This is a genomic window from Streptomyces sp. NPDC017979, assembly GCF_044328175.1.
Lineage (GTDB): Bacteria > Actinomycetota > Actinomycetes > Streptomycetales > Streptomycetaceae > Streptomyces.
The window spans coordinates 85,570-136,909 of sequence record NZ_JBIRGU010000004.1; the positions used below are offsets into that span (position 1 = coordinate 85,570).

Consider the following 51,340-nt stretch of genomic DNA (forward strand, 5'->3'; position numbering starts at 1 on the left):
CTCACCCGGGGCGACCAGCAGCACCATCGCGGTGAGCCCGCTGAGCGCCGCGGAGACCAGCACGCCGTGGACGGCGGCGTCGTGCGGATCGGTCTGCCGCCGGCCGGCGAGCAGCCACAGCAGGCCAGCGCCGGCGAAGCCGCCGGCGACGGCGGCGATCACCACGGAGGCCGGTGACGACCAGCCGGCGAGACCGGCGCCGGTGGCGGCGACCGCGCCGAGCACCGCGCCCGGGGTGACGCCGGTGACCTCGGGTCCGGCGAGTGCGTTGCGCAGCGCGGACTGGAGGACGATCCCGGCAACCCCGAGGCAGGCCCCGGCGCCGAGCGCCACCAGCGCGCGCGGCAGCCGCAACTCCCACACCACGTGGCGGGTCAGCGCGTCGCCGCCGCCCGTCAGCACCTCCCACACCTGGGCCGGGCCGGCGGCGCGGCCCACCACCAGATCGGCGCACCCCACGACGACGACCAGGGCGCCGAGCAGCGCCAGCCGCTTCATACGGCGGCCCCTTCCGCGCGCTTCGCACCGCGCGGGGCACGGCGCTTGAGCAGGAGGACGCCGGTGGGGACGCCGAGGAGCGCCGTCCAGGCGCCGACCGGGGTCTCCACCGGGGCGAGCGCGAGGCGTGCCGGCAGATCGGCCAGGGCCACCACCGACCCGCCGAACGCCACCGACCAGGGCAGCAGTCGCACCGCGTCGGCGGTGGGCCGCAGCCTGCGGGCGAGCGCCGGGGCGAGGAAGCCGACCCAGGCGACCGGCCCGCAGACCGCGACCACCGGGGCGATCAGGACGACCGCCACGGCGAGCGCGGCGATCCGGGCACGGTGCACCCGGACGCCGAGGGCGCGCGCGTCGTCGTCGCCGAGCCGCAGCACCGACAGCACGGGCGCGGTGAGCACCAGCGCGGGCACGGCGACCACCAGCCACGGCGCGAGCCCGGTGACGTCGTCCCAGGTGCGCGCGGACAGGCTGCCGAGCAGGTACCGGTAGATGAGTTGGAGGTCGAGTTGGTCGGCGAGGACCATCAGCACCAGCAGCGCGGACTGGAGTGCCGCGGTGATCGCGGCGCCGCCGAGCAGCACCGCGGACGGGCTGCGGGCGGCGCCGGCCGCCAGCAGGGTGAGCGCCCCGCCCAGGGCCGCGCCGCCGATCGCGAGGAACGGCTGGAGGGCCAACGGCACCGAGAGGGCGAGCACGAGCGGCGCGGCGACGCCGAGTGCGGCGCCGGAGGAGACGCCGAGCAACTCCGGTACGGCGAGCGGGTTGCGCAGCGCTTCTTGGAGGACGAGCCCGGCGGCGCCGAGGCAGGCGCCGGCGACGAGCGCGAGGACGAGCCGGGGCAGCCGCAACTCGGTCACCACGAACTCTTCGGCCAGTTCGGTCACCGGGACCTGCGGCGTGCCGAGGGTGAGTCCGTAGCAGGCCAGCAGCAGCGCCCCGCCGACCAGGGCGAGGGCGCGGCTCACCGCAGCTTCGCCGTGGCCTCGTCGAGGACGATGCCGAGGGAGCGGGTGCCCCGGCCCTTGGCCCAGACCTCCGCGTCGACCTCGTGGACCTCGCCGTTCTCGACCGCGGGGATGCGCTTCCACAGCGGGTTGGCGGCGAGCTTCTTCGCCAGGGAGTCGTCGGCGCCGGCGGGGCCGCCGAAGGAGAGCGTCTCCACGAAGAGCACGTCGACCTCGCGGGCGAGGATCTCCTCCAGGCTGTAGCTGCCCTCGACGCCGCGGCTCTTCCAGGGGTAGTGCGACAGCTTGGGGAAGAGTCCGGCGGTGACGTCGGTTCCGGGGGCGGCGACGCCGAAGTTCTCGTCGCTGCCGAAGATGATCAGGCTGGTGCGGTCGCTGGGGTTCTGCTCGGCCGCGGCCAACTTCTCCCGGAACTTCCGCTCCGCGCGCTCGCCCTGCTCGGTGCGGCCGGTGAGGGCGGCGAGGTCCCGCAGGTAGCGCACGCTCTCCTCCCAACTGCCGGGCCGCACCGGCCAGAAGACGGTGGCGCCCTTCAGTGCCGGGGCGAGCTTTCCGTGGGTGTCCGTGAGGCCGATGACGAGGTCGGGCCGGTGCTTGAGGACCGCTTCGACCTCGGGGCTGAGGAAGCCGCCGGGGACCTCGGGGATCTTCGCCGCCGCTTCCTCCCCGAGGAAGCCGGGGTGGGCGAGCAGGTCCGAGTTGGTGGCGACGGGGGTGATGCCCAACTCGGCGAGCATGTCGTCGCAGAGCGCCACCAGGCACACCACGCGTTCGGGTGGCTCGGGCGTGCTCACGGTCACCTTGTGGACGTCGGTGACGCTGCGCGCCGCGGCTATGGGGGCGACGCGCACCTCGGTCTTCTTGCCCGCCTCGCCCTTGCCGTCCTCGTCGTCGGTGGTTCCGCAGCCCACCAGCAGGCCCCCGATGACGGCGGTGGCCAGCCAACGGCGCACCGTCCAGGCGCGTGTACGCAACATCGCGATCCATCCCCTTAGAAGTCTTTTGTGTCTTTTGTCGGTTTTCCTTCGCCGCGACGCGTCGGGTCGACCGTCGGCACGACAATGCGCCACATGATAATCATTTCCAATAAATCTGTGTTCATCAGCCCTTGGGAGACTCACCGTGACCCGCATCGAAGCCCTGCCGCCCCGACTGCTCGTCGCCGACCAACGCGCCGGAGGCATACGGGTGTTGGACCTCCCCAGCGGGGTGACGACCGGCTGCGTGCCGGGGCGGCACCTCGCGGAGCACGCCGGATTCCTCGCCCTGCCCGGGGACCGCAGCGCCTTCGTCGACGACCGGGCCGGGGAACTCGTCGTCCTCGATCCGTACGGCCCCGACCGCGGCCGGCCCCTCGTCGCGGCCACCGCGCCGGTCGCCACGCCCGCCGAGCACCTGGCCGTCGACCCTTCGGGCCGGCTCGTCGCCGTCACCACCGGACTCGGCCACAACGAAGGGCCGTGGAGCGATCTGCTGACCGCGGTGGACCTCGGTGCCGACGGCGGCCCCCGGGCGACCCGGGTGCGCACCCGGGTCGGGGAGCCGGGCGTCACGCTGCTGGCCTCGCCCGCTCCGTCGACCGCGCCGGACGCCCTCGTCGTCCTGCGGCACCGCGAACCGGGCGCATTGGCCGCGTACCGTTTCGGCGACCTACTGACGGCGGTCCCCTCCTGCCCGCCCGTTTCACCCCTCGACGAGGTGACGCTGTCCGACGACGACGGCCACGGGGACGCCCACGACCCGGTGACGGGTCTGCTGTTCGCGGCGGCCGGCTCCGGCGTGCACCGCGCCCACCGGACGCCGAACGGGCTCTCGCTTGAGCCCCCGCTGTCCTGGCGCGGTCCGGGCCGCGGCTACTACCTGCGGCTGGACCCGGTGCGGCGCACGCTGTGGTCGTGCGTGCGCGGCGGCCCCGTCGACCCCGGCGCCTGGCCGCAGTGGTCCAACTGCGCCTGGTGGCACCACTTGGACACCGGGCGCGGCGGCCGCATCCCCCTCGGCCCCGGGCTCGTCTTCCGCCTCGCGGTCACCGCCCGCCGCATCGCCTTCGCCCGGGTGCACCCCGACGGCGACGAAGTCGTCCTCGTCGACCCGGCGGCGGCGCGCGTCACGGCCCGGGTGCCGCTGCCGTCGATGGCCGGGGCGCCGCGCCCGGGCGGCACGCCCTGGGACGGGGTGCAGCGCCGGGCGATCGCGGCGTCACCGGCCCACGACCTGGTGGCCGTCTCCCGCGGCGGCCACGGCGAGATCCACCTCGTCCACGCGGTCGGCGCCACCGTGCTCGGCACGCTGCACGTACCGACCCCGCTGGACGACGGGGGCCACCTGGCGATGGTGGCGCCGGGCGACGGGTCGGCGGACGATCCGGTGGGCCGGTGAGCCGAGTCCGCGGGGGCTCAACTCCCGCGCTTGCGCAGGCGCGACCAGCCGCGGGCGCGCGGCGGCGGCTCCACCGCGGGTAGCGGGATCTCCAAGTCCGCCGCCAGCGCACCGCGTTGGACCGGGGTCAGCCGGTGTCCGTGCTGCACGACGGCGTAGGTCGCGAACTCCTTCAGGCCACGGCCCATCAACGCGCGGACGAGGTCCCGGTACAGCTCGGAGAACATCCAGTCAGCACCACTGATGACCCCGTGCGCGCAGGTGGTGAGACCGAGCGCGTCCAGGCGGACGAGCAGTTCGACGACGTCGGGCTGCTTCATCCACCGGGTGCTGTCCGCCAGGGCGCTCGCGACCCGGTACTCCGCCCCCACCTCGCACAGGCCGACGATGGCGACGATCCGTTCGTCCAGGGGGCGCTCGGGGTCGGCGACGAGCCTTTGGATGACCTCGGGCGAGGGTTCCTGGACGCCGTCGGGCACGGGGTCGCGGTGTCTGCCGAGGAGGGTCCGCAGCAGTGCACCGTCGAGCACGGCCCGCGACGCGTCGAGGAAACGGAGTGCGTCCACTGCGTCGCCCGGGGCCGTCCGCACCAAGTGCGCGAGCACCAACGGCACCGCCGTGCCGACGCCCTCGAACCGCAGCGAGTCCAACGCGTCGCGGAAGTCCGCCCCGCTGAGCCGCACCAGCGGGTCCAGCACACCGTCGACGGGCAGGTCGGCAGCGCGCAGGGCCAGGGCCGCCCGGGCGAGCGTGGGGAACGGGGCGTGCCTCAGGGCGTCCAGTACGCGCGCTCGGTCCCGAGCGGCTTCCCGGCCCGTCAGCAGGGCCAGCAGCTCCACCACTTCCGAGACCGGGCGGGAGGCGGCGGCTCCCAGCAGGCGTTCCGCGTCCAGGGGGCGGCCCATCGCGCGTAGGACGAGGACCAGCTCGGGCGTGCGGGCCACGGGGTGGCCGAGCGCGGCGGTGGTGAACAGCCGCAGTAGCGCCTCCTCGTGCCCCTGGGCGTGCAGCGCCCCGGCGAGGTCGCCGACTCCGTCGACGGAGAGGGTTTCCGCCGCCCCCTCCAGCGTCCCGTTGGCGCGGTCGTCCATGCCGGCCGCCCACAGCGCCTCGCACAGCGCGGCGATCTCCTCGACCGTCGTGTACGCGTCGACGGCGGCCCGCAGCAGTTCGCTGGTGGCGGAGCGGCGGCCCGAACGCTCCATGACGACCAGCACCCGCACCAGGTCCTCGGGGCTCAGGGTGACCAGGACGGAGTGCCGGCCGTAGATGTCGAGGGCTTCCGCGACGCGTTCGATGGCGAGCAGCGCTTGCGCCAGCCGGACCGCCTCTCGCGGCGAGGGCGTCGGCGCGGCGGCGAGGACCCGTTGGGCCTCCTCGTCCAACTGGGTCGACCACAGTGCGCCGGCGAGGCCGAGGATCTGCTCCGTCGTGCGCAGTTCGTCGATGGCTGCGGTCAGTACGGCGTGCGCTTCGACGCCCTGCTCGGCCGCCCGCAGGGCACGGACCACGCCGGCGACGTCCTCGGGGGCCCGGCTGGCGATCGCGCGCCGCAGCCGTGCCGCGTCCTCGGCGGCGTCCAGGGCGTGCAGCGCGCCGAGGCCGGCGGCGAGGTCGTCCGGGGCCCGCTCTGCGGCGGCGCCGGCGAGCACCGCGTCCGCCTCGTCCGTACGCCGCTGCTCCCGCAGCACCCACACCAACGTCGCCACCTCCTGCGCGGGTCGGGTGGCGGCGGCCAGCTCCAGCAGTTCGGCGGCGGCGTCCGGGGCCGTCTCCCGCAGCCGGGCCGCGTGTTCGGCGAGCGCCCTGGGCCTGGTGCGCAGCGCGGCCCGCAGTCCCTCGGGCACCGCCGCCCGGGCCGGTGACTGCATGGACGTGCGGTGCGGTTCGACCAGGCCGTGCCGGTTGCGGACGAAGGCGAGGGAGCGGCCGGTGTTGCTCAGCCGCTGCTGCGGCAGCGGGCGTCCCTTGGCGCGCAGTTCGCCGAGCAGGTGCTCGTAGAGGGCGGGAGCGCCGATCACGGGCCCTGCGCCGGGCAGGCCCCGGTCCAGCAGGCGGATGAGTTCGCCGGTGAAGGCGGTGTGCCGCTCGCCGGGCGGCGACAGCGCCTGGCGGTTGGCCGCGCACGCGGTGAGCAGGTAGCTGCCGGCGATGCGGGTCTGTTCGGCGACGGTCACCCCGCCGCTGCCCTCACCGCCGACGGTGCCGCCCATGCCGCCGGTCATCGCCGCCCCGCCGTAGCAGCAGTCGAGGATGACGACCTTGTTCACCCGTCGGCCGGCTTCCAACACCTCCCGGCGCACGGCGTCGAAGTCGACCGAGGTGTAGGGGCGTTCGGGGTCGGTGGAGGGCAGGGCGAGCAGCAGGCCGTCGACGTCGGGGCCGCGCAGCCCGTGTCCCGCGTAGTACACGATCAGGGTGTCAGTGACCCGTTGGGCGGCCGTGCGCACCGTGTCCAGGAACTCCCGGGACGAGGAGGGGTCGACCAGCCGGGTGCAGTGGTCGGGCGGCAGGCCCCACACGGTGGGGTCCTCCAGCAGCCGTCCGAGGCCGTCGAGGTTGTGCGCAACCGCGGGCAGGTCTTCGAGGTCGGGCGCGGCATAGGAGGCGGAGCCGATGAGTACGGCGTACGAGCCCTGCGGGTCGGCGAGTTCCATCGGTCAGGCCGCCCCGGGAGCCGACCCGTCGGGGTCACCCGGATCGCCGGGGCCCGGTGCCGGTGCTCCTTCCGGCGGGACGGTCAGGTCGTCGATGAACCCGGCGAGCGCACGGACCGCCTCGTCCGAGCCGCCGTCCACGGTCACGGTGAGCCCGTCGGAGGGCCGGGTGAAGGTGAGGACGGCCCGGCTGCGGCGGGCGGTGCGCCAACCGGCGTACGCGAGGGCCAGGTTGGCCGCTCCGATGGAGTGCGTCAGGACGACGTTGACGATGTCCAGGCCGCCGCTCATCGCGCCCGGCACCGGCTCGGCGGTCAAGCTCACCTCTGCGTGGACGTCCTCGTCGTCCCTGAGCCAGCGGAAGAGGTCCCGCAGCACCGGACCGTCGTCCGGGTCGAGCACCTCGATCGTCAGCAGCATCCCCAAGCCCCCTTGAGCGCTTTCGGCCCGTCCGCGCGGCCGGCTGCGTCGAGCCTGTCACACCGGCTCCCGGTGTGCGGGCGCATCGTGCCGATCGTCGGACGGCGGGTGCGGCGCACGGGGCTTCGCACCGTCGTGGTGGTGGTGGGCCAGCGGGGCGTGGGGGTCGCCCGTGACGGGGGTGTGGTCGACGTGGACGGTGGCCGCGGTCAGCCGGGGCACCGCGTGGATCAGGGCGTGCTCGGCGGCGACCGCGAGGGCGTGGGCCCGGACGACGGTCAACTGCGGGTCGACGACGATCTCCACCTCGCCGCGCAGTCCGTGGCCGACCCAGCGCAGCCGGACGCACCCCACGTCGCGCACGCCGGCCACGCGGCGCAGCGCCTGCTCCGCGTCGGCCACGAGACGGGGGTCGACGCGGTCCATCAGCCGGTGGAAGACCTCGCGGGCGGCGTCCCGCAGCACGAACAGGATCGCCAGGGTGATCAGCAGGCCGACGACGGGGTCCGCCCAGCGCCAGCCGAGGGCCGCGCCGCCGGCGCCGAGCAGGACGGCGAGGGAGGTGAAGCCGTCGGAGCGGGCGTGCAGCCCGTCGGCGACGAGGGCGGCCGAGCCGATCTTGCGTCCGGTGCGGATGCGGTAGCGGGCCACCCACTCGTTGCCCACGAAGCCGATCAGGGCCGCGGCGGCGACCGCGGCAAGGTGGCTGACGTCCCGGGGGTTGAACAGCCGGTCCAGCGCCTGGAGGGCGGCGAGCGCCGCGGACGCCGCGATCACCAGCACGATCACGACGCCCGCGATGTCTTCGGCGCGGCCGTATCCGTAGGTGTGGCTGCGGGTGGCCACCCGGCGCCCGAGCAGGAAGGCGACGCCGAGCGGGACCGCGGTCAGGGCGTCGGCGGCGTTGTGGATGGTGTCGCCGAGCAGGGCGACCGAGCCGGACAGCGCCACGACGGCGGCTTGGAGGGCCGCCGTCACGCCGAGGACGGCGAGCGAGAGCCACAGCGTGCGCAGCCCTTCGCGCGAGGTCTCCATGGCCGGGTCGACGCGGTCTGCCGTGCCGTGCCCGTGCGGCGCGAAGAGGTGCGCCAGCCGGTGTCGCGTCCGATGGTGCTGGGCCGGGCTGCGAGGGGCTGCCATGACACCACCATGACAGGTGAATCTCCTTGCAGCCACTGTCGTCCTACCGGGGCTGACCAGGTGCGATGCGGTTGCAGTTGCCTGCCTTTCGTCAACCGGTGCCGGCTGGCACGACGTGCCGCCGCTCGCCGCGGGCTCGTGCCCCGGGCCGCCGCAGGCGCCGCCCACGGCGAGCGCGTCGGCGGCCCGGGGCGAACCGGATCAGCCGGCGGCGAGGGCGCGCGCCTCCGTGGCGATCAGGGCGGCGCGGGCCGCGGGCACGCCCCGGCCGGACTGGTTCTCGGCCCAGCGGGCGAGTTGGACGTGGTGTCCGTGCCCCAGCATCGTCGTCATGGTGGCGATGCGGTTGGCGTCGGCGCCGGAGGTGAGCACCAGATGGGCGAGGCCGGTGCGGCTGGCGCGGACGGTGAAGGTCGCGTCAACGGCGGTGGTGCCGCCGGGACCGGTGGCGGTGGCCCGCAGCCGGTGTTCACCGGCGGCGAGGGCGCTGAGGTCCAGCGGCTCGCCGACGGACACGGGGGTGCCGTCCACGGTGAGGGTGACCTTCTCCGCGCCGGTGGACTGGACGGCCGCGACGGGGGCCTGGGCGCGGTCCAGGACGGCGTCCGGCGCGGGCGAGGTGATCGCGACCGCGGGCGCGGCGGGCCGGTTCTGCTGGTGGGCGGCGTTCCACCCGGTCAGCTCCGCGGGCCGGTTGGTGATGATGCCGTCCACGCCGGCCTTCTCCAGGGCCCGCCAGCGCTCGGGGCTGTCGACCGTCCAGACCCACACGGCCACGCCCGCGGCGTGCAGGTCGGCGACGATGCCGGGGCGCTGGCGCAGCGCGTCGTCGGAGGGGTTGTACGAGGCGAGTCCCAGTTCGCGGGCGAGGGCGACCGGGTCGGCGTCCAGGCCGCCGCGCAGCAGGCCCAGCGGGAGTTCCGGGGCCAGTTCGCGGACGTGCTTCAGCGTCTCGACGTCGAAGCTCTGCACGAAGACCCGGTCGGCCATCTTGCGGTCGCGAACCGTGGCGACGACGTCGGCGACCTCGTCGCGGGTGTGCCGCCCCTTGATCTCCAGGAGCATGTCGCCGCCGCGGGTGCGCAGGTCGTCCAGTTGCGCGGCGAGGGTGGGCACCCGCGCCCCGGCGTAGGCGGGGGCGAACCAGGACCCGGCGTCGAGGCGGTCCAGTTGGGCCGCGGTCAACTGGCGGATGGCGCCGGTGCCGTCGGTGGTGCGGTCCACGGTGGAGTCGTGCAGGACGTACGGGACGCCGTCCTTGCTCGGCTGGACGTCGTTCTCGATGTACTCGGCGCCGCCGCGGCGGGCGGCCTCGTCGGAGACGAGGGTGTTCTCGGGAGCCGCGGACGACGCGCCACGGTGGGCGATCACGGTCAGCGGGGAGCCTTCGGGGCGCAGATATCCGCGGCCCGGCAGTTCGGTGACCTTGAGGTCGTCGAAGGAGACGGTGGCGCCGTTGACGACGAGGGCCTCGACGCCCTTCTCGGAGCGGGCGAGGCGGGTGGTGCGCAGCGCCTCCTTGCCGTCGAAGAACCAGCGGGCCTTGGTGCCGTGGACTTCGACGGCGAGCTTGACGTCCCGGCCGGTGCCGGCGGCCGTGGGCGCGGCGGCGGTGTCGGTGACGTTCCAGGCGCCGGCGGCGGTGCGTTCGGCGAACTCCAGGCCGTTGGCGGCGGTGCTGTTGCTGCGCACGGTGGCGATGGACCAGGGCACGGTGCCGTCGGCGGGCACGTCGAGGCCGAGGGCGGCCCAGCGGGCCGGGTCCTTGACGGACTCGAAGCGGGCGGTGACGTCGATGCGGAAGTTGTCGAGGTGCTCCCCGAAGGTGATCCGGCTCTGCTGGCCGGAGTCGGCGGAGGTGCCGTGCAGCCGGCCGTCCTTGACCTGCCAGGCGCCCTCCACCGCGCGGAAGCCGGCCGGCAGGGAGGTGCCGGAGAAGTCGGCGGAGAGCACGACCCGGGCGGCGTCCGCGCCTTCGGCGGGCGCGGTGGCGGGCGCTGCGGAGGTGGGCGCTGCGGTCGACAGGGAGACGACGGCGGCGGTCGCCAGCAGCAGGGACGGGGTGCGCCGGGCGCGGCGGGCGCCGAAGGGGCGGCGGCTGCGCGGTGCGAGGCGAGTTCTGAGCGACATGGCCGGCACCCTACGGAATGCGCCCGAACATGTACGTACGGAGAAACGAATGTCCGCCGGCGCCGTCGTGACCGGGTGCCGACGCGCCGGTGAACGAGGCGGGGGAACGAGGCGTACGGCGTGCGGAGCACGGGAGGCGGGGCCCGCGACCGGCCGGGGCCCGGGGTCGGCATCGCCGCCCCGGGGCGGTCCGCCGACCGGCAGCGGTGGCAAAACCGTTGGCGGTCCGCGCGCGGGCGCCGCTAGCGTGCGGCGATGACCCATGAGATGCCGCTCGCCTATCTGTTGGGCCTCGAAGGGCTCGCGCTGCTGCGCACCTTCACCGGGGAGTACGACCGGGAGTTCGCCGAGGCCAGGATCGCCGAGGTGCGCAGAATGCTCGACGACGAGCGGCTGGCGCACACGGGCGTGGAGGTCGACCGGCTGGACCCCCGCGAGGGGTACCGGATCTGGGCGCAGACGTACGACTCCCCCAACTCCGCATTCGACACGGACGGTCCCGCGCTCCGGGACGTCCTCGACGGGCTACCGGCCGGCACCGCGCTGGACGCCGCCTGCGGCACCGGCCGGGTCTCCGTCCTGCTCGCCGAGCGGGGGCACGCGGTCATCGGCGTGGACGGCTCCCCCGAGATGCTCGCCCGGGCCCGCGAGCGCGTCGCCGGCGGCGAGTTCCGCCCCGGCGACCTGCACTCGCTGCCGGTCGCGGACGGTTCGGTGGACCTGGTGGTCTGCGCGCTGGCGCTGACCCACGTACCCGATCTGGGGCCGGTGCTGGCGGAGTTCGCCCGGGTGCTGCGCCCCGGCGGACACCTGGTGACCTCGGACGTCCACCCCGAACAGGTGGCGCGCAGCGCGGTGCCGACCGTACGGGACGGGGACGGCCGACCGGGTCGGCTGGCGAGCCACGTCCACCGGATCGGGGACTACGTACGGGCCGCGCTCGCCGCCGGGTTCGCCGTGCGGCGCTGCGAGGAGCCCCGCCCGGTCGCGGCCCGGCCCCGGATCCCCGAAGCACCGGGCGGTCTCGGTGCGGCGGTCGCGGACGGGCCGTGGGAGCTGTGGCCGTGGTCCCTCGCCGCGTTGGTGCCCGACGCGACGGAGGCGGCGTCGGCGGACGTACCCGGGGTGGTCGTGTGGCACTTCCAACTGCCCGGGGAGTGACACCCCTCCGGAGGGCGGGCGCTCAGCGCAGGCCCAGGCAGGGGAGCCAGCCGCGGTCGCCGTCGTGGGCGGCCGTGAGCAGGGCGCTCAACACGCCCGTGGCACCGCCCAGCAGCCCCGGGTGCAGTTCGGCCCATGCGGAGGCGTCCGACAGGCGCCGCTCCAGCAGGTGCAGGAGTCGGGTGCGCAGGAGCACGGCGACGGGCAGGCGGGCGTGCCGGGCGAAGGCGTCGGTGACGGCGAGGACGCCCGCCGCGCCGTGGCAGAGCCCGAGGAGGTCCGTGGGCTCGGCCCCGAAGAGGTGGAAGTCCTCGTCGAATCCGTCGGCGAAGGTGGTGAAGGCGTCCAACGCCCACTCCGCGGACTCCTGGTCGTCGAGGGTGCGGGCGCCGTCCCAGACCGCCCAGGCGACGCCGGGGTTTCCGTAGCACCACGCCTGGCGGGCGCGGGCCCCGGTCTGCGGCCGGCCGTCCAGCCCGGCGCCGTCCCAACTGCGGATGCCCCGGTCGTCGTCGAAGGACTGGCGGGTCAGCCAGCGCACGGTGTGGTGCAGGGCGCCCGTCAGGTGCGGCTCGGGACCCAGGCGCCGTACGGCGGCGGTCAGCGCGGTCGCGACGCCGGCCACCCCGTGGCCCATGCCGGTGTTGATCCGGCCGTGGAGCCAGGAGAGGGTGGGGTGTTCCGCGTACGAGGTGCGCAGCCGCGGCAGGTCCGCGTCGTCGCAGAGCGCCGCGAGGTGTTGGGCGAACGGCAGCAGCGGCGCGGTGTCGGAGGTGCCGGCGGACAGGGCGAGGAGGGTGCCGGCCGGGCCGGAGATCAGGTCGTAGTCGCGGAAGGCGACGGACTCGGTGCGCCACGGGCGGCGTTCGGCGGCGTCCACGAGCCGGTCGCGGAGGCCGTCGGCGACGCGTTGCAGCGGTGGGTGCAGCAGGGCCGCGTGGTCCAGTCCGACGAGGGTGCCGGTCAACCCGACGTCGTACAGCCCGTGGTGCGCGGGTCCCCGGCCGACGGTCCGGGTCCACTGCGCGACCGCTCGTTGTGCGACGGCGACCGCTCGGGACCCGCCGGTCTCGGCGACGAGGCGGGCGAGTACGGGGACGCCGGCGTCGGCGAAGGACTCCGGCACGGCCCGGAAGCCGTCGAGGTACTCCACGGCCAGGTCGAGGGGGTGGGGGTCGAGGGCGTAGGGGTGCTGGACCGTGGGCGCCATGAACTCTTCTGTCGCTGTGGAGGGGCGGTCGAGGGGTGTGGGGTGAGCCGCCCGGGAACCGTGTCCGGGCGGCTCGGTAGGTGCGAGCGGATCAGCAGACGCCGATGACGCTGCACCCGATCACTGCGGAACACAGGCCGCTGCAGGCCCCGCCGGCCGTGATGGCCTGGTCGGCGGTGTTGGGCAGCTCCGTGCTGGTGACGCGCTCGTCGAGCTGGTCGATCAGTTCGTCGAGGTCCGCCATCTTGATCAGTTCGTCGGTGGGCATGGAACCTCTCTCCTTTCGGGTGGATGGGCGGTGACCGTCCCGGCCGCCGTCCCCCGCGCGGAGGACGGGGCGGGAACGCCTTGGGTGAGCGCGGCCGCGGCCAGGGCCGCGAGCGCCACGGGGTCCCTGGTGCGGGAGACCCGCAGCAGGAGCTGTCCGGCGACGGCGGCGCCCTGGTGCGTGGGGTCGCGCAGCGTCAGTTGGTCCGGGCCGGGCAGCATCTCTTCGAGCAGCAGCTCCTCGCCGGGCCGGCTGGCGCACATCCGCTCGATCAGCGTCAGCGTGGGCAGTGCTTCCAGGTCGACGGGCATGGGCTTGGAGTCCTGCGCGGGCCGTACGAAGACGAAGCGCGGCAGCCGGGCCGAGTGCCGCAGCGCGGCCAGCGCGCGGGCCTTGGCGAAGTCCCCGACGCGGGGCGACCACAGCAGCGCGCGGGGCACCCGCCAGGTGGCCGGGGCGACGACGAGTTCGCCGCCCACGGTCAGCCGGGGCGTCCGCGTGACCTCGTCGGGCGTGCGGTCGAAGGCCGTCGCCGGGCAGTCGAGCCGGATGACGGTGTTCGCCGCCGGGTGGCTGGCCCGCAGCAGCAGCCCGACGAGCAGGTTGTACGGCGGCATGGGGGCGCGGGTGGCGTGGTAGACGGGCACGATCCGCTCGCCGTCGGCCTCCGCGACGGCTCGGGTGCCGGGCGCGGCGCCGGCGGGGGCGCGGCGCAGGGTGATCCGGTCGAGCGGTAGGTAGCGCTGGGGCGGGCCGCCGGGGGTGCAGTACGCGGCGTGGTGCGGGTCGCCGGTCCACCAGCGCGTGGTGACGGGCCGTCGCACCGCGTTCGCCGCCCGCTCGCCGACCGGGGGCACCAGGAGTTCGACGAAGCGGACGCCGGCCCGGCGCTCCACGGCGGCGAGGAAGGAGCGGTAGCTCTCGACGGGGCCGTAGCGGCCGTGCAGGGCTTTCAGCCCGTCGGCGAACCGGGCGTCGAGGACGCCGGCGGCGGACGCGGTCTCCAGGACGGCGACGGGGCCGGTGGCGCCGACGAGCGGGCGCAGCAGGCAGTCGAGCGGCCAGGCGGGCAGGGCTTCGGCGGTGGACGGCGCGCCCATCGAGTCCAGCAGGGCGTGGTCGAGGTCGATCGTTTCGTCACCGCGGTGGCGCCCGATGTGGGTCAGCAGCCGGTCGTAGCCGGAGCCGGTGACGTGGGCGGGGTGCCAGCCCGCGTAGCGGCTCGGGTGGGGCGCCGCGGTCTCGGGGCCCTGCACGGAGAGCAGTTGGGCGAGCAGGGCGCTCAGGGGACGGGGGTGGTCGTCGAGGACCCGGGTGCCCGGCGGGGGCGCGGGGGCGGGCCGGGCGAGTTGGTCGGCCTGGCGCAGCGCCACCACGCGGGCGGCCACGGCGAGCGCGCGCTCGACCCGGGCGACGCCGGCGTCCGGGACGGTGGCGTCCACGGCGCGGTACGAGTCGACGAACCAGCCCTCGTCGTCGGCGCGGGAGCGGGCCCCGGGCCGCGCCTCCGGGGCGGGGTGGGTACGCGAGGACGGGGCGGGCCGCGGCTGGGGCAGGGCTTCGGGTCCGGTGACGTGCACGGGCGGGACCCAGGCGCTGGCGTGGTGGCGCGGGGTGCCGCAGGGCTGGAGCACCCCGAGGCGGACGAGGTGGCTGAGGAAGGCGCGGAGCGCCGCGGAGCCGCCGGGGCCGGCAGATCCGACAAGGGCGCGCTCCACCTCGGCGAGGGGGCGCGGTCCGTCGGCCAGCAGGGCGAGCACCGCGTCCAGCGGCGCGGTGCGGCGCACGGCGACCTGCCGCATCCGGCCGAGGTCGTCGGGGTCGACGCCGTAGCAGCGCAGGCGTCCGTCGGGGTCGGTGACGTGCAGGGCGGCCGGGGCGTACGCGATGGGGGCTTCGGTGTCCCACGGATCGGCCGCGGTGAGCCGGGCGCGCACCCCGTGCACGTTCTCCGCGGTCGTGGCGGCGAGCGCGCCGACGACCGCCCCCGGGGGCAGCAGCCGGGTGCCCGCCCACCCGTTGACCCCGCCGACCGGGACGAGCGCGACGTGACAGGCCCACCCGCGGGGCGTCGTCTTCACCGCGGCCCGGGCGACGGCGCGCCACAGGTATCCGCTGCGTTTGCGCAGCCGCTTGCCGGTCCACGTCTCGCCGCGGGCCAGATAGGCCGCCACTTCCCGGGTCAGCCCGGGCGTCGCCGCGTCGACGAAGGTGCGCAGCACGGGGCTTTGGTCCAGCAGGGCCCACGACAGGGCGCCGATCCGCTGCCGCTCGTCGAGCAGCGCCCGCTCGATGTCGGCCTGCACGGCGTCCGCTTGGCGGGCGGCCCGCACCAGGGCGGTGGCCTCCCTGGCCAGCCGGGCGGGCGCCGCGGTCAGCCGGTCCAGCAGTCGACACTCCTCCGGCCGGGGAGCCGCGCCGGAGTGCAGCCGCCGGCGCAGCGCCAGCAGCGCGTGCCGCTCGGGGTCGGACAGTCGGGCGTCGGGGACGACTTCGCCCACCTTCTCGGCCAGCCGCCGGGCGCGCCCGGACTGCCGGACGGCGGCGTCGGCGTGCGCGGCGAGCCGGGCGAAGAGCAGCGGATTGCCCGCGCCGGCCCACAGCGAGCAGGGCACCGCGGCGACCCTTGCCAACGCCGCGGTCCCCAGTTGCGGGAAGGGCACCCTGCGAACGGAGCCGACGTCGACCATGTCACGTTGTCCCGTCGTCGGCGAGTGCTTCGGTCAGCAGGCGCTGCCGGGCGGTCGGGATCCGGCCCCGGTTCCAGTGGAAGATGACGGCGTACGCGGCGGCGCGGCGGGGGCCGCGCACGGCTTCGCCGGAGGTGAAGTAGCCGCGGTGCCAGCCTTCGGCGGCCCGGGCCACCGCGGCCCGGTGCTCCGCGAGCAGCACGGGCCACTGGCCGGGCAGGGCGGCGAGGGCGTCCTCGCGCGGCCGGGCCCACCACTGCCGGATCCCTTCGGCGGCGCGGCGGCCGTCGGCGTCCGCCCAGCCGGCGGGGAGCGCCCGCCCGGTCTCGGAGCGGACCGCTTCCCACACGCCCCGGTGCTCCCATCCGACGACGTCGAGCCCGGCCAACAGCTCGCGCACCAACAGCAGGGAGACCCGCCAGGGCGTCGGCGCCGGCTCGCCGCCGCGTCCGGTGTGCAGGTCCAGCCAGGCCAGGGAGTCCGCCGTGAACAGCTCGTGCACCCACGGCATGGCGGCTTCGCCGCCGAAGAGGTAGCTCTCCGGCTCGTACACCGCGGCCACCGGGGGCGCCGCGAGCTCCTCGAAGGCCGCGGTGCGCTCCAGCAGCTCGGCCCGCAGCTCGGCGACTTCCACCGCGTCCGTGGCCTGGAAGCGGACCCGGAGCCCGGGCGGCTTGTGCATGAAGAAGAAGGCGCCGGCCCGTGCCGACAGCACGTCGCGGGCGGTGTCGGCGAGCCTGCCGTAAAGGTCCACCCACGACGACTGACGGGGCGTCATATTGAGCTGCACCCAACTCGCCTCGGGATAAGGAGACTTGTCCACCACTCCCCCTTTCCGCCGCGCCGCGGGCTGACGTTCCTTTCCAAAGAGAGAATTTCCTGATATCCATGGCATTCAAACGAATGCCGCACTAAGTCATATAATGCGCATCATGCTCTTTGCGTATCTGTGCGGAGTTCCGCTGCGAGGAATTCCCGCCGCTCCGCGCCCCGGTCGCGACCGCCCCGAGGCGCCCGTACGGTGGTAGGGGCGGGGCATCGAACGGTGTCGGTGCCTGTACGTGAACATCCGCTTCGTGCACGGCGCCGGCCCGAACCGCCCGGGAGGTTCGGCCATGACACAGCAGGCGCAGTGGACGCGCGTGACGACGGCCGGGGAGTTGATGGACGCCGTGCGCAGCGAAGTGCCGGCGATCGACGTCAGCGGCGTCCTGCGCGGCATGCCGATGCTCACCCTGCCCCCCGGGGTGCGGCTGCGCGGCGGCACTCTCGTCTTCGGCGCCCGGGGCATCCGGCTCACCAGCGACAACACCCTTGAGGACGTGACCGTCCACTGCCCCGACCACGAGACCGCGATCTGCAACGACACCGCCGTCGAGGAGTTGGGCACCCTCACCCTGCGCCGCGTCCGCACCCGCGGCCAAGTGCTGCTGGTGGCCCGGGACGCGGTGCGCTTCGGTCACGTCCAGGTGGAGGACCTGACGGTGGAGTCGGCCGACGTGCGGGGTCGGGCCGAACGGCCGCACGGCTTCGGCGTCGACGCCCTCCAGGGCGCGTTCACGCTCTGGAACCGCCAGCCGGACCCGGGGAGCGTGATCACCGCCGAACTCCTCGACCTGGCCGCGGGCTCCGACGGCGCGCCGGTGCGCGGCAGCGGGGTGTTCGTCGGCGGACACGGCGACGAAGACGGCCGCGGGGACGGCGGCACCGTGCGCGTCGGACTGCTGCGCACCGGGGAGATCCACACCGACGGCGGCATCCCGCCCGGCACCCCCGACCTGATCTCCGGCGGAGTGTTCGTGATCTCCGGCGCCCGGGTCGAGAAGGTGCACACCGCGGGCCCGGTGACCAGCTACGGACAGAACGACATGGTCCTCGACAACTGGGGCCGGGTGATCTCCTGGGAAGCCACCGCGCCGATCACGTCAGTGGGTCCGAGCGGCATCGGCTTCGTCAACTTCGGCGACCTCGACCACCTCGACGTGCGCGCCCCGCTGACGACGCACGGAGTCGGCGCGCGCGGCTTCAACGTCTACGACGGGACGCTGCAGCACGCCGAGTTCGACTCCATCACCACCACGGGGGACGGCGCGATCGGCGTCCAGGTCAGCCGGGACCTGCCGCAACTGGACATCCGGGGCGACCTGACCACCAGCGGCGGCACGGGCAGCAGCCTGGTGCGCGGCGTGCAGACGGAGTTGGCCGCCACCGCGCTCAGCGTCAAGCCGGGCGGGCGGATCGGCCGGGTCACCGTCGGCGGCCGGATCGCCAGCGAAGGCGACCGGCTGACCACCGTCGAGGTCGACGGCGAACTCGACAGCTTGACGGCGCGGGGCGGCATCAGCGCGGCGGGGCAGGGCGCGGACGCGGTGCACGTCGGCGACTTCGCGCTCGACCTCTCCGGCGTCACCATCACCGCGGTCCACGGCCGCGCCGTGGTCCAGTCCACGAACTGACCGCCGTGACGGGCCCGTCAGGACGCGCTCGCCGAGACCCTAAGGGGTGTCCCGTAATCCCTGGCGGATCAGCGTGCGGCGTCAGATGCGGTGCATCGCAAGGCGTCGGGGTGTTCGCATACTGGACGTATGTGGACACTCCGACAACGCAGCGAGGAGCCGTAGCTGTCGTCGCACGCCCGCCAGGGATTACGGGACACCCCTTAGTCGCGGAAGTCGGAGCAGACGTACGTGGCGCGGTCGCCCTCCTGCGGGCGGACCGTGATGGGGACGTCGTCGGTGCGCTTGGTGCCACTGGTGTCCAGGATGGCGCGGGCCCGGGCCATGCTGCACACCAGTTGGCCGACCATGTTGCGGTCCTCCACCGCGATGTCGTCGAGGTGCGTCAGCGGCACGTCGACCGTGATCTTGCCGGCGCGCAGGGTCACGCCGTAGCCCCCGCCGTACTGGTCCGCCCCCACCAGCGTGGTGAGCCCGGCTTCGCGTTCCGCCCGCGTCGGCCCCTGGCCGAGGAGTTTGAGGACGGTGACGGGCTCGGCGAACCTCTCCAGGGGGACGTCGGAGCGGGCGACCGCCTCCAGGCGGCCCGTCTGGGACACGAAGTACAGGCGCAGCCCCTTGGTCAGTCCGCCGGCGGACTCGCCGCCGTCGACGACGCCGGTGGGGCGCACTCCGCACCCCGCCAGCAGTACGGCCAGCGCCGCTACGGCCACGGCCGCCCCCTTGCCCTTCCTCACTGCCCCTCCTCGCAGGTCGACCGCCACGGCAGGTGCAGGGTGAACACCGCGCCGCCGTCGGGCCCGTTGGCCGCTTCCACGGTGCCGCCGTGGAGCCGGGCGTTCTCCAGCGCGATGGCCGTGCCCAGCCCGCTGCCCTCCGAGCGGGTGCGGGCGCTGTCCGCCTTGTAGAAGCGGTCGAAGACGTGCGCCAGGACCTCGGGCGGCAGTCCGGGGCCCCGGTCGGCGACCTCGACGGCGATCCGGCCGGCGGCCCGGTCGGCGGCCAGGGTGAGGGTGACCGGCTCCGCGCCGTGCCGCAGGGCGTTGCCCACGAGGTTGGCGACGACGACGTCGATGCGGCGCCGGTCCACCGCGGCCACGACGCCGTCGGGCAGTTCGACGTCCACCTGCCCGGTCCAGCCGCGCAGGGAGAGCGTGGCGCGAACGGCTTCCGCGAGGTCGGTGTCGGTCAGGTTGAGCCGGGCCGCGCCCGAGTCGAAGCGGGACATCTCCATCAGGTCTTCCACCAGCCGGGCCAGCCGGGCGGTCTCCGCGCTCACCGTGCGGGCGGCGCGGGCCGCGTCCGGCGGCAGTTGGTCCGCGTCCTCCTCCAGCACGGTGGCCACCATCGTCATCGCCGCCAGCGGGGTGCGCAGTTCGTGCGAGACGTCGGCGACGAACCGCTTCGCCCGGGCGTCCTGCTCGCGCAGCTCCGCCACGGACACCTCCAGGGCGTCGGCCGTCTCGTTGAAGTCCCGCGCCAGGTCGGCCAGTTCGTCCCGGCCGCGGACCCTGACCCGGATGCTCAGGTCACCGGCGGCGTGCCGGCGGGTGGCGCGCCCGAGTTCGCGTACCGGGCGCAGCACGGTGCCGGCGGCCAGCAGGGCGAGGACCGCGGTGAGCAGCACCACCGGCACGAGGCCGGTGCGGACCGCGTCGACGACGCCCGTGGTGTCCTCCAACTCCGCCCGCAGTGAGGTCATGGCGAAGACGTCGAGGCCGGACGGCACGCCCGCGTCGGCGGTGACGGGGGTGCCCACCACCAGGTACGGGCTGCCCTTCCACTCGACCCGTTGGAAGCTCATCCGGTTGCGGCTGCTGACGGCCTCGCGCAGCGCCGGGGTGATGCGGGAGAGGTCGGCGGACACGTCGGAGGTGCCCGTCATCGAGCCGTACTGGGCCAGCACCACGGCGTCGTCGCCGAGCCCGCCCGCGAGGCGGCTCGCCAGTGCGGTGAGGGAGACCTCGTCGGGCGGGGTGTCGAAGTCGGCCGCGGCCTGTCCGACGCGGTTGCGCAGGTCGTTGCGGACGGCGTCCTGCTTGCGCTCCAGGACCGCGGTGCGCGACTCGCGGTAGGCGAGGGCGGTCGCGGTCACGCCGCTGACGAGGGCGACGAGCACGAAGGCGACGACGAGGCGGGCGCGCAGCCCGCCGAGCCCGCGCAGGGCGCGCCCGAGCGAGCGGCGGGCGCCGGGGCCGCGCCGCGAGGAGCGGCCCGGGCGAAGGCGGCGCGCGCTCACACCGGTCCGAAGCGGTAGCCGAAGCCCCGGACGGTCTGGACGTACCGGGGCTGGGCGGGGGTGTCCTCGATCTTCGCGCGCAACCGGCCGACCGCCGCGTCCACCAGCCGGGAGTCGCCGAGGAAGCCGTGTTCCCACACGGCTTGGAGCAACTGCTCGCGGCTGAAGACGCGCGCCGGCGACGCGGAGAGTTCGAGCAGCAGCCGCAGTTCCGTGGGCGGCAGGGTGATCGGGGCGCCGCGCTTGCTGACGGTGAGCCCGGCGCGGTCGATGACCAGGCCGGCGTGGTTCTCGCCGCGGGCCGATCGCACGGGCTCGGCGCGGCGCAGCGCGGCACGGATCCTGGCCTCCAGGACCGGCGCGGTCACCGGCTTGACCACGTAGTCGTCGGCGCCGGCCTCCAGGCCGCGCACCACGTCGCCGTCGTCACCGCGCGCCGTCAGCATGATCACGGGCAGGGTGGAGCCGCCCTCCCGCAGCCGTCGGCAGACCTCGAAGCCGTCGATGCCGGGCAGCATGAGGTCGAGCACGGCGAGTTCGACGGCGGCGCCGGCCGGGCCCGCCAGCAGGGCGAGCGCGGCTTCGCCGGTGGCGGCCGTATCGACGTCGTAGCCGTGCCGGCGCAGCACCAGTTCCATGCCGTCGCGCACGGACACGTCGTCCTCGATGAGCAGTACACGGGCCATGGAGCGATTATGCGGGACGGTTTTCGCTGTTCAGAGCCGGTTGCAGCGGCCGCAGCGGCGAACTCGCACATTGTTACCTGCTCATCATGTGGCGATGGCCGGATCACCATCTGGGCAGCCGACGGTCCTCCCATGACCATCCACACTTCGTCCCGCGGCACCGCCCGGCTCCGGCTCGTCGCGGTCGTCACCGCTCCCCTGCTCGCCTTCTCGGTCGCCTGCGGCTCCGACGGCGAGGGCGTACGCGCCGGAGGGGGCAGCGAGATCGCCTCGGTCGCCGACGAGCCGACCGCGGGCGCCGCCGGCGACGGCAAGGGCAAGGGGCAGGAGTCCGCGAAGGGCGCCTCCGCGGGCAAGAGCGCCTTCTACGACGCGCAGATGGAATACGTCCGCTGCATGCGTGCCAAGGGCGGCTCGAAGGACTACCCGGATCCCAAGCTCAGCGGCCATCTGGACTGGGACGCGATCAACGCGATGCCCGACCGGGTCGGCAGCGGCCAGGGCCACAAGGGCGGCAAGGACGGCGTGTGCGGTCCGGAGCTGCGCGCGGCCAGCAATCTGGAGCCCAAGCGCGACAAGCAGCAGGACTACGAGTCGATGATGGCGCACGCCACGTGCATGCGCGACGAGGGCGTCTCCCGGTTCGCCAACCCCACCCTGTCCGGCGGCGGGGTCATGCCGGGCGGCGAGCCGAACCCGGTGTCCCCGGTGCTCGACGAGGAGTCGCCCGTGTACAAGAAGGCCCGCGAGGCGTGCAAGGGCAAGCTGCTCGAAGGTCTGGACGGGATGCAGTAGATGAAGCGCCGTACCGGATTCCTCGTCGGCGGTGCCGCACTCGCCGCCGCCATCGGCACGGGCGCCCTGGTGTACGACGGCGGGGGCGCGGAGACCGCGAACGGCGGCGGTGGGCTGCCGCCGGCGACCGCCCCCGTCACCCGGGCCGACCTGGTGCGGTCCACCACCGTGGACGGCAGGATCGACTTCGCCCAGCGCCGTACGGTGAAGTCGGCCGTCCCGGGCACCGTGACGGTTGCCGCGCGGGAGGGCGGGCAGGTCACCCGCGGCCAGGCGCTGTACGAGCTGGACGACAAGCCCGTCACCCTGCTGTACGGGCCGGTCCCCGCGTTCCGCGAGATGAAGACGGGTGCGCGCGGCAGCGACGTGCTGCAACTGGAGCGCAATCTCGTCGCGCTCGGGTACGGCGGCGGGCTCCACGTCGACCCGCGCTTCGACGAGGCGACCGAGGCCGCGGTCAAGCGGTGGCAGAAGTCGCTCAACCGCACTCCGTCGGGCGCGGTCGGCAAGGGGGACGTCGTCTTCCAGCCCGCGGAGGTCACCGTCGTACGCGCGGACGCGGCGCTCGCCGACCAGGTGGGGCCGGAGACGGCCGTCCTCACGGTCGCGTCCACCCGGCCCGTGGTCCGCGCCGAGTTGGACCGCGGCGACGTGTCGCTGACCGCGCCCGGCACCCGGGTCGAGGTGACCCTGCCCGGCGGCACGACCGCCCGGGGCAAGGTCACCGGCACGCTCCGCCCGGAGGATTCGGGCGAGCCGGGCGCCGGGGCGGCGCAGGACTCCATCGTCGTCGAGGTCTCCTTGGACGGCGCCGCTTCGGCGATCGCCAAGGAGGACGCCAAGGCGACCGTGAGCGTGCGGTTCGTCCGGGAGAGCCGCAAGGGCGTCCTCACCGTCCCGGTGGAGGCGGTCGTCGCGCTGCGCGGCGCGGACGGCGGCTACGGCCTCCAGATCGTCGAGGGCGGCGCCGCCCGGATGGTGCGGGTGGAGACGGGGATGACGGCGGACGGCCGGATCGAGGTCAGCGGCGCACAGCTCGCGGAGGGCCAGGAGGTCGGGGTGGCCGCGGAATGACGACCCCGCACTCCCCCGCCGCCGCGGACGCCGGCTCTCCCTTCGAGACGGTCACCGCGCCCGGAGCCGTCCCCGTCGTCGAACTGCGCGACGTCGGCAAGTCGTACCCGGGCGGTGTGCACGCGCTGCGCGGGGTGAGCCTCACCGTGCACGCGGGTGAACTCGTCGCGATCGTCGGCCCGTCGGGCTCGGGCAAGTCGACCGTGCTCAACGTCGTCGGCACGCTCGACGCGCCCACCTCGGGCACCGTCCGGGTCGCCGGGCACGACGTGGCCCGGCTGTCCGACGCCCAACTGTCGGCGTTGCGCGCCCGCCACATCGGCTTCGTGTTCCAGCACTTCCACTTGGCGGCGGGCCGCGACGCGGTCGACAACGTCGCGGACGGACTGCTGTACGCGGGGGTGCCGCGCAGGGAGCGTCGGGCACGCGCCCGCGCCGCGTTGGAGCGGGTACGCCTCGGTCATCGCCTCGGCCACCGGCCGGCGGAGCTCTCCGGCGGGGAGAAGCAGCGCGTCGCCATCGCCCGCGCGCTGGTCGGCGAGCCGGACCTGTTGCTCGCCGACGAACCGACGGGCGCCCTGGACACGGCGTCCGGCGAGGTCGTGGTGGACCTCTTGCACGAGTTGAACGCGACGGGCACCACGGTCTGCGTGATCACCCACGACCACGACATCGCGGACGCGCTGCCGCGCCGGGTCCGGTTCCGGGACGGCGAGGTCGTCGCCGACTCCCGCAATCCGGCGGTGGGTGCACGATGAGTGCCCGCGACGGTCGGCCGGCGCGGCTGCGGCCCGCCCGGCTTTCTCCGGTGGACGTGCTCCGGCTCGGGGCGGTCGGGCTCGGCGCCCGGCGCACCCGGGTCGTGCTGTCCGCACTCGGCATCGCCATCGGCATCGCGACGATGGTCGCGGTCGTCGGCCTCTCGCACTCCAGCAAGGCGGACCTGATGGCCCGGCTCGACCGGCTGGGCACCAATCTGCTCACCGTGGAGGCCGGCAAGGACGCCGAGGGCAACGACGCGAAGCTGCCGAAGTCGGCGGTGGCCATGGTCGAGCGCATCGGCCCGGTCCAGCACGCGACGGCGACCGGCGACGTGCCCGCCCGGGTCCGGCGCAGCGACGTGGTCCCGGTGGAGCGGACCGCGGGCGTCGGTGTCCAGGCGGCCCGCACCGACCTGCTGACGGCGCTGAACGCCGAGGTGGCGCAGGGCACGTGGCTGAGCGCGGCGAACGAGCGGCTGCCGGTCACGGTCCTCGGTTCGGTCGCCGCCCGGCGCCTGGGCGTGACCGAGCCGGGCGGGAAGATCGTGATGAACGACGAGCACGTCGTGGTGATCGGCGTCCTCGAACCCGTCGAGCTGGTTCCCGCCCTGGACCGGGTGGCGCTGGTGGGCTTCCCCGCGGCGCAGCGGTACCTGGGCTTCGACGGCCACCCCACGATGCTCTTCGAGCGCTCCCCGGACGCCACGGTGGAGGACGTGCGCGCTGTCCTGCCCCGTACGGTCAACCCGGGCGACGAGGGGTCGGTGAAGGTGTCGCGGCCCTCCGACGCGCTCGCGGCGAAGGCGGCCGCCGACGAGGGCCTCACCGCGCTGATGCTGGGGCTGGGCGCGGTGGCGCTGCTGGTCGGCGGGGTGGGAGTGGCGAACACGATGGTGATCTCGGTGTTGGAGCGACGTCAGGAGATCGGGCTCCGCCGTGCGATCGGGGCGACCCGGGGCGCGGTCCGGCTCCAGTTCCTGACGGAGTCCCTGCTGTTGTCGGCGCTCGGCGGCGCGGGCGGCGCGGTGCTCGGTGCAGGGGCCACGTTCGGCTTCGCCCTGGCGCGGGGCTGGACCCCGGTGGTGCCGGCGTGGTCCGTCGCCGGCGGCTTCGCGGCGACGCTGGTCATCGGGGTGCTGGCGGGGCTGTATCCGGCGGTGCGGGCTTCGCGGCTGCGGCCCGCGGTCGCCCTCAGCGCGACGTGATCGGCCGGCCGGTGGATCCGTCCGCCGGCCGGTCGTCGTCGGGTACGACGGACAGCGGTCGGGCGACGTCCTCCAGGGCGCGGCCCTCTGCGGCCACGGCGAAGAAGGCGGCGACGAGTCCCGCCGCGACCATCAGGGCCGCGCCGATGCCGAAGGCGAGCACGGCGTCGGAGACGACGCCGCTCTCCGTCAGCCCGGCGAAGACCAGCGGCCCGGTGATGCCGCCCGCCGCCGTGCCGACGGCGTAGAAGAAGGCGATGGACATCGCCCGGGTCTCCATCGGGAAGACCTCGCTGACGGTCAGGTACGCCGAACTGGCCCCGGCGGAGGCGAAGAAGAGCACCACGCACCAGCACAGCGACATCGTGACGGCGTTCAGCGCGCCGGCGCCGAACAGCGCTGCCGTGCCGAAGAGCAGCAGCCCGGAGAGCAGGTAGGTGCCGGCGATCATCGGCCGTCTGCCCCAGGTGTCGAAGAGGTGGCCGAGCAGCAGCGGGCCGAGGAAGTTCCCGAGGGCGATCACGGCGAAGTAGTAGCCGGTGCTGCCGCTCGGCACGTCGAAGAAGCGCACCAGGATGGAGCCGAAGCCGAAGGTGATGGCGTTGTAGAGGAACGCCTGGCCGATGAAGAGCGCGAACCCGAGGACGGCGCGCCGGGGGTAGCGGCGGAAGACGGTGCGGGTGATCTCGCCGAAGCCGATGGTGCCGCGCTGGTGGATCGTCATCGTGGCCGTGGCGGGCGGCAGCGGCTGTCCGCGCTCCCGTTCGATCCGGTGCTCGACGTCGTCGACGAGTCGTTCGGCGTCGGGCGCGCGGCCGTGGATCAGCATCCACCGGGGGCTCTCGGGCACGTTGCGGCGGACCAGCAGGATCACCAGGCCGAGGACGACGCCGAGGCCGAAGGCGAGGCGCCAGCCGACGTCCGCGGGGAAGAGTGCGGTGTTGAGCGCGACGACGGACAGCAGGGCGCCGCCCATGGCGCCCAGCCAGTAGCTGCCGTTGATGATGAGGTCCACCCGGCCGCGGTACTTGCGGGGGATCAGTTCGTCGATGGCGGAGTTGATGGCCGCGTACTCGCCGCCGATGCCGAAGCCGGTGAGGAAGCGGAAGAGGAAGAACCACCAGACGGAGAAGGAGAGCGCGGTCATCGCGGTGGCGCCCAGGTACACCGCGAGGGTGACGAGGAAGAGCTTCTTGCGGCCGTAGCGGTCGGTGAGCCGGCCGAAGAAGAGCGCGCCGGAGCAGGCGCCCGCCACGTACAGGGCCGCGGCGACCCCGGTGACCTGGGCGTCGGTGATCGTCAGCCCGCTGCCGTCCTGGGAGATGCGACTCGCGATGGAGCCGACGACGGTCACCTCCAGACCGTCGAGGATCCACACGGTGCCGAGGCCGACGACCACCATCCAGTGCCACCGCGACCACGGCAGCCGGTCCAGGCGCTCGGGCACCGCGGTGGTGACGGTGCCCGTGGCGTCACGCTCCTGCTGGGTCATCGCCGTTGCCTCCCGACCGGGCGCCGGCCCCCGGGGGCTGCGGGCCGGCCGCCGCGCCGATCACCCGTACCACGCGCGCCGCGCTGGCAAACCCGGCGCGCCGCGGACGGCCCACCCCTACGTCGCGCGGCGCCCCGCTGCTTCGATGATCGCGGAAGCCCGCGCGTCCTCGGCGAGTTCGGAGGGCGCGAGGACGGTGTTGGCGGCGAGCACCACGCCGTCCGGGGCCTCGCCCGGGTCGGCGTCCCAGATGTTGCCGGTGAAGGTCACCTGGTCCAGCGGCGGCCAGACCGTCAGGACGACCGGGGCGTGCGAGGTGTGGACGACGTTGGCCTCGACGGTGACGTGGGCGGCGCCGTAGTCGGTGTAGATGCCCCAGTTCCACGGGGTGATCGTGGACCGGACGACGTTGCCGCGCAGCACCGCGCCGCTCTCGTACGAGTCGCCCTGGGGGCCGGACACGTAGATGCCGCCGCCGTCGGCGAGCACCTTCATGGTGTGGTGGACGAGGTTGTTCAGCACGTGGGTGCCGCGCCCCTCGTACACCACGATCCCGTTGTGCGGCACGTCGTCGACCTCGTTGTGGGCGATGACGGTGGCGGTGGTGCCGGTGACCAGGACGGCGGGCGAGCCGTGGTAGTCGAGTCCGATGCGGTGGACGTGGTTGTTCTCGACGCGGTGGTCCCGGGCGCCGTCGCCGATGGTGAGGCCGCCGCCGGCGATGTCGACGAACTCGCCGTCGCGCACGGTGTTGTGGGCGCCGGCGCCCTTGAACTCCACGCCGACGCCGCCGAGTCGGGTGAAGCGGCACCCTTGCAGGGTGATGCCGCGGCAGTCCTCGAAGAGGAGGTTCCCCGGGATGCCGGCCACGTCCCCGGGGACGGTGACCTGCCCCTGCCCTTCGGCGAAGGTGACGGTGTTCAGTTCGCCGCCGTTGTCGTAGCCGTTGCCGTGGTAGTGCAGGAAGCCTTGGGGGGTGCTGGGGCGCAGCCAGGTGGCGTCGGCGAAGGTGACGCCCTGGAAGGTGACGTCGCTGACGCCTTGGGCGTGCAGCAGCGTCTCCAGGACGGGTGCGACCACGCCCTTCGGTCCTTCGGTCGACGACGGGGAAGCACCGTCGCCGCGGTGCGGGCGGTAGTGCAGCACGGTGCCGGTCGTGGCAAAGGTGCCGTCGGTGAGGAAGGCGGGGCTGTTCTCGGCCGAGGTGGGGGCGTCCACGCCGTGGAACTCACCGGCGTCCGGCCCCTCCCAGCTCAGGATCGAGTGGTAGAGGCGCGTCGCCCGTGCGAAGGCGGGTGCGGCCATGGTGATGGTGGTGGAGTGCGCGTCGCCGGTGACGGCCGCGACCCGGCAGCGCCCCTCGGACCAGGGGTAGGCGCCGCGGTAGACGAACTCGACGTCGCCCGTCCAGGCGCCGGGGCCGGCGTCCTCGACGGTGTAGCCGTCGGCGGTGCGGACGAGCGGGACGTCGGTCAGCGGTGTCGCGGCGCGCTCGACGCGGCGGCCGTCGGCGTAGAGCTGGCGGGGTGCGGGGCCGGGGAGCTCGGCGCGGTGGGTGCCGTCGTCCCCGGTGCTCCACCGCTCGATCTCGCGTCCGCCGCTGAGCACCACCTCTTCTTGGGCCGGGGTGCCGTGGCCGTGGGCCCGGTAGACGACGCCGGAGTGGGCGGCGGTGAGCCGGAAGGTGTCGGTCAGCCGGTAGGTGCCGCCGCGGAGTTCGACCACGGTGCCGGGTCCTGCGGCGTCGCGGGCCCGCTCCAGCGTGGCGAACGGCCGCTCCGCGGTGCCCGGTCCCGTGTCGTCGCCCGCGGGGTCTACGAAAAGCATCAGAGCCCTCCCCTGTCATGTGTACGGCGTACACTTCTGGTAGACAACATACACACGAATGACGAGGGAGGGTGCGCCATGGCGGATGTGGAGCGCAGTACCGCTCTGCTGTGGGGCACCGGCACCCGGCGCGGGCTCAGCCTGGAGCGGATCGTGCGCTGCGCGGTCGAGTTGGCGGACGCGGAGGGGCTGCCCGCGGTGTCGATGCGACGGCTGGCCGAGCGGCTCGGCTTCACCACCATGGCGCTGTACCGGCACGTACCGGGGAAGGCCGATCTGCTGGCCCTGATGCGCGACGCCGTCATGGCCGAACTCACCCCGACCGAAGCCCGGGCCGAAGCCTCGACCGAAGCCCCGACCGAAATTTCAGCCGAAGTCGCGTCCGCCGCCACGGGCAGCGAATCCCGCGGATGGCGCGCGGACCTGGAGGCGTGGGCGCGCGCCTGCATCGAGCTCCAGCAGCGCCACCCCTGGCTGGCCGACCTGGGCGAGGAGCGCCAGATCCCCGGCCCGCACGGGGTCGCGTCGTTCGAGCGCGCGCTGAGCGTGGCGGCCCGCACGGGCCTGCCGCCCGCCCAGGTCATCGCGGTGGTGACGCTGGTGGGCGACTTCGTCGACGGCGCCGCCCGCAAGCTCGCGCTCGCCGCCCGCACCGAGCAGCGCACCGGCGTCAGCGACGAGGAGTGGTGGGGGGCGCGCTCGTCGCTGTACGACCAACTGGACGAGCGGTACCCGACCTTGACCAGGCTGTACGAGGAAGGGGGGTACGACGCCCCGCTCGACCCCTTCGAGTTCGGGCTGCGGCGAGTGCTGGACGGCGTGGAAGCCCTGGTGGCCGAAGCGGGCCGCCAGCCCGATCGTAACGAAAGTCGTAACGTAACAAGGTGTGCAGCGTGCGGGAAGCCCGTCGAGCACAGCACCACCGGCCGCCCTCGGACGTACTGCTCCCCCGCCTGCCGGCAGCGGGCGCACCGACGGCGCGGCGCCGCCGCCCCCTGACCGCCGGGGCACTCCCCCCACCCCTTTTCTTGGCCGGCCACATATTGAGAATTAAATCTTTTCTGCAGGGGTTCGGAACGCCTTGACTTCAAGTCAAGTTGAGGTTGCATCCTGGGGTCATGACGCAGACCACAACGGCGCACGACCCTTCCACGACCCCCGCCGACTTCGACGACCTCGGGCGGCTGATGTCCCTGATGACCGGGGACGAGAAGCACGGCCCCGCCGCGACCTCCACCCTCGACGCGCTGTGGGTCCTCTACGACCGGGTGCTGCGGGTGACCCCCGCCACCGCCGACGACCCCGACCGGGACCGCTTCCTGCTCTCCAAGGGACACGGGCCGATGGCCTATTACGCAGTGCTGGCCGCCAAGGGCTTCTTCCCCGAGTCGCTGCTGCCCGGCTTCGGCGGTTACGAGTCCCCGCTCGGCCACCACCCGGACCGGGTGCTGGTGCCCGGCGCGGAGATCGGCAGCGGCTCCCTCGGGCACGGGCTGCCGCTCGGCGTCGGCACGGCCCTCGGGCTGCGGGCCCAGGGCCACACCGACTCCCGGGTGTGGGTGCTGATCGGGGACGCCGAGTTGGACGAGGGCAGCAACCACGAGGCCATCGCGTACGCCGGCCCGGCCGGGCTCTCCGCGCTGCACGCCCTGGTCATCGACAACCAATCGGCCACGCACGGTTGGCCCGGCGGCATCGCGTCCCGCTTCGAGGCCGCGGGCTGGTCCACTGCGACGGTGGACGGCCGCGACCACGACGCCCTGTACGCCGCGTACACCGAGCCCCACCCCGGGCGGCCGCACGTGGTGGTCGCCGTGGTCCATCCCAAGGAGCACACCGGCGAGCCGAAGGCCGCGTAAGCGCGCCCGCCGCCCGGCCCGATGCCCCGCACTCCCCCCTTACCGCCCGACCCGACCCTAGGGACTTCCGCCATGGACACCATGCGTGACCGCTTCATCGCCACCACCTCCGAACTGCTCGACGAGGATCCGCGCCTCGCCGTCGTCCTCGCGGACATCAGCGCCGACGGCTTCGCCCCCGCCCAGCAGGCCCACCCGGACCGGGTCCTCAACGTGGGCATCCGCGAACAGTTGTTGGTCGGCGTCGGGGGCGGCCTGGCGCTGGCCGGCCTGCGGCCCGTCGTGCACACCTTCGCCAGCTTCCTGGTCGAGCGCCCCTTCGAGCAGGTGAAGCTGGACCTCGGCCACCAGGACGTCGGCGCCGTGCTGGTCAGCGCCGGCGGCTCGTACGATTGGCCGGCCGGCGGCTTCACCCACATGTCACCGGGCGACGTGGCCCTGCTGGACACGCTCGACGGCTGGACGATCCACGTGCCGGGCCACCCGGACGAGGCGGAGGCGCTGCTGCGCACCGCGTTCCGGGGGGACGACCGGGTGTACGTACGACTCTCGCTCCAGCACAACGAGCAGCCGCTCCCCGTCACCGGCAACGGCTTTCACACCGTGCGCGAGGGCCGCGCGGGCGTCGTGGTCGCGGTGGGCCCGATGCTGGACGCGGTGACCGAGGCGGTCGCGGACCTGGACGTGACGCTGCTGTACGCCACGACCGTGCGCCCGTTCGACGGCGCTGCGCTGCGGCGGGCGGTCGACGGGGCCGGCGCCGACGTGGTGCTCGTCGAGCCGTATCTGGCCGGCACCTCCACCGGCGCCGCGAACGACGCCCTGTCCGACGTGCCCCACCGGGTGCTGGGGCTCGGGGTGGGGCGCAAGGAGTTGCGCCGCTACGGGCAGATGGACGAGCACCTGGCGGCCCACCGACTGGACGCGGCCGCCCTGCGCACCGACATCACCGCCTTCTTGGGCGCCGGCGCCGGCGCCGCCTGACGAAAGCCCGCCGCGCCATCACGCCCGCCCGCGCGAACCCTCCGCGCAGTGCGCACCGATGGACGGCTCGGATTCGACCTCGGGTTCGGCCTCGGGTTCGACCGACGACTCCGCGACGCCGGCCGGACGCTGCTGATCGTCCGGCCCGCCGTCAGAAGCCACCCCGGACTTCCCGGTGACCGCAGCGGCGGACCGGAGGAAGACCGCGGCGAGCAGGGCCGCGCCGAGCAGCCCGATCGCGCTGAGCACCGCGGCCGTCCGCAGCCCGTCGGCGACGGCGAACCGCGCCGCCTCGCGCAGTGCCGCGCCCGTCCCTTCCGGCAGCCGTTCGGCGACGGCCAGCGCGCCGCCGGCCGTCTCCTTCGCCTCCCCGAGCGCCGCGGCGTCGAGGGAAGCGGGCGCCGTCTCGTCCAACCGGCCCTGGTAGACGGCCATGGAGACGCTGCCCAGGAAGGCCATGCCCGCGGCGAGCCCCAACTCCGCCCCGCTCTGGGAGATTCCGGAGGCCAGGCCCGCGCGCTCGGGCGGGGCCGAGCCCACGATCGCCTCGGTGGTGAGCGCGAGCGTCGGGGTCACCCCGGTGTAGAGGACGGTGAAGCCGGCCACGGTCCACGCGAGGCTCGTCTCGGTGGCCGTACCGGCGACGGCCACGGCGCCCGCGCCGGCCGCCGCGAGCCCGCAGACGATCACCGCGGCCGGGCGCACCCGCCGGACCAGGGCCGGCACCAGCAGCGTCGCCGCGATGCCGCTCAGGACGGACGGCAGGGTCCACAGCCCCGCCTGGAGCGGGGTGAGTCCGATGGCGGTCTGGAGGTACTGCATCACCAGCAGTTGGGAGCCGGCCATCGCGCACACCGCGAGGGTCTGGGTCCCGAGCGCCGCGCTGAACGCGGGCAGCCGGAACAGCCCCAGGTCCACCAACGGCTCGGCCGAGCGGCTCTGGCGACGCAGGAACACCGCGCCCACCAACAACCCGCCGACCACCCAGGCCAGCACCTCAAGGCCCGCGCCCGCGCCGGCCAGCCGCTTCGCCCCGTACACCACCGACAACACGGCCACCAGCGAGAGCAGGGCGCTCGTCAGGTCGAACCTGCCGGCCGTCGCCCCGCGCTGCTCGGGCAGCAGCAGCGGTCCGGTGACCAGCAGCAGAAGCATCACCGGCACGCCGATCAAGAAGACCGAGCCCCACCAGAAGTGCTGGAGCATGGCGCCGCCGACCAGGGGGCCGATCGCCTCGCCGGCGGTGAAGCAGGTCATCCAGAGGGCGAAGGCGAAGGTGCGTTGCGCCGGGTCGCGGAACATGGTCGTCAGCAGGGCCAGCGTGGACGGCATCAGGGTCGCCCCGGCCACCCCGAGCAACCCGCGTGCCAGGATCAGCAGTTCGGCGCCGTTGGCGAAGGCCGCCAGCACGGACGCGGCGGCGAACGCCGCGGCGCCCACGAGGAGCAGTCGTCGACGGCCGATCCGGTCCCCCAGGGTGCCCATCGTCATCAGGAAGCCGGCGACGAGGAATCCGTACACGTCCAGGATCCATAGCAACTGGCTTCCGGTGGGGGCGAGTTCGGCGCTGAGGCTGGGGGCGGCGACGTGCAGCACCGTCAGGTCCATGGACAGGACCATCGTCGGTAGCGCCAGCACCCCCAGCCCGATCCACTCCCGCCGTCCGGCCCGGGCAGGTGCCTCACGTTTCACGTGCGTCATCCCTCGGTCATTCCTCCCTGAAGAGAACGGGAACGGGAAATGTGGCAGCTAGGTCCCGCCTTGGGCTGCACGCTCCCGCGAAAGGCACAGTGAATGCCTTTTCCTGAACGCCGAGTGTAAAGCATATTGCGGCCCGTCAATTCCCTCAAAAGAAGAGCGAAAAGCCCGCCTGAGGTGCGAAAACGCAGATGAGGAGTTAAGTGCGAAACCATCGTCGAAGCCGCCGGCAGTCATCTAAGTGCGGAACAAGGAGCCATTCGATCGAATGGCTCCTTGTTCCGTATTTTCCCTTTACTGCCGAAGCCAAGTCAGCGCAATTTCTCGTTGATTCCCGATGCCTGGGTCACTCGGAGAAATGCGTGGGCGAACATGGCGAGGGTCATGTGGCGGTACCAGGCCCGCCATTTGCGCACCGCGTAGCGGTCGAGGCCCGCTTCGCGGCGCGCGGAGGCGAAGTGGGACCGGACGGTCGTCTCCTGGGCCGCGACCGCGGTGAGCTCGTCGAGTTCGGTGCCGGGCGGCGCGTAGCACTGGTAGGAACCGCCGCCCGCGCGACCGATGCGCCACCGCACGAAGCCGTCGTCGGTCGGCTCCTTCGTCACCGGCGGCCCGCTCATCACGCTGGCCAGCACGTAGGGCGTGCGCCTGGTCTCCAGGGCCGCGCGGAAGGCCGCGCTGTCCCCGTAGTACGGGGTGTCGGCGACGACCCAGCGGGCCGGCGCCCCGGCGTCGAGTGCGCGTTCCACCATGGCGAGGGCGAGGTCCTCGCGGGAGGTCCCCGCCTCCGCCGGGATGCCCGCCCGCGCGCGGTGCACCGGGTCCTTCGCCCGCTGCGGCGGTACGAGCAGTTCCCGGTCGATGGCGCAGCTCACCCCCCGCGGATCCACGTGCAGGAGGAAGAGCCCGATCTGGTAGTTGTCCATCCGGCCGGACGAGGCGCTGTACTGCCGTGCGACGCCCGCCGAGTCGTGCCCCTTCTTCAGGAAGCCGTCCTCCGCGACGACGAGGACGGAATCCTCGGAGCCCATGCACGCCAGCACCATGTCCCGGGTCCGGTCCCGGACCCCGTCCTCGCTCCACCGGGCCGTGGTCAGCAGCCGATTGCGTCCGTCCTCGGCCCCGGCGCCGGGCCGCTGCGGATCCGGCGGGGAGAGCAGCCCTTGGAGGTAGTCCTGCGCGTGCCGGCGCGGCTCGGCCCGGGTGAACTGGTCGTCCAGCCACTCGAAGAAGTAGCTGAGTGGGCCCGGAGCACCGCTTTCGACGGGGTTGTCCAACATGGTCCTCGGCCTCCCGGGGTCGATGAACTCGCCACCGGTCGGCCCCGGCAGGGCGATCGCATCCGTCGACCCTATGCTGCCGCCGCTACGCCTCCGGCGGCCCGGCGGGGAGCGCGCGCAGCGCCTTCCCCAGGTGCGGGCCGATGACGGCGAGGGCGTCGGGCTCCATCATCCGCAGGTGTTCGGCGGCCACCGGCACGACCGTGAGGTCCCCTCGGACGTGGGGGCGCCAGCGGTGCGCCATGCCGGGCCCGCGATCGCCCTCGGCCGAGGTGAAGACGGTGAGGGCGCCGTCGTACGCACCGGGCTCCGACGCCGCGTCCAGCAGTCGGATGTTGTTCCGGGTCACCTCCAGCAGCCGCGCCTGCGTGTGCGCGGCGGTCGCTTCGGGGAGCTGCCACGTGTGCCGGCCGTCGAGCGCCACCGCACGGACGTCCCGGGGGCCGGCCGGCGCCCGATCGGTGTCCACGCCGGCGGGCCAGGCGTCGATCGCCGCGACCAGCCCCACCCGGTGGCCGAGCGCGCGCAGTCGTACGGCGAGGGAGTGCGCGATCGTGCCGCCGAAGGACCAGCCGGTCAGGAGGTAGGGGCCGTGCGGCTGCTCCTCGGTGATCTGCCGGCAGTAGTCGGCGACGAGGTCCGGGTAGCTCTCGGCGAGCGGGGCCGCGCCGTCGAGCCCGCGGGACTGGAGGGCGAGGACCGGGTGCCGACGGGGGACGTACGGCAGCAGGCCCGTGTAGCTCCACCCGACCCCGCTGCCCGGGTGGACGCACCACAGGGGCGTGCCGTCGCCCTCCCGCAGCCGTAGCAGCGGGGCGAACGCCGCGGGACCGGCCTCGTGCGCCCCGAGGAGTCCGGCGATCGTGGGCCGGAGGAAGACCTGTTGGACGGAGACGTGGACGCCGGCCGCGTCCCGGGCCCGTTGGATCAGCCGGGGGACGAGCAGCGAGTGTCCGCCCAGTTCGAAGAAGCCGTCGTCGACGCCGACGGCTTCCGCGTCGATCCCCAACACTTCGGCGAAGACCGCGCGGAGCGCCGACTGGGCCGCGGTGAGGGGCGCGTCGCCGCCGTCCGACGCGGTGTGCGGGGTCGGCGGCGGGGGCAGGGCCGCCCGGTCGAGCTTGCCGTTGCGGGTCATCGGCAGCGCGTCGAGCGCCACGACGGTCGAGGGCACCATGGGCTCCGGCAGGGTGTCGCCGAGCGCCCTTCTGATGCTCACCGGGTCGAGCTGCCGGGTGCCGTCGGCGGGCACCACGTAGGCCAGCAGGCGACGGTCGTCGGCGGAGCGCTCCTGGACGACGACCGCGCACCGGGCGACGTCCGGCAGCGCTTCCAACGCGGCCTCCACCTCGCCGAGTTCGATCCGGTGGCCACGGATTTTGACCTGGTCGTCGACCCGGCCGACGTGCTCCAGGGAGCCGTCGGGCAGCCGGCGGGCCAGGTCGCCGGTGCGGTACAGCCGGGTGCCGGGCGGGCCGAAGGGGTCGGCGACGAAGCGTTCGGCGGTGAGCCCGGGGCGCCGCAGGTAGCCGCGGGCCAGCCCCCACCCGGCGACGTACAACTCCCCCACCGCGCCCGGCGGCAGGAGTCCGAGGGCGGCGTCGAGGACGAAGAGGCGCACCCCGTCGAGGGGGCGGCCGATGGGCACCGGGCCGGGTGGGGCGGGGTCGCCGGGGGCGATCCGGTGGTCCGTGCAGTTGACCGTGACCTCGGTCGGGCCGTAGAGGTTGTGCACCGTCACGTCGGGGTGGCGGCGGCGCCAGCGTTCCAGCGCGGGGCCGTGCAGCGCCTCGCCGCCGACCATCAGGCAGTGGCCGGGGTGGGCGGCCCCGGGCAGGGTGTTCATCAGCTCCAGGTGGCTGGGGGTCACGCCCATCTGGGTGGGCGGCGTGCCCTGCCCGGCGGTGGGGGTCGACCCGGCCGCGACCCGCACCCGTCCGCCGCTGACCAGCGGCGGGTAGAGCGCGGTGACCGCGGCGTCGAAGGCGATCGACGCGGTCAGCAGGCTCACACCCGCGGCGCTCGGGTGGCGGGCGCGGCTGTCGCGGACGTAGGCGGCGAGTGCGCTGTGGGGGACGACGACGCCCTTGGGGCGGCCGGTGGAGCCCGAGGTGTAGATGACGTACGCGGGGTGCGCCGGGCGCAGCGCGGTCACCCGGTCCGCGTCCGTCACCGGGGCCGGGTCCCCTGGCGTGTCGTCGAAGACGTGCAGCACGGGGCAGGGGGCGGCGTCGGCGGCCGGCCCGGGTTCGGTCAGCAGCAGCCGGGGCGCCGCGTCCTCGATCATGTACGCGCGGCGCCGCCCGGGGTACTTGGGATCGAGCGGTACGTAGGCCGCGCCCGACTTCACCACCGCCAGCAGCGCCACCACCAGGTCGGACCCGGGGCGCAGCAGGACGGCCACCCGGTCTTCGGGGCCGACGCCCCGGCCGATCAGCGCGCGGGCGAGCCGGTTCGACCGGGCGTCCAACTCCGCGTAGGTGAGCTGGTGCTGTGCGCACTCCACCGCGACGGCGTCCGGGGTGCGCGCCACCTGCGCCGCGAACAGCTCCGGCAGCAGGTCCCCGTCGCCGGGCGTCGACGTCCCGCCGGCGGTCAGCTCCGCCCGCTCCGCCGAGGTCAACAGCTCCAACCGGCCGATGCGCAGGTCCGGTTCGGCGGTCGCGGCCGTCAGCAGCCGCACGTACCGCTCGGCGAGGATCTCGACGGTGCCCGGGTCGAACAGGTCGCTGGCGTACTCCACCGCGCCCACCAGCCCGGCCGCGGCCTGCTGCCGCCCGGCCCGGCGCTCCGTGAGCTGCACGGCGAGGTCGACCTTGGCGTGGTGCCCGCTCACCGGGACGAGGGACGCTTCCACGCCGGGCAGCGCAGGGAGCGCGTACACGTCGTCCACCAGGCTGAGCGCCACTTGGAAGAGCGGGTTCCAGGACGCTGAGCGCGCCGGGCGCACTTCTTCCACCAGCCGCTCGAAGGGCAGGTCCTGATGGGCGTACGCGGACAGGTCGCGCTCGCGCACCCGGGCCAGCAGCTCCCGGAAGGTGGGGTCGCCGCCGGTGTCGGTGCGCAGCACCAGGGTGTTGACGAACATGCCGATGAGGTCGTCCAGACCTTCGTCGGTGCGGCCGGCGACGTCCGCGCCGATGGGGACGTCGGTGCCGGCGCCCAGCCGGGTCAGCAGCGCGGCCAGGGCCGCTTGGAGGACCATGTGGAGGGTGGCGCGCTCGCGGCGGGCCAGCTCCAGTACGGCGCGGTGGAGCGCGGGGTCGACGTTCAGGGGCACGGCGCCGCCGCGGTAGGAGGCGGCCGCCGGCCGCGGCCGGTCGGTGGGTAGCGGGAGGCATTCGGGGAGGTCGACCAGGGCTCGGCGCCAGTAGGCCAGTTGCTCGGTGACGAGGCTGTCGGGGTCGTCGTCGCTGCCGAGGAGTTCGCGCTGCCAGAGCGTGTAGTCGACGTACTGCACCGGCAGGGGCTGCCAGTTCGGGGCGCTGCCGCGGGCGCGGGCGCCGTACGCCTCGGCCAGGTCGCGCAGCAGCGGGGCCAGCGACCAGCCGTCGGCCGCGATGTGGTGCACCAGGACGAGCAGCACGTGGTCCCGCTCGCCGAGTGCGAACAGGTCGGTGTGCAGGGGTGGTTCGCGGGACGGGTCGACGGGGCGGTGGATCGCGGCGTCCAGGGCCGCCGTCAGCTCCGGTTCGCGCACGGCGCTGATCCGCAGCGGCGGGCGCGCGTCCTCGGCGTCGAGCACGGTCTGGCGCGGGACGCCGCCGGGGGCGGGGAACACGGTCCGCAGGCTCTCGTGCCGTGCGACCAGGTCCGCGAAGGCGGCTCGCAGGGCGGCCCGGTCCAGGGCGCCGCGCAGTCGGTAGGCCAGGGCGATGCGGTAGTTCGTGCCGCCGTCGAGTCCGTCGAGGAAGAGGATGCGGGCCTGCGCGTACGAGAGGGGGATCACGACGTCACTCCCCCCGCGGCATCCGGCGCAGCGCGGGCCGGCGCCGGCCGACGCCGTCCGGTTCGGGCAGGGTGGCGGCCAGCCCGGCCGGCGTCGGCGACTCGAAGACGGCGCGTACGGACAGGTCCACGCCGAGCGCGGTGCGGACGCGGCTGGTGAGCCGGGTCGCCAGCAGGGAGTGCCCGCCCAGGTCGAAGAAGGACTCGTCGGTGCCGACCCGCTCCAGGCCGAGCAGTTCGGCGAAGAGCCGGCACAGGGTCTCCTCCTGCGGCGTGCGCGGCGCGCTGACCTCCACGTCGCGGGAGAAGTCGGGTGCCGGCAGCGCCCTGCGGTGCACCTTGCCGCTGAGCGTCAGCGGCATCCGGTCGAGGAGCACCAGGGCCGCGGGCACCATGAAGTCCGGGAGCGCTTCGGCGGCGTACCCGCGCAGCGTCCGTTCGCTCACCTCGGCGCCGGGGTGGGGCACGACGTAACCGACCAGGCGCCGGCCGGCGGCGGTGGCGGAGCCGTCGTCGCGGACGACCACGGCGACCTGGGCCACCTGGGGGTGGCGGGCGAGCACGGACTCGACCTCGCCCGGCTCGACCCTGAAGCCCCGCACCTTGACCTGGTCGTCGGTGCGGCCGGCGAAGGAGAGTCGGCCGTCCTCGGTCCAGCGCACCAGGTCCCCGGTGCGGTACATGCGCGTGCCCGGTGGGCCGGACGGGTCGGCAACGAAGCGTTCCGAGGTCAGCGCGGGCCGGGCCCAGTAGCCGCGGGACAGTGCGGCGCCGGCGATGTACAGCTCTCCCCGCACCCCCGGGGGCACCGGTCGCAGCCGGCGGTCCAGCACGTGGAGCCGGGTGTTCCAGATGGCCGCGCCGATCGGTGCGGTGGGCGCGTCCCACCGGGCGAGGTCCGCGTTCGTCAGGGCGAACGCGGTCACCAGATGGGTCTCGGTGGGTCCGTAGAGGTTGTGCAGTCGACGCCCGGGGGCGAGCGCCAGGAACTCCCGCAGCCGCGGGGGCAGTCGCAGCGGCTCCCCGCCCTGGTTGACGTCGCGCAGCGCGGGCAGCGCGAGGCCCTGCTCCAGCGCCGCGTCGGCGATGGCCTCCACCATCACCTGCGGCGCGCAGATCTCCTCGACGCGGTGCTCGTCCAGCCAGCGCACCAGCGCCGCCGGGTCCCTGCGGACGTCGGCGCCGGGCACGGCGACCTGTTTGCCCGCGGTGAGCGGTTCGACGATCTCCCAGGCGGAGACGTCGAAGCTGAAGGCGGAGAACTGTGCGACCGGCCCGCTGGGCGGGTTGGGCAGTCCGTCGGCGATCCACCGGGTGTGGCACTGCACCAGGTTCACCAGCGGTCCCGCGGTCATCACCACCCCCTTGGGGGTGCCGGTGGAACCCGAGGTGTGGATGACGTACACCGGGGAGTGCGGCAGCAGGGGCGCGGTGCGCTCCTTGTCGTGGACGTCGTCGTCCCGGTGGCCGGCCAGTCGGGTGCGCACCGCGGGGTCGTCCAGGAGGACGCGGGGCGCCCCGGCGGGCAGCCCGGCCGCGGTCTCCGCGGTGGCCACCAGCACCGCGGGGCGCACGTCGGCCAGCAGGAACGCGATGCGGTCGGCCGGGTATCCGGGGTCGAGCGGCAGATAGGCGGCGCCCGCCTTGAGGACCGCCCAGACGGTGGCCACCAGGTCGACGGTGCGGGGCAGCGCGAGCGCCACGACCCGTTCGGGCCCCGCGCCGTGTGCGATCAGCTCGCGCGCCAGCCGGTTCGCCCGGGCGTTGAGTTCGGCGTACGTCAGGTGTTCGCCGTCGGCGGTGACGGCCGTGCGCTGCGGCTCGCGGGCCGCCCAGGACTCCAGCATCTGCGGCAGCGTGACGTGGGCGATCTCGTGTCCGGTGGCGTTCCACTGCTCGACGACGCGGTCCCGCTCGCCGGGCAGGAACACGTCGAGTGCGCTGAGCGGCGCGTCGGGGCGGGCGACCACCGCGTGCAGGAGGTGCAGCAGCCGCTGGGCGGTGCGTTCCACGGTGGGCCGGACGAACAGGTCGGCGCTGTAGTGCACGTGGCCGCTGAGCCCGGCGGGCTCGCGGGCCGCGGGTGAGGTGTCGTCCAACTCGACGATCAGGTCGAAGTGGGCCGTGCCGGTGGCCACCGGCTCCTGGCGCACGGCGATGCCGGGCAGCTCCAGCCGGCCGGTGCGGGTGTTCTGGAGCGCCAGCATCACCTGGAACAGCGGGTGGCGGGCGAGCGAGCGGTCCGGGACCAGCTCTTCGACGAGCTGCTCGAAGGGGAGGTCCTGGTGGGTGAGGGCGTCGAGGGACCTCTCCCGCACCCGCTCCAGCAGTTCGGCGAAGGAGGGGTCGCCGGAGAGGTCGGCCCGCAGCACCAGGGTGTTGCTGAAGAATCCGACGAGGTCTTCCAGGGCGACGTGGGACCGCCCGGCGGTGGGGAAGCCGATGGGGACGTCGTCGCCGGCGCCGAGTTTGCCGAGCAGGGCGGCGAGCGCCGACTGCATCACCATGAAGAGGCTGGCGCCGCGGGACCTGGCGAGGGCGTCGAGGTCCCGGTGGAGGGCGGCGGGGACGGTGAGGGGGACCGCCGCGCCGCGGGGGGAGGCGTCGGCGGGCCTGGGCCGGTCGACGGGGAGGTCGATCTCCTCCGGCAGCTCCGCGAGCGCCGTCTTCCAGTACGTCAACTGGCGTGCCAGCGCGCTCGTCGGGTCGTCGACGGCGCCCAGGGCGGCCCGCTGCCACAGCGCGTAGTCGGAGTACTGCACCGTCAGCGGGGCGAGGGCCGGGGCGCGGCCCGCCCGGCGTGCGGCGTACGCCGCGGACAGGTCCCGCATCAGCGGCCGCATCGACGAGCCGTCGCCGGCGATGTGGTGCATCACCATCAGCAGGACGTGCTCGTCGGGGCCTTGGGCGATGAGCGTCACCCGCAGCGGTGCGTGGCGGTCGAGGGCGAAGGGCAGCAGCGCGAGCCGGGTCAGTTCGGCCGAGAGGTCGACGGGGGCCGGGGTGAGGGGCAGCGCGGTGTCCACCGCGTCGGGCGGCAGCACCCGCTGATGGGGCCGGCCGTCGACGGTGGGGAAGACCGTGCGCAGCGCTTCGTGCCGGGCCACCAGGTCCCGGAGCGCCGCGCGGAGCGCCGCGACGTCCAAGGGGCCGCTCAGCCGCAGCGCGAGCGGATGGTGGTAGGTGGCGGCGGCCTGCTGCAACTGGTGCAGGAACCACAGCCGTGACTGGGCGTACGACAGCGGGATCCGCTCGGGGCGGGCCGTGCGCACCGGTCCGGACGGCGGCGGCGCGGCCGGGTGCGGTGCGGCGCTCGGGTCGAGGCGGGGTGCGAGGGCCGCGACGGTGGGGGCCTCGTACACGGTGCGGATGCCGATCTCCCGGCCGAACTCGGCCCTGACGTGGCCGAGGAGCCGGGCCGCGGACAGGGAGTGGCCGCCCAGGGCGAAGAAGTCGCCGTCGCGGCCCACCCGTGCCGCGTCGATGCCGAGCACTTCGGCGAAGAGCGCGCACAGGGTCTCCTCCACCGCGGTCCGCGGCGGGCGTGCGGCGTCGGCGGGCTGCGGCGGCGGTGCGGTCAGGGCCCGTCGGTCGACCTTGCCGTGTGCGTTCAGCGGCAGTTCGTCGACGGGCACGAGTTGGGCGGGGACCATGTGGGGCGGCAGGAAGGCGGCGGCCTCCCGGCGTACGGCGTCCAGGTCCGGCGCCGCTCCCGCTGTCGGCACGACGAACCCGACGAGCCGCCCGCCGGCCCCGCCGCCGTCCGCGACCAGGGCCGCGGCCTGTGCGACGCCCGAGCACCGGGCGAGCGCCGACTCCACCTCGCCCAGTTCGATGCGGAAGCCGCGCACCTTGACCTGGCCGTCGGCGCGGCCGACGAAGTCCAGGGCGCCCCCGGCGCGGCGGCGGACCAGGTCCCCGGTGCGGTACATCCGGGTGCCGACCGGGCCGAAGGGGTCGGCCACGAAGCGTTCCGAGGTCAGTGCGGGCCGTCTGAGGTAGCCGCGGGCCAGCCCGACGCCGGACAGGTACAGCTCCCCCACGACGCCGTCCGGCACCGGTTGGAGTCCGTCGTCGAGGACGTGGGCCGTGGTGCCCGCCACCGGCGTGCCGATGGGCGGGTCCACGCCGAACGCGGGCCCGGTGCACCGCTGCCGGGTCGCTTCCACCGTGGTCTCGGTGGGGCCGTACGCGTTCCACAGCTCCCGGTCTTCGGTGGCCCACCGGTCCACCGTGTCCGCCGGCATGCGTTCGCCGCCCGCGGTGACCATGCGCAGGTCGGGCAGTTCGGCGGGCCGCAGCGGGGGCATCACCCCGGGGCTGAGGTGGGCCACGGTCACCCGCTGCTCGGCGAGGACGGCTTGGAGGGCGTGGGGGTCGATGCGCTGGGTCTCGTCGGCGATCACCGCCGTCGCGCCGACGGCCAGGGGCACGTACAGGTCGAGGACCGCGGCGTCGAAGCCGAAGGAGTGCCAGGCGAGCACCCGGTCGCCCGGGCGGATCTCCTGGTCCGCGGCGGAGTTGTGCACGAAGAGGGTGACCGCCCGGTGTTCGACGACGACCGCTTTGGGGCGGCCGGTGGAGCCGGAGGTGTACAGGGCGTACGCGGGGTGCTCCGGTCTCAGTGCCGGCGGTGGGCCCGCTTCGGCGGGGAGCGCTTCGCCGGGGCCGTCGCCGGGAGCCCGGCCGGGGCCGTCGTCGAGGTCGTCGAGGTCGTCGAGGTCGTCGAGGACCAGTAGCGGTCCGTCGGGCCAGGCGGCGGCGGCCTGTTCGGCGAGTGCGGCGACGGTCACCACCAGCGCGGGCGCGCAGTCGGCGAGGACGTAGGCGATGCGTTCGCGCGGATGCTCGGGGTCGACGGGAACATGCGCCGCGCCCGCCTTCTGCACGGCCACCATCGCCACCACCGCCTCCAGCGAACGGGGCATCAGCAGGGCCACGAACCGCTCGGGAGCCGCCCCGCGGGCCCGTAGCGCACGGGCCAGCCGGTCGGCGCGCGCGTCCAGTTCGGCGTAGGTCATGGCCGCGCGGCCCAGCACCAGCGCCGTGCGGTGCGGGGTGCGGGCCGCCTGTGCCGCGAAAACCGCCGGCAGGACGTCGTGTTCGGGTACGAGGGCCTCGGTGCCCCGGCCGGCACGGAACGCCCGGCTCCGCTCCTGCTCGGTCAGCAGCCCGACCCGGCCCGTCGGCGTGTGACCGCCGACCTCGGTCAGGCGCTGGCAGAGCGCCGCGAGCCGGGCCAGGTGGCCGCGGTGCGCCGGCTGGTCGTAGAGGCGGGGGTCGGCGTCGAGCGCGAGGCGCAGGCCGCCTTCGGGAACGTCGTCCCACAGCAGCAGAGAGAGGTCGTGGAAGGGGCCGGCGGCCACGTTGTGCGTGGTGTACGTGCCGTCGCCGAAGGTGCCGTGGCAGGCGAACGGGATGACGTTCACGGTCATCGGCCACAGGGAGTCGCCGGGCACCACGCCCAGTTCCCGGCACAGGTCCTCGGAGCGGTAGCGCTGGTGGCGCAGGGCGGTGCGGATCTGCCGGGACACCTGGTCGGTCAGCTCACCGAGCGGCGCGCGGGGGCGGACCGTCAGCCGCAGGGGCACCACGTTCGACATCATGGCCGGCACCACCGGCGGTCCGCCGGCCGCCGGACCGCGGCGCACGGCGCTGCGGCCCCGGCCGGCGACGGCGAAGCCCAGGACCACGTCCGCGGCGCCGGTGACCCGGCTGACGTAGAGCGCGGTGGCCGCCGTGACCAGCCCGGACAGGCTGGTGCCCAGGGACGCGGCCGCGGCCCGCAGGCGTTCGGTGTCCGCCGCGGTGACCGGCCGGCGCTCCCGGCGCCCTTCGCGGGCCGGGCCCTGCGGGCGCAGTCCGCTCGGGCTGCGCGGGTCGGGTCGGTCGGCCAACTCCGACATCCAGTAGGCCCGGTCGTCGGCGTGTCGCTGGGAGCTGCGGTAGCCGGCCTCGTCGTCGACGAGGGTGCGAAAGGGGGCGAAGGCGGGGCCGGCGTCGGCGCGGCCCTCGGCCACCGCGGCGTAGGTCTGCGCCAGGCGCCCGGCCAACTGGGCGAAGCTGTAGCCGTCGTAGAGGATGTGGTGACACCCCAGGTAGAAGTAGTACCGGTCGGGTGCCAGCACGAAGAGCGCGTGGGTGGTCGCCGGACCGCTGCGCAGGTCGCGTAATCGGCTCAGGTCGGTCCGCATCCACTCGTGGGCCGCCGCCCCGGGGTCGGCCTCGGCCCGGACGTCGACGACCTCCAGGGGGCGCGCCGCCTCCCGGTCGACGTACTGCTCGGGTCCGCCGTCGCCTTCGACGAAGACCAGCCGCAGGACGTCGGCCTCGTCGATGACCCGGTCCAGGGCCGTGCGAAAGACGTCCACGTCCAGGGGTGCGGCGATGTCCAGGTATTCGGCGACGTTGAGGATGGCGCTGTCCGGATCGAATTTCTGGGCGTACCACATGCTGCGCTGGCCGGCCAGGAGGTCCAGGCGGGCCATTCGACGATCCGGCATCTCACACCTCATATCCATGACAGCGGTGACGGCGGCGCGGAAGCACTCCCGGCGCTCGGCACCAGGGCGAAGAACGCAGCCGGGCAAGGAAGTCGGGGCGCTTTATCCGAGCGTGGTGCGGGCGGCGGTGCGGGGCGGCGTACGCCCGGATCGCGCCGCGCCGCCGGTGCTACCGCAGGGCGACGGCGGGCCGGCCGCGGGGCCGGCGACGACAGTCGGTGCGGTGGTCCGGTCGGGCCCGCCACGGCGAGGCCCCGCTCCGTGCGCGCTCACCTCGATGCGGTGTTTCGCGGTTCACTGCGTTCCCCGTTCTGACGACGGCGGTAGCCGTCCGTCTGAGGCGGTCGCGGGTGAAGAAGTCGACATAGTGTGACCTGAGGTCCCACGAAGGGCAACCCCCGGGTTGACCGTGATCGTCGAAGCGCTCCGGCGCGGGCGGACCGGGCCGCCCCCTCGACAAGGGCACGTGCCGTGGGCATCCTGTCACTCCATCGACCGCCCGGATCAGGCCCCTTGCCGTCGGGAGGTCGGGTGGGGAGTATGAAGCGACTGCCGTACCGCGGGGGAAGAAGTCCGGCCGCCTCTTTTCGGTTTTTCCGGCGCCGGAGTTCTGCGACTGCGGCCGTCCGCGATCCTCGTTCCGCTGCACGGAAGTTCTGCCGCACGGCACGATTTTTCTGCTTCGTTAATTTCTCTGTTCCCGCTGCACGACGGCTACTTCGTGCAGCGATTTCTCTGAAACCGTATCTCTGCACGGTGACCTTTGGGGGAGCGAGCGGGCATGGCGATCGAAGGCAGCGAAAGAAGATCAGTGGCCCACATCTACAACTCGGCCGTGGCGGCGTCGGCGATCAGCGCCGCATGGGAGCTGGGCGCCCTGGACGAGCTGAAGTCCGCGGGAGCGCTCGACGTGCGGGCGTTCGCCGGTGCGCACCGGCTCGACGTGACGGCGACGGCCGGCCTCTTCCGCGCGCTGGCCGCGGTGGACATCGTCGAGCGCGTCGACGACAAGGTCACCCCGGCACGGAACTTCGACGAGGCGTACCGTACGCGCTCGTTCTTCCACTGGCTCTCCCGGGGGTGCGGCGACCTCTTCCGCCGGATGCCGGAGCTGCTGCCCGAGCGCAACCGCACGGGCGACTTCTACCAGCGCGACAGCGCCGCGATCGCCCGCGCCTGCCGGGAGATCAGCTCGTTCTGCTACGACCCCTGGTTCGACGAGGCGCTCGCCGGGCTCGACTTCGCACCGGGCGCGGTGGCTGACCTGGGCTGCGGCAGCGGCGAGCGTCTGTTACAGGTGTTGCGCCGCCATCCCGGTGCCCGCGGCATCGGCATCGACGTCGCCGCACCCACCTTGGAGGTGGCCGCCGCCGCCGCGGACGGCGCGGGGCTCGCCGACCGGGTCTCCTTCGTCCGGGCGGACGTCCGGGAGATGCCGCCGCGCGACGGCTTCGCCGACGTGGAACTGCTGACCTGCTTCATGATGGGGCACGACTTCTGGCCCAGGGACCGCTGCGTGCGGACGCTGCGGCGGCTGCGCGACCTCTTCCCCGGCACCCGCCGGTTCCTGCTGGGCGACGCCACCCGCACGGTGGGCGTCGCCGACCGCGACCTGCCCGTCTTCACCCTGGGGTTCGAGGTCGCGCACGACCTGATGGGCACCTTCATTCCGCAGGCCGCCGACTGGGAGTCGGTCTTCGCCGAAGGTGGCTGGCGCCTGCGCAGGAAGCACTCGATCGACGTCGCGGTCGGAGAAGTGATCTACGAGCTCGAACAGCTCTGATCCGTCGCACGCCGACCGAACCGAAGGGATGCCCGTGCCCCCGCCCGCCGCGCCTCGACTGCACCACATCGCCGTACAGACCGCCGACCTGGCCAACTGCGTCGCCTGGTACCGGGAGTACTTCGGCTGCCGGCCGACCTGGTCGACGGACGTCTTCTCGCCGCTGACCCGCAGCAGGCTCCCCGGCATCGTCGCGATGGCCGAACTGGAGGCGGACGGCATGCGGTTCCACCTCTTCGAGTACGACGACCCGGGAGGCGACCGCGCCGGCGGGGCGAGTGCGCCGCCGCCCGTCGGCCCCCGGTTCCAACACGTCTGCCTCGTCGCGTCCTCATCGGCCGAGTTGCGCGCCCGGCGCCGGCGCTGGTGGGACGTCTTCGACTCGGGTCGCTTCGACTTCGCCCGCAGCGAGGGCCCCACGGACGTCGTCGTCGACGAGGAAGGCGTCGAGAGCTTCTACTTCTACGACGTCAACGGCCTTGAATTCGAGTTCACCCACGTCCCGGGAGGCGCGCGGTGAAGACCTCGTCAGCACGGGCCGCCCTGGGCTTCTCCGACCGCTCGGGCTGGGACTTCGGCGACTACCCGTACGCGTTGGAGCCCCTCGCGCTCCCCGACCCCGAGCACCCCGTCACCCTGGCCGCCGGCGCCCTGCCGGCCGCCGCCGAGGAGGCGGTGACCCGCTTCTTCGACGAGGCCCGCTCCGGCTTCGGCACGACGGAGCGGGTGGACGCCGACTCGTTGGAGCAGCTCTTCTGGTTCCGCTGGATGGTCGGGCACCACGTGTCCTTCGTCATCTGGCGGCTGCTCGCCGACGCCCTCGCCGACGTGACCGGCGGCACCGGCGACCAGGACGCGGCCGCCGTGCGGCTGACCGAGTACGTCCGGGCGTACTGCGGGATGCTCCTCTACACCGGCTCCAGCAGCCGGGCCGTCTACCAGCGCACGATCCGCCCCAGCATGTACCGCCAGCACAGCAAGTTCAGCGGCACCTGGGCGCCGGACTACCCGGCCGTGCGCAGCCTGTTCCGGGGCCGCAGACCGCCGCCGGTCGTCCCCGCCCGGGCGCCCGCCCTGCTCCGGGAGGTCGCGCTGACCAACCAGATCCACCTGGGGGTGGCGTCCAAGCTGGTGGAGCAGGGCCGCTCGCTGCTGCAACACGCCGTCCTGGAGGGCGACATCGGCAGCCACCGCACCTGGGGCGCCGTCTTCGACTGCTACTTCCTGACGCTGCGCGCACCGGTGACTGAGCTGGAGGTGACGGCGCAACTGCTGCGCCGGTACAAGGCGATCGCGATCGATCTGGCGACCAACGGCCTGTACCCGGACGTCGGCGAGCCGCCCGACCCGGTGCCGGAGGAGCTGTGCGACCCCGCGGTGGCGCGGTGCGAGCAGGACCTCGTCGCCGCCCTCGTGCGCACGGCGGCGCTGGCCACCGGCCGCGCCCCGGTCCCGGGCGCCGCGGGGCGGGCGCGGTGAAGGGCCTGCGCCACGGCGTCGTCCTGCTGCCCGAACACCGCTGGGAGACGGCCCGGCAGCACTGGGTGCGCGCCGAGGAGCTCGGCTTCGACCACGCCTGGACGTACGACCACCTCAGCTGGCGCTGGCTGCGGGACGGGCCCTGGTTCGGCACGGTCCCCCTGCTGGCCGCGGCCGCCGCGGTCACCACCCGCATCACCCTGGGCACGTTGGTCGCCACCCCCGCCCACCGCCACCCGGTCCCCTTCGCTAAGGAGGTCATGACGCTGGACGACATCGCCGGGGGCCGGCTGGTGTGCGGCCTCGGCGCCGGCGCCGGCGGTCACGACGAGGAGGTGCTCGGCGCCCGCCCGCCGACGCCGTCCGAACGCGCCGACCGCTTCGCCGAGTTCGTCCACCTCACGGACCTGCTGCTGACGCAGCCCACCACGAGCTATGCGGGCACCTACTTCGGCTGCCGCGACGCGGTCATGAACCCCGGCTGCGTGCAGCGGCCCCGGGTGCCGCTGGCGGTCGCGGCAACCGGCCCGCGGGGACTGCGACTGGCCGCCCGGCACGCCGACGTCTGGATCACCGCGGGCCGGCCCGGGTGGGGGGAGCCCCTGCCGTACGAGCAGGCCCTGCCGGACCTCGCGCGACAGGTCGATGCGGTGGACGCGGCCTGCGCCGCCGCCGGACGGGACCCCTCGACGCTGCGCCGGCTGGTCGTCACCGGCGCGATGATCAGCGGGGTGTCCGAGTCGGTGGACTCCTACGTCGACGCCTGCGGCTGGTTCGCCGAACTCGGCTTCACCGACGTCGTCGTGCACTGGCCGCGGCCCGACTTCCCCTACCAGGGGCGCCCGGAGGTCCTCGAAGGGATCGCCGGCGCCGTGTTGAAGCCGGAGGGCCGCGGATGATCCCGTACGAGGTCGTCCACATGTTCACCAGCCGCCCGTTCGCGGGCAGCGCGCTCGCGGTCGTGCCGGACGCCACCGGGCTGGACGGGCGGGCCATGGCGGTGCTCGCCGCCGAGTTCGGCACCGTCGAGACCGCCTTCGTCCTGCCCGCCGCCGATGCCCGGGAGGACTACCGGGTACGGGTGTTCCAGCCCGGTGGCGAGTACCCGCGCGGCAGCCACAGCGCGGTGGGCACCGCGGCGACCCTGGTCCGGCTGGGGCTGCTGCCGGCCGGGGACCTGGTCCAGGGGTGCGGAAGCGGGCTCCAGACCCTGTCGGCCACCGCCACGGGCGCCACCCTCGTCAGCCGCGGCACGGTGACGACCCGGGCCCTCGATCCGCGGCCGTTGCTGGCCGCCGCGGGCCTCGACGGCGGCGACGGCGCCGACGAACCGGCGCTCGCCACGGGTTTCGGCGCGGGCTTCGCCCTGCTGCCCGTACCGGACGGGGCGCTCGCCCGGGCCCGCGCCGACCTGCCGCGGATGGCGGCCGACGGCCTGGGCGCGCTGTGCGTCTTCGCCTGGGACGAGGGCCACCGGACCGTACGGGCCCGGCTGTTCGCCCCCGGCTTCGGGATTCCCGAGGACCCGGCGTGCGGGCCGGTCGCCACCGCGCTGGGCCTGTGGCTGACCGCGACCGGGCGGCTGCCGGCGCGCGACGGCACCCATGCGTACACCGTGCACCAGGGTGTCGAAACGCCCCGGGACGCCCTGCTGGGGTGCACGATCACCCTGGTGCACGGCCGCCCCGTCGAAGGCACCGCGACCGGCGACGTCACCCCGGTCGCCGCCGGAACGATCGCCGTCCCGCCCGCACCGCCCGTCTGACCACCACCCGGGAGGACCCTTCGTGCTGCACCGCCCCGAACTCCACGGCACCCGAGGCGCCGTCGCCGCCACCCACTGGCTGGCCTCCGCGACCGGGACGGCGATGCTCGACCGCGGCGGCAACGCGTTCGACGCCGCCGTCGCCGCCGCGCTGGTGTGCCAGGTCGTCGAGCCCCATCTGAACGGGCCGGCCGGGGACGTGCCGATCCTGGTGTACGAGGCGGCGAGCGGGCGGACCCGGGTCATCTGCGGCCAGGGCCCGATGCCGCGGGCCGCCACCCCCGCCGCGTACCGGCGGCTCGGGCTGGCCGCCGTCCCCGGCTCCGGCCTGCTGGCGGCCTGCGTCCCCGGTGCGTTCGGCGCCTGGATGCGCGTGCTGCGGGACTACGGTCGGCTGCGGGTCGAGGACGTCCTGGAGCCCGCGATCGGGTACGCGGCCGACGGATATCCGCTGCTGCCGAAGGCTGCGGCCATGATCGAGACGATGGCGCCGCTCTTCCGGGACGAGTGGACCGAGTCCGGGCGCACTTTCCTGCTCGCCGGGGGCAAGGCGCCGGCGGCCGGGGCGCGGATGCGCAATCCGGCGCTGGCCGCGGTCTTCCAGCGCATCCTGGCCGAGGCCAAGGCCGCCACCGCGGATCGCGCGGGGCAGGCGGAGGCCGCGACCGCCGCGTTCTACGAGGGCTTCGTCGCCGAGGCGATCGACCGCTTCGTGGCCGGCACCGCGGCGATCGACTCCACCGGCCGGCGCCACCGCGGACTGCTCACCGGCGCCGACCTGGCGTCCTGGCGGGCCGGCAGCGAGCCCACGCTCACCGTCGACTACCGCGGCCACCAGGTCCACAAGGCCGGCCCCTGGTCGCAGGGCCCGGTGTTCCTCCAGCAGTTGGCCCTGCTGGAGGGCTTCGACCTCGGTGCGACGGAGTACGGGAGCGCGGACCACCTGCACACGGTGGTGGAGTCCGCGAAGCTCGCCTTCGCCGACCGGGAGGCGTGGTACGGCGACCCGGACCACGCCGACGTACCCGTACGGGACCTCCTGGACCCCGCCTACGCGGCGGCCCGTCGGGCGCTGATCGGCCCGCGCGCCTCGGCGGAGCTGCGGCCCGGCTCACCCGGCGGGCGCGAGCCGTGGATTCCGCCGGTCCTCGACCTGCCGCCGGTGCCGGACGAGCCGGAGTGGCTCGCCCAACTGGGCGACGGCATCCCCGCGGTGCTGCGGCGCACCGCGGCCAAGGGCGACACCACCTGCGTCAGCGCGACCGACCGGGACGGCAACATGATCGTCGCCACTCCCAGCGGCGGCTGGCTGAAGAGTTCCCCGGTGGTGCCGGGGCTGGGCTTCCCGCTGGGCACCCGGGGGCAGATGGCGTGGCTGGAGGAGGGGCACCCCAACACGCTCGCGCCGGGCAAACGGCCCCGTACGACGTTGAGTCCGACGCTGGTGCTGCGCGACGGGCGGCCCCTGCTGGCCTTCGGCACGCCCGGCGGTGACCAGCAGGACCAGTGGACGCTGAACTTCTTCCTGCACCACGTCGACTTCGGGATGGGCCTCCAGGCCGCGGTGGAGGCGCGGACCTTCCACACGGACCACGTGCCGACGTCGTTCACGCCGCGCCAGGCGGACCCGTTGACGCTGGTGGTGGAGGAGGGCTTCGCGCCCGGGACGCTGGCGGAGCTGCGGCGGCGCGGGCACGAACCGAAGGAGGTGGCGCCCCTGTCGCTGGGCAAGGTGTGCGCCACCGGCGTGGACGCGCACGGCGGCGTGGTGGCCGCGGCGAGTCCCCGCGGGGAACAGGCGTACGCGGTGGTCCGCTAGCCCGCACCCGCGAGGTCCCGTGCGCTTCCCTGTGCGTGTGGACGCAGCCGTGGTTTCCCTGCGGGAGCGTTGGTCTCCACGGCCTGGTGGGTGGCTTGTCGCGGGGGGGCGCCCCCCCGGGGGGGGGGGGGGGGGCCGCGGCCCACCCCCCCCCCCCCCCGGAGAA

Annotated in this window: 36 protein-coding genes (1 of these 36 cut by a window edge); 16 read left to right on the plus strand and 20 right to left on the minus strand. The window is 74.5% G+C overall.

Annotated features, from left to right (window positions below; genetic code table 11):
- The 3 genes in view from ACH4E8_RS13370 to ACH4E8_RS13380 are tightly spaced (each overlapping or abutting the next) and all read right to left on the minus strand, a layout consistent with a single transcriptional unit that may run on beyond the window.
- On the minus strand, positions 1 to 498 hold the 5' portion of the coding sequence (locus ACH4E8_RS13370) for a FecCD family ABC transporter permease (RefSeq protein WP_398447474.1). It extends 507 nt beyond the left edge of the window; 498 of the gene's 1,005 nt are visible here — the first part of the coding sequence; its start codon is at positions 496 to 498; the stop codon falls past the left edge of the window.
- Positions 495 to 1,466 (minus strand): FecCD family ABC transporter permease, encoded by a 972-nt coding sequence (locus ACH4E8_RS13375; protein ID WP_398447476.1) that lies wholly within the window; start codon positions 1,464 to 1,466, stop codon positions 495 to 497. The genes ACH4E8_RS13370 and ACH4E8_RS13375 overlap by 4 nt, the downstream gene beginning before the upstream one ends.
- Positions 1,463 to 2,443: an ABC transporter substrate-binding protein gene (locus ACH4E8_RS13380; RefSeq protein WP_398447478.1), complete on the minus strand. Its 981-nt coding sequence runs from the start codon at positions 2,441 to 2,443 to the stop codon at positions 1,463 to 1,465. The genes ACH4E8_RS13375 and ACH4E8_RS13380 overlap by 4 nt, the downstream gene beginning before the upstream one ends.
- A 154-nt stretch (positions 2,444 to 2,597) precedes the next feature.
- Between ACH4E8_RS13380 and ACH4E8_RS13385 the strand changes: the two genes are divergently transcribed.
- On the plus strand, positions 2,598 to 3,845 hold the full coding sequence (locus tag ACH4E8_RS13385) for a hypothetical protein (RefSeq protein ID WP_398448289.1): 1,248 nt from the start codon (positions 2,598 to 2,600) through the stop codon (positions 3,843 to 3,845).
- A gap of 17 nt (positions 3,846 to 3,862) precedes the next feature.
- Here the strand turns inward: ACH4E8_RS13385 and ACH4E8_RS13390 are convergent, their stop codons facing one another.
- From ACH4E8_RS13390 to ACH4E8_RS13405, 4 genes are all read right to left on the minus strand, one after another.
- Positions 3,863 to 6,502 carry a caspase family protein gene (locus ACH4E8_RS13390; RefSeq protein WP_398447480.1) on the minus strand — a complete coding sequence of 880 codons (2,640 nt, stop codon included), beginning with the start codon at positions 6,500 to 6,502 and terminating at the stop codon, positions 3,863 to 3,865.
- A 3-nt stretch (positions 6,503 to 6,505) separates the two neighbouring features.
- On the minus strand, positions 6,506 to 6,922 hold the full coding sequence (locus tag ACH4E8_RS13395) for a hypothetical protein (protein ID WP_398447482.1): 417 nt from the start codon (positions 6,920 to 6,922) through the stop codon (positions 6,506 to 6,508).
- A gap of 57 nt (positions 6,923 to 6,979) precedes the next feature.
- Entirely contained in the window at positions 6,980 to 8,062 is a 1,083-nt protein-coding gene (locus ACH4E8_RS13400) for a cation diffusion facilitator family transporter (protein ID WP_398447484.1), read from the minus strand.
- Between the two features lie 201 nt (positions 8,063 to 8,263).
- On the minus strand, positions 8,264 to 10,192 hold the full coding sequence (locus ACH4E8_RS13405; RefSeq protein ID WP_398447486.1) for a glycerophosphodiester phosphodiesterase: 1,929 nt from the start codon (positions 10,190 to 10,192) through the stop codon (positions 8,264 to 8,266).
- Positions 10,193 to 10,447: 255 nt separating this feature from the next.
- Between ACH4E8_RS13405 and ACH4E8_RS13410 the strand changes: the two genes are divergently transcribed.
- Positions 10,448 to 11,353, plus strand: coding sequence for a class I SAM-dependent methyltransferase (locus ACH4E8_RS13410; protein WP_398447488.1), 906 nt, complete (start codon positions 10,448 to 10,450; stop codon positions 11,351 to 11,353).
- 22 nt (positions 11,354 to 11,375) lie between these two features.
- Here the strand turns inward: ACH4E8_RS13410 and ACH4E8_RS13415 are convergent, their stop codons facing one another.
- The 4 genes from ACH4E8_RS13415 to ACH4E8_RS13430 form a co-directional block, all read right to left on the minus strand.
- Positions 11,376 to 12,563 carry a lanthionine synthetase LanC family protein gene (locus ACH4E8_RS13415; protein ID WP_398447490.1) on the minus strand — a complete coding sequence of 396 codons (1,188 nt, stop codon included), beginning with the start codon at positions 12,561 to 12,563 and terminating at the stop codon, positions 11,376 to 11,378.
- A 91-nt stretch (positions 12,564 to 12,654) separates the two neighbouring features.
- Positions 12,655 to 12,831: a hypothetical protein gene (locus ACH4E8_RS13420; protein WP_398447492.1), complete on the minus strand. Its 177-nt coding sequence runs from the start codon at positions 12,829 to 12,831 to the stop codon at positions 12,655 to 12,657.
- Entirely contained in the window at positions 12,813 to 15,521 is a 2,709-nt protein-coding gene (locus ACH4E8_RS13425) for a lantibiotic dehydratase (protein ID WP_398447494.1), read from the minus strand. The genes ACH4E8_RS13420 and ACH4E8_RS13425 overlap by 19 nt, the downstream gene beginning before the upstream one ends.
- 1 nt (position 15,522) lies before the next feature.
- Entirely contained in the window at positions 15,523 to 16,344 is an 822-nt protein-coding gene (locus tag ACH4E8_RS13430; RefSeq protein ID WP_398447496.1) for a thiopeptide-type bacteriocin biosynthesis protein, read from the minus strand.
- Positions 16,345 to 16,636: 292 nt separating this feature from the next.
- Between ACH4E8_RS13430 and ACH4E8_RS13435 the strand changes: the two genes are divergently transcribed.
- Complete coding sequence (locus ACH4E8_RS13435; RefSeq protein ID WP_398447498.1) at positions 16,637 to 17,977, plus strand: hypothetical protein; 1,341 nt, start codon at positions 16,637 to 16,639, stop codon at positions 17,975 to 17,977.
- A gap of 203 nt (positions 17,978 to 18,180) precedes the next feature.
- Here the strand turns inward: ACH4E8_RS13435 and ACH4E8_RS13440 are convergent, their stop codons facing one another.
- Genes ACH4E8_RS13440 through ACH4E8_RS13450 form a run of 3 tightly spaced genes read right to left on the minus strand, consistent with a single transcriptional unit; the run spans position 18,181 to position 20,902 of the window.
- Positions 18,181 to 18,714: a hypothetical protein gene (locus ACH4E8_RS13440; RefSeq protein WP_398447500.1), complete on the minus strand. Its 534-nt coding sequence runs from the start codon at positions 18,712 to 18,714 to the stop codon at positions 18,181 to 18,183.
- On the minus strand, positions 18,711 to 20,216 hold the full coding sequence (locus tag ACH4E8_RS13445) for an ATP-binding protein (RefSeq protein ID WP_398447502.1): 1,506 nt from the start codon (positions 20,214 to 20,216) through the stop codon (positions 18,711 to 18,713). The genes ACH4E8_RS13440 and ACH4E8_RS13445 overlap by 4 nt, the downstream gene beginning before the upstream one ends.
- Positions 20,213 to 20,902 carry a response regulator gene (locus tag ACH4E8_RS13450; protein WP_398447504.1) on the minus strand — a complete coding sequence of 230 codons (690 nt, stop codon included), beginning with the start codon at positions 20,900 to 20,902 and terminating at the stop codon, positions 20,213 to 20,215. The genes ACH4E8_RS13445 and ACH4E8_RS13450 overlap by 4 nt, the downstream gene beginning before the upstream one ends.
- A gap of 132 nt (positions 20,903 to 21,034) precedes the next feature.
- On the opposite strand from ACH4E8_RS13450, the gene ACH4E8_RS13455 reads away from it, so the two are divergent.
- The 4 genes from ACH4E8_RS13455 to ACH4E8_RS13470 are packed head-to-tail and all read left to right on the plus strand — an operon-like array spanning position 21,035 to position 24,737.
- Complete coding sequence (locus ACH4E8_RS13455) at positions 21,035 to 21,697, plus strand: hypothetical protein (RefSeq protein ID WP_398447506.1); 663 nt, start codon at positions 21,035 to 21,037, stop codon at positions 21,695 to 21,697.
- Positions 21,698 to 22,771 (plus strand): efflux RND transporter periplasmic adaptor subunit, encoded by a 1,074-nt coding sequence (locus tag ACH4E8_RS13460; RefSeq protein WP_398447508.1) that lies wholly within the window; start codon positions 21,698 to 21,700, stop codon positions 22,769 to 22,771.
- Entirely contained in the window at positions 22,768 to 23,529 is a 762-nt protein-coding gene (locus ACH4E8_RS13465; protein ID WP_398447510.1) for an ABC transporter ATP-binding protein, read from the plus strand. The genes ACH4E8_RS13460 and ACH4E8_RS13465 overlap by 4 nt, the downstream gene beginning before the upstream one ends.
- On the plus strand, positions 23,526 to 24,737 hold the full coding sequence (locus tag ACH4E8_RS13470) for an ABC transporter permease (protein WP_398447512.1): 1,212 nt from the start codon (positions 23,526 to 23,528) through the stop codon (positions 24,735 to 24,737). The genes ACH4E8_RS13465 and ACH4E8_RS13470 overlap by 4 nt, the downstream gene beginning before the upstream one ends.
- Here the strand turns inward: ACH4E8_RS13470 and ACH4E8_RS13475 are convergent.
- Positions 24,724 to 26,229, minus strand: a complete 1,506-nt coding sequence (locus ACH4E8_RS13475; protein WP_398447514.1) for an MFS transporter — start codon at positions 26,227 to 26,229, stop codon at positions 24,724 to 24,726. The genes ACH4E8_RS13470 and ACH4E8_RS13475 overlap by 14 nt on opposite strands.
- 117 nt (positions 26,230 to 26,346) lie before the next feature.
- Entirely contained in the window at positions 26,347 to 28,056 is a 1,710-nt protein-coding gene (locus ACH4E8_RS13480) for a right-handed parallel beta-helix repeat-containing protein (RefSeq protein ID WP_398447516.1), read from the minus strand.
- A gap of 78 nt (positions 28,057 to 28,134) precedes the next feature.
- Between ACH4E8_RS13480 and ACH4E8_RS13485 the strand changes: the two genes are divergently transcribed.
- The 3 genes from ACH4E8_RS13485 (at position 28,135) to ACH4E8_RS13495 (ending at position 30,899) form a co-directional block, all read left to right on the plus strand.
- A complete protein-coding gene (locus ACH4E8_RS13485; RefSeq protein WP_398447518.1) occupies positions 28,135 to 29,055 on the plus strand; it encodes a TetR/AcrR family transcriptional regulator in 921 nt (306 codons plus the stop codon).
- Positions 29,056 to 29,174: 119 nt separating this feature from the next.
- Positions 29,175 to 29,915 carry a transketolase gene (locus tag ACH4E8_RS13490; protein WP_398447520.1) on the plus strand — a complete coding sequence of 247 codons (741 nt, stop codon included), beginning with the start codon at positions 29,175 to 29,177 and terminating at the stop codon, positions 29,913 to 29,915.
- A gap of 72 nt (positions 29,916 to 29,987) precedes the next feature.
- Positions 29,988 to 30,899, plus strand: a complete 912-nt coding sequence (locus ACH4E8_RS13495; protein WP_398447522.1) for a transketolase family protein — start codon at positions 29,988 to 29,990, stop codon at positions 30,897 to 30,899.
- An 18-nt stretch (positions 30,900 to 30,917) separates the two neighbouring features.
- Here ACH4E8_RS13495 and ACH4E8_RS13500 read toward each other — a convergent pair whose 3' ends face one another.
- The 4 genes from ACH4E8_RS13500 to ACH4E8_RS13515 all read right to left on the minus strand — a co-directional run bounded on the left by ACH4E8_RS13500 (position 30,918) and on the right by ACH4E8_RS13515 (position 44,328).
- Entirely contained in the window at positions 30,918 to 32,600 is a 1,683-nt protein-coding gene (locus ACH4E8_RS13500; protein WP_398447524.1) for an MFS transporter, read from the minus strand.
- Positions 32,601 to 32,908: 308 nt separating this feature from the next.
- Positions 32,909 to 33,877 (minus strand): IS701 family transposase, encoded by a 969-nt coding sequence (locus ACH4E8_RS13505; RefSeq protein ID WP_398447526.1) that lies wholly within the window; start codon positions 33,875 to 33,877, stop codon positions 32,909 to 32,911.
- An 85-nt stretch (positions 33,878 to 33,962) separates the two neighbouring features.
- Entirely contained in the window at positions 33,963 to 37,826 is a 3,864-nt protein-coding gene (locus ACH4E8_RS13510) for an amino acid adenylation domain-containing protein (protein ID WP_398447528.1), read from the minus strand.
- A gap of 4 nt (positions 37,827 to 37,830) precedes the next feature.
- Positions 37,831 to 44,328 (minus strand): amino acid adenylation domain-containing protein, encoded by a 6,498-nt coding sequence (locus ACH4E8_RS13515; protein ID WP_398447530.1) that lies wholly within the window; start codon positions 44,326 to 44,328, stop codon positions 37,831 to 37,833.
- 781 nt (positions 44,329 to 45,109) lie between these two features.
- Here ACH4E8_RS13515 and ACH4E8_RS13520 point away from each other — a divergent pair.
- From ACH4E8_RS13520 to ACH4E8_RS13545, 6 genes are read left to right on the plus strand one after another with little or no spacing between them, the layout of a single operon-like run.
- On the plus strand, positions 45,110 to 46,111 hold the full coding sequence (locus ACH4E8_RS13520) for a class I SAM-dependent methyltransferase (protein WP_398447532.1): 1,002 nt from the start codon (positions 45,110 to 45,112) through the stop codon (positions 46,109 to 46,111).
- Positions 46,112 to 46,139: 28 nt separating this feature from the next.
- Positions 46,140 to 46,631: a VOC family protein gene (locus ACH4E8_RS13525; protein ID WP_398447534.1), complete on the plus strand. Its 492-nt coding sequence runs from the start codon at positions 46,140 to 46,142 to the stop codon at positions 46,629 to 46,631.
- Positions 46,628 to 47,590 (plus strand): hypothetical protein, encoded by a 963-nt coding sequence (locus ACH4E8_RS13530; RefSeq protein ID WP_398447536.1) that lies wholly within the window; start codon positions 46,628 to 46,630, stop codon positions 47,588 to 47,590. The genes ACH4E8_RS13525 and ACH4E8_RS13530 overlap by 4 nt, the downstream gene beginning before the upstream one ends.
- Positions 47,591 to 47,595: 5 nt before the next feature.
- Positions 47,596 to 48,489, plus strand: a complete 894-nt coding sequence (locus ACH4E8_RS13535; protein ID WP_398448291.1) for an LLM class flavin-dependent oxidoreductase — start codon at positions 47,596 to 47,598, stop codon at positions 48,487 to 48,489.
- Positions 48,486 to 49,355: a PhzF family phenazine biosynthesis protein gene (locus ACH4E8_RS13540; protein ID WP_398447538.1), complete on the plus strand. Its 870-nt coding sequence runs from the start codon at positions 48,486 to 48,488 to the stop codon at positions 49,353 to 49,355. Before ACH4E8_RS13535 ends, ACH4E8_RS13540 begins: the two co-directional genes overlap by 4 nt.
- A 22-nt stretch (positions 49,356 to 49,377) precedes the next feature.
- Entirely contained in the window at positions 49,378 to 51,174 is a 1,797-nt protein-coding gene (locus ACH4E8_RS13545; RefSeq protein ID WP_398447540.1) for a gamma-glutamyltransferase family protein, read from the plus strand.
- Positions 51,175 to 51,340 lie beyond the last annotated feature (166 nt).

Coding starts and splice junctions, on each gene's coding strand:
- ACH4E8_RS13475 (WP_398447514.1), bottom strand. CDS start 26,229: ATGACCCAGCAGGAGCGTGACGCCACGGGCACCGTCACCACCGCGGTG.
- ACH4E8_RS13525 (WP_398447534.1), top strand. CDS start 46,140: ATGCCCGTGCCCCCGCCCGCCGCGCCTCGACTGCACCACATCGCCGTA.
- ACH4E8_RS13480 (WP_398447516.1), bottom strand. CDS start 28,056: ATGCTTTTCGTAGACCCCGCGGGCGACGACACGGGACCGGGCACCGCG.
- ACH4E8_RS13450 (WP_398447504.1), bottom strand. CDS start 20,902: ATGGCCCGTGTACTGCTCATCGAGGACGACGTGTCCGTGCGCGACGGC.
- ACH4E8_RS13470 (WP_398447512.1), top strand. CDS start 23,526: ATGAGTGCCCGCGACGGTCGGCCGGCGCGGCTGCGGCCCGCCCGGCTT.
- ACH4E8_RS13460 (WP_398447508.1), top strand. CDS start 21,698: ATGAAGCGCCGTACCGGATTCCTCGTCGGCGGTGCCGCACTCGCCGCC.
- ACH4E8_RS13415 (WP_398447490.1), bottom strand. CDS start 12,563: ATGGCGCCCACGGTCCAGCACCCCTACGCCCTCGACCCCCACCCCCTC.
- ACH4E8_RS13500 (WP_398447524.1), bottom strand. CDS start 32,600: ATGACGCACGTGAAACGTGAGGCACCTGCCCGGGCCGGACGGCGGGAG.
- ACH4E8_RS13420 (WP_398447492.1), bottom strand. CDS start 12,831: ATGCCCACCGACGAACTGATCAAGATGGCGGACCTCGACGAACTGATC.
- ACH4E8_RS13540 (WP_398447538.1), top strand. CDS start 48,486: ATGATCCCGTACGAGGTCGTCCACATGTTCACCAGCCGCCCGTTCGCG.
- ACH4E8_RS13390 (WP_398447480.1), bottom strand. CDS start 6,502: ATGGAACTCGCCGACCCGCAGGGCTCGTACGCCGTACTCATCGGCTCC.
- ACH4E8_RS13505 (WP_398447526.1), bottom strand. CDS start 33,877: ATGTTGGACAACCCCGTCGAAAGCGGTGCTCCGGGCCCACTCAGCTAC.
- ACH4E8_RS13455 (WP_398447506.1), top strand. CDS start 21,035: ATGACCATCCACACTTCGTCCCGCGGCACCGCCCGGCTCCGGCTCGTC.
- ACH4E8_RS13435 (WP_398447498.1), top strand. CDS start 16,637: ATGACACAGCAGGCGCAGTGGACGCGCGTGACGACGGCCGGGGAGTTG.
- ACH4E8_RS13405 (WP_398447486.1), bottom strand. CDS start 10,192: ATGTCGCTCAGAACTCGCCTCGCACCGCGCAGCCGCCGCCCCTTCGGC.
- ACH4E8_RS13380 (WP_398447478.1), bottom strand. CDS start 2,443: ATGTTGCGTACACGCGCCTGGACGGTGCGCCGTTGGCTGGCCACCGCC.
- ACH4E8_RS13425 (WP_398447494.1), bottom strand. CDS start 15,521: ATGGTCGACGTCGGCTCCGTTCGCAGGGTGCCCTTCCCGCAACTGGGG.
- ACH4E8_RS13465 (WP_398447510.1), top strand. CDS start 22,768: ATGACGACCCCGCACTCCCCCGCCGCCGCGGACGCCGGCTCTCCCTTC.
- ACH4E8_RS13520 (WP_398447532.1), top strand. CDS start 45,110: ATGGCGATCGAAGGCAGCGAAAGAAGATCAGTGGCCCACATCTACAAC.
- ACH4E8_RS13395 (WP_398447482.1), bottom strand. CDS start 6,922: ATGCTGCTGACGATCGAGGTGCTCGACCCGGACGACGGTCCGGTGCTG.
- ACH4E8_RS13400 (WP_398447484.1), bottom strand. CDS start 8,062: ATGGCAGCCCCTCGCAGCCCGGCCCAGCACCATCGGACGCGACACCGG.
- ACH4E8_RS13515 (WP_398447530.1), bottom strand. CDS start 44,328: ATGCCGGATCGTCGAATGGCCCGCCTGGACCTCCTGGCCGGCCAGCGC.
- ACH4E8_RS13490 (WP_398447520.1), top strand. CDS start 29,175: ATGACGCAGACCACAACGGCGCACGACCCTTCCACGACCCCCGCCGAC.
- ACH4E8_RS13410 (WP_398447488.1), top strand. CDS start 10,448: ATGACCCATGAGATGCCGCTCGCCTATCTGTTGGGCCTCGAAGGGCTC.
- ACH4E8_RS13485 (WP_398447518.1), top strand. CDS start 28,135: ATGGCGGATGTGGAGCGCAGTACCGCTCTGCTGTGGGGCACCGGCACC.
- ACH4E8_RS13495 (WP_398447522.1), top strand. CDS start 29,988: ATGGACACCATGCGTGACCGCTTCATCGCCACCACCTCCGAACTGCTC.